Here is a 55,756-nt window from a genome sequence, read left to right on the forward strand (position 1 = left end):
TCACCATCGCCTGGAACTGGGCGCGGGTGCCCTTGCGGGACTCGATCCGGTAGCTGACCGGCTGGTAGGCCACCCACCACTGGTTGCCCCGCACGTGTTCCTGCGGCGGGGAGACCTGGACGTAGCCGTAGCCCTTCGGGCCGAGGGTGCTGGTGCACTCGCTGGCCACCGAGGTCCAGTTCCACTCGAAGAGCTGGACGATGACCTTCTTGCTGCCGGGGGTGGCCGCGGCGGCCGGGGGAGCCGCCACGGTGGTGGGGACGAGCAGGCTGGCGGCCAGGCCCAGGGCTAGGGCAGCCGCGCGGCATCGACGTCGATGCATCGGGACTCCTGAGGGGGTGTGCGGTGCCGGGGGCTTCAGTGCCGGTTTCTTGCAAGTCGGCCTGAAATTTTCGGCAAGGTTACAAGCGTGTTGCAAGAACTGTCAACGCATGGACATGTTTCGTTGCGTCAGGCGCTACACGCGCCCCGGGGCCGGACGGTTCGACGGACCGGCCGAGAAATTCGCCACCGGAGGTGATCCGCCCGTGCCGTCCGTCCGTACTGGAGAGGGGAGCAGGGTCGGCCGGTGGGGGCGCCGCCGCGAGACGATCGAGGAGCAGATGGCCCGGGCACAGCAGAACGAGAAGGCGACGACCGTCCGGACCGCCACCACCAGCCGTGGTGCCCGGACGATGTCGAGATCCGCGATGGTGGCGCTCAGCGTGTCCGCGCTCGCCGTCGCGTGGGCCGGCCTCGAACTGGCCGGCGCCGGCACCGTCATGTACTCGTACGGATTCTTCTTCACCGAGTTCTTCGCCGGGGTGGTCACCCTGGTCTCGCTCAGCCTCACCGTGATGATGGGCCTGCTCGCCACCGACCGGCTGGTGCTGCTCATCCCGCACCGGGTGCTGCTCCAGTCGGCGCACCGGGCCACCGGCGTCCTCGGCGTGGCCGGGCTGGTCTGTCACGTGATCACCAAGGTCGCGATCGGCCGGGCCGGGCCGACCGACGCGCTGGTGCCGTTCGTCGCCGGCCGGGGCCTCTACGTCGGGCTGGGCACCGTGGCCGCGCTGCTGATGGTCGGCGTGCTCTGGACCGGCATCGTCCGGGTCCGGTTCGCCGGCGTCGGTCCCAAGTGGATGTGGCGCGGGCTGCACTCCATGGCGTACGTCTCCTGGCCGTTCGCACTGCTGCACGGGCTCAACGCCGGCCGCGCGGCGAAGACCTGGGTGGTGCTGAGCTACCTGGCCTGCGTGCTGCTGGTGGTGATGGCGCTGCTGGTCCGCCTCTCCGTCCACCTCGGCAAGCGCAGCCGGGAGCAGCACCAGGCCGCCGCGCTGAACCAGGCCATGGCCGGCAAGGGGGAGGAGCGCACGGGCCTGCTCGCCGGGCTGACCCGGCGCCGCAACGCCGGCAAGGAGGAGAGCCGGTCCAGCCGGGGCCGCTGGGCCGAGGCCACCGCCACCTGGACCGCGCCGGCCGGCACCGCCCGGCGCCGCGATCCCGAGCGGTTCGCCGTACCCGTGGTGCCGGAGCCCGGGACGCTGCGCGAGCCGGTCCGCGCGGGGGCCAGCCGGCGGCGCGCCGAGGCGCCCGTCTCCCCGGCCCGCCGCCGCGACGCCGAGCCGGCGCCCGCCACCCGGCGGCGCGAGGAGCGCGAGCCGGTGGCGAGGCGCGAGGAGCGCGAGCCCGCCGTCCGGCGCGAGGAGCGCGAGCCGGTGGCCCGGCGCCGCGAGGACGAGCGGACCGGCCGCCGCTACCGGGACGATGAGGAGCGGAGCGCCCGCCGGTCCCGCGCCGACGCCGACGTCGACGCCCGCTACTCGGCCCCGCCGGAGAGCGGCGGCCGGCACTCGGCGCCGCCGGACACCGGCAGCCGCTACTCCACCCCACCCGAGATCGCCCGCTACTCGGCCCCGCCCCGGCGGCGCGACGAGCCGGAGGAGCCGTGGGACAGCCCGCGCCGCTGGGAGAGCCGGCCCGTCTCCGGCGAGCCCATCTCGGCCGGTCCGATCTCGGCCGGTCCCATCTCGTCGGCGCCGCGCAGCGACAGCGGCCGGCACAGCGTCGAGGAGGACCTGCCGGAGGAGCCGGACTACTGGCGTCCGCCGGCCCGCTACGCCCCCGACGACGCCTTCGTCGACGACACCCCGACCCTGGTCGACCTCGCCTCCCGGCGGGCCCGGAAGGCCTCCGGCGAGAGCCGGTCGAGCCGGCGCAAGCGGGCCAACGCCAACGCCGACGCCGTGGACGGCGCGTACTGGGCCGGGCTGCGGGGTGAGGCCAAGTGATGCGCACGACCGTGCCGCCGGTGGCCTGTGTCGGCGAGCCCCGGCTCACCGCCGGCTTCGCCGAGTTCGGGAGACTCGACCTGCTCGCCCACGAGGAGGTGCACGGCCCGATCGGGCCCATGGAGCCGGCCGCCCTGCTCCGGCTCGCCGAGGCGATCGACCTCAAGGGCAAGGGCGGGGCCGGCTTCCCGTTCGCCCGCAAGCTGCGCGCGGTGCTGGAGTCCTGCGAGCGGCAGGACCTCGCCGCCGTGGTGGTGGTCAACGCCTCCGAGGGGGAGCCGGCGAGCTGGAAGGACAAGGTGCTGCTCACCCGGGCCCCGCACCTCATCCTGGACGGCGCCGCGCTGGCCGCGTACGCGCTGGACGCCGAGGAGATCGTGATCGGGGTGGCCGACGACGACGTGGGCCGGCCCTCGCTCACCGAGGCGTTGCAGGAGCGGCGGATGCCGGTGCCGACCACCATCGTCACCGTGCCGCACCGGTTCATCTCCGGCGAGGGCGGCGCCCTTGTCAACGGGATCAACGGGCTGCCGCACATCCCGCCGGGCACCAAGAAGCGGTCCAGCGACTCCGGGGTGAACGGGCTGCCCACGCTGCTCTCCAACGCCGAGACGTACGCCCAGCTCGCGGTCGCCGCCCGGATCGGCCCGTACGAGTATGCCGCGCTCGGCACCGACGACGAGCCGGGCACCGTGCTGCTCACCGTCACCGGGGCGGCCAAGCGGCCCGCCGTGGTGGAGTGCGCCGCCGGCACCCCGCTACGCGAGATCCTGGAGCTCTGCGAGGTGCCCGAGGGGCCGGGCATCCTGATGGGCGGCTACCACGGCAAATGGATCACCCCGGAGGCGGCGGACCGGGCCGAGGTCTCCCGCAAGGGACTCGCCGCGGTCGGTGGCACCCTGGGCGCCGGCATCATCGTCCCGCTGGCCCGCGACACCTGCCCGCTGGGCGAGGCCGCCCAGGTTGTCCGCTACCTGGCCGGTGAGTCCGCCGGTCAGTGCGGCCCGTGCAAGATGGGCCTGCCCGACCTGGCCCGCGCCGTCGACCTGGCCGTCTCAGGCAGCGCGCCGATCGAGGTGGTCCGCGCGGCGGCCGGCGACGTGAAGGGTCGGGGGGCGTGCAGCCACCCCGACGGCACCGCCCGGTTCGCGCTCTCCGCCATGGAGGTGTTCGCCGAGGACCTGCGGCTGCACGCCACCGGCGAGGGCTGCGGCAAGCGGGTCAAGGGCCTCATGGGGCTGCCCGGCGCGCCCGACGCCAACCCCCGGAAGCTCACCCTCGACTGGTCCCGCTGCGACGGGCACGGCCTCTGCGCCCACGTGGTGCCGGACTTCATCCGGCTCGACGGCAACGGTTACCCCGCCTTCCCCGCCACCCCGGTGCCGACCTGGCTGCGGGAGGGCGCGCTCAAGGCGGTCAAGGTCTGTCCCGAACTCGCGCTCCGCCTGGTCAAGGCCGAGTAGCCCAACCCGGATGGAGACGCGGATGCGCCCACCCACCGCCCGTCGCCTGGTCACCGCCGCCGTGCTGGCCGTCACGCTGCCCGGCGCCGCGTCCTGCGCGGTCGGGCCGGAGCGGGCCACCCCGGTCGGCGCCGTGGCTCCCGCCCCGGCCGCGTCCGCGTCGGCGTCGCCGGCCGCCCCGGTGGTCCCGGCCCGGGTGCCCGAGACGCTGTCGTTCACCGCGAAGACCCTCGACGGTACGGCGTTCTCCGCCGCCGCCCTGGCCGGGAAGCCGGTGGTGCTGTGGTTCTGGGCGCCCTGGTGCGCCACCTGCGCCAGCCAGGCGTGGACGGTCGCCGAGATCGCCCCGAAGTACCGGGACACGGTGCCGATCGTCGGCGTCGCCGGGCTGGGCGAGCAGAAGGCCATGAAGGAGTTCGTCAGCGAGTTCGAGCTGGCCGGCACCCCGCAGCTCGACGACCGGTCCGGCGCGCTGTGGCGCCGGTTCGAGGTGGTCGAGCAGAGCACCTTCGTGGTCGTGGACCGCGACGGCCGGATCGTCCACCAGGGCTTCCTAGACGGCGAGTCACTCACCCGGCAGGTCGACGCGCTGGCCCGGGGATGACCGGCGGGCTGCTGCTCGCGCTGACCGCGGGCATGCTCGCCGCGGTCAACCCGTGCGGCTTCGCCATGCTGCCCGCGTACCTGTCGCTGCTGGTCGCCGGCCCCGCGGACGGTCGCGGCGCGGTCGGCCGCGCGCTCACCGCCACGGCCGGGCTGACCCTCGGGTACGCGCTGGTCTTCGGCGCCTTCGGGCTGGCCGTCGCGCCGCTGGCCGACTGGTTGCGCCCCCGGCTGCCCTGGCTGACCGTGACCCTCGGCGTGCTGCTGGCGCTGGCCGGCTGCTGGCTGCTCGCCGGCCGGCGGCTGCCCGCCCCGCGCCCGTTCGCCCGGGCGCCCCGGCTCACCCGCACCTGGCCGGCCATGGTCCTGTTCGGCGCGGCGTACGCGCTGACCTCGCTGACCTGCTCCATCGCCCCGTTCCTGGCGATCGTGGTGACCAGCCTGCGGGCCGGCTCGCCGCTGCGCGGGCTGGCGCTCTTCGGCGCGTACGCGATCGGGATGGGTCTGGTGGTCGGGGTGGCCGCGCTCGGCGTGGCGCTGCTACGCGGCCGGCTGGTGGCCGGGCTGCGCGGCGCCGGCGCGTGGGTGCCCCGCCTGAGCGGCCTGGTGCTGCTGGTCGCCGGCGGCTACGTCGCCTGGTACGGCTGGTACGAGGTGCGCCTCGCTCGAGGCCGCCACGACGCCTTCGGCGACCCGGTCGTGCTGGCCGCCGCCCGCGTGCAGCAGGCCCTGGTCCGCGCGGTGGACACGGTCGGCCCGGCCCTGCTCGCGGCCGCCCTGGTGCTGTTGCTGGCGGCCGGTCTGCGGTGGCGACGGCGGCGGGGGCCGGACGAGCCGACCCCCGCCACGCGTCAGGCGGTCAGCGGACCGGGGTGAGCCGGTCCGTGCCGAGCTTGTCGCGGAGCACCTCCGGCACGACGACCGAGCCGTCGGGCTGCTGGAACTGCTCCAGGATGGCCGGGAAGAGCCGGCTGGTGGCCAGCGCCGACCCGTTGAGGGTGTGCACGAAGCGGGTCTGCTTGCCGCCCGGCTCCCGGTAGCGGATGGCCGCCCGGCGGGCCTGGTAGTCGCCGCCCCAGGAGACCGACGACACCTCCTTGTACTTGCCGGTGCTGGGCATCCAGACCTCGACGTCGAGGGTCTTCTTCATGGCGGCGCTGGAGTCGCCGGCCGCGAGCAGGCTGGTCTGGAAGTGCAGGCCCAGCTTCTCGACCAGGCCCTCGACGTGGCCGACCATGGCCTCCAGCGCGGCGCCCGCCTGCTCCGGCAGGGTGAACTGGAAGATCTCCACCTTGTTGAACTGGTGGCCGCGCACGGTGCCGCGCTCGTCGGAGTGCGAGCCGGCCGCCTCCCGGCGGTAGCACGGCGTGTAGGCGAACGCCTTCAGCGGCAGCTTCGGGGTCTCCAGGATCTCGTCCTGGAACGCGCCGAGGATCGCCGTCTCCGCGGTGGGCAGCAGGAACTGGCCGCGCGGGGCGGACTGCTTGTCCAGGTGGTAGACGTCGTCGTAGAACTTCGGGAACTGGCCGGCCGCGAAGCCGGCGCTGTCCAGCAGCAGGTGCGGCGGGAGCAGGAACTCGTAGCCGGCCTGGATGTTCTGCTCGATCAGCCAGTTGACCAGCGCCCACTCCAGCCGGGCCCCGAGACCGGTGTACATCCAGAAGCCGGAGCCGCCGAGCTTCACCCCGCGCTCGTGGTCGACCAGGCCGAGCGCCCGGCTCAGCTCCACGTGGTCCCGGACCTTCTCGACGGCCGGCGGCTCGCCGAAGGTGCGCACCACCCGGTTGGCCTCCTTGCCACCGGCGATCACGTCGTCGGCGGGCAGGTTGGGCAGCTCGCTCATGGTGGTGCGCAGCCGGGACTGCACCTCGTCCAGCTGGGACTCCAGCTCGGCGAGCTGCTTGCGCTCGGCCTCCGGCGCGACCGGCTCCGGCGTGGCGCCGGACCGCTTCGCCTCCGCGTACGCGCGCGCCTCGGCCTTGCGGCGCTGCCGCTCGGCGTCGATCTCCGTGATGAGGGCGCGGCGTTCCTGGTCGAGCCGCTGGATCTCGTCCAGCGCCCGGTTGACCTCGGCGGGATCCAGACGCTTCGCCAGCGCGGTCGCCACCGCCTCGCGATCCTTCCGGATCAACTCCATGTCGAGCATGCGGCTCCGTACGCCTCCGTCCAGGCAGTCGGGTGGGACCCCCAGATGCTACCGTCGCGGCCCGTTCCGCCCGCTTCGGCCCGCGCAGGCGGCCGACCGATCGGTTGTCGGCGGCGGCGTGCCCTCGACGGTGACTTTGCGTGACAGCGTGCCCGCCGGCGACCCGGTGTGACGGTGAGTGACGAACGCTGGCCCCGGGGTCGGTCGACGCCGCGGTCCCCGTCCGGTCACGGGCCGCCGAGCTGCTAGTTCTCTCGCACGCCCGCCAACTCCGCCCCCCACCCACGACCGCCTTTGCTCTGCAGCCACGGACGCATCGGTTGCGGTCCGTGCCTGCTGCGTGGATGGCTGCAGAGCAAAGGCGGAATGAGGGTGGGGTGGGGTGGGGTGGGCGCCGGAATGACGCAGGGTGACAGCGGGCGTGCGTCGCGGGCGGGACGTCCTGTGCCCGCCACGGCCGGTCCGCGTCAGAGGCGCACCGGCATGAGGATCGAGAAGACGTCCTCGTCGTCGGGGCGGCGCACGGCCAGCGGGGCGATCGGGCCGTCCAGCTCCAGCACGAGCTGGCCCCGGCCGCCGGCGTCCAGGGCGTCGAGCAGGTACTCCCGGTTCACGCCCACCCGCAGGCCGTCCGGGGCGTCGGGCCCGAGCACGCACAGCCCGCCCCGGTCGTCCACGCCGAGCACGACCACCTCGTGGTCGGCCCCCGCGTACTCGCGGTGCAGCACCGGAGCACCGCCGGCGGTGAGCGCCCGCCGCAGCGCCGGAACGTCGACCGGGATCCGGTGGGTGGGCTCGCCGCCGACCTGCCCGTGCAGCAGCCGCCGGTAGTCCGGGAAGTCGTACGGGAGCGCGGCGGCGGTCACCGGCCGGCCGGCCACCGTGACCTCCACCCGGTCCGCGCTCACCATGAGGTGCGCCTCCGGAGTGATCCCGACGCCGGTGTCGAGCAGGGCGCGCAGCTCGTCGACCGCGTCCACCGGCAGCAGCGCGCGGACGGGCGGGCCGTCGACCTTCCCGCCGACCCGGGCCACGGCGAGCCGGTGCCGGTCGGTGGCGACCAGCCGGACGCCGTCCGGTTCGACCTCCAGCAGCACGCCGGAGAGCACCGGCAGCTCCGGATCGCTGCCGACGGCGAACCGGACGGCGTCCACGGCGGCGGCCAGGTCGGTGCGGGACAGCACGAGTCGGGTGGGGCTCACGGGGATCTCCTCCGGATCGATCAGGGCACGGATCCGGGAGAGCTCACGGCGGGCGTCGGCGAGGCCGTCCTCCAGGCGGCGCAGGTGCGCGTCCAGCAGCCGGTGCACCACGGCCGGCCGGTGCCGGTGCCGCAGCGCCTCGGCGATCCCGGCCAGCGGCATGCCGACCCGGCGCAGCCCGGCGACCAGGCGCGCGGGTGCCACCTGGTCGTCGGTGTACCAGCGGTAGGCGGTCGCTGGGTCCACCAGCGCCGGCACGAGCACGCCGGACCGGTCGTAGAACCGCAGCGCGCTCACCGTCAGCCCACTGGCCCGGGCCAGCTCGCCGATGCTGCGCAGTTCGCTCTCCACGACACCGGATCCTGGGCCCTCGACCCGGTCGAGGGTCAAGCGTCCAGCACCCGGAACGTGATTCCGGCCCGGACCAGCCGGTCGAGCAGGGCGTCACCCATGGCGGTCACCGGGGTCACCTGCCCGGCGGTCGGGGGCAGGTCGTCCAGGGCCAGGCAGAGCGCGGACTCGGCGAGCATCTTGGCGGTCTCGTCGTAGCCGGGGTCGCCGCCGGCCACCTCGGTGCGTACGGTCCGGCCGCCGCCGGTGCCGACGAACCGGACCCGGAACCACGACTTCGCCCGCTGGGCGGCGCTCGGCCCCTGGCCGGAGGACAGCCGGCCGAGCAGCCAGCGCCGGGTCGGCGGCAGCTTCACGAGCCCGACCACGCCGGCCAGGCCCACGCCGGCGGCCAGCACGGTGGGCAACCGCTTCACCGCGGCGAAGTGGCGGTAGCGGAAGTCCGGGCCGTACTCCGGGCGGGCCGCCGCCGACCGGCGGACCACCTGCGGGTCGATGGTGGGCAGCGGCACCGCCCACTGCCCGAACTCCTTCACCCGGCCGACCCGGCCGGGCACCGCTCGGACCCGGCGGCCCTCCGGCCGCGGCTCGACCGCCCGGCGGGCCTTCGCCGCCCGGCTCATCTCGCCGGTGCGGGAGAACGCGGTCAATGCCGAGTGGTACGTGCCGGCCGAGAACCGCCCGCCGGCCCGGACGTAACCGTCCACGGTGACCGGCCCGTCGGTGGGCAGATGCTTGACGGTGAACCAGGCGCCCAGGTCGTGCGGGATCGAGTCGAAGCCGCAGGCGTGCACGAGCCGGGCCCCGGTGCGCACCGCCTCGGCGTGGTGCCGCACGTACATGAGGTCGACGAACTCCGGCTCGCCGGTGATGTCGAGGTAGTCGGTGCCCGCGGCGGCGCAGGCCGCGACCAGCGGCTCGCCGTGGTGGACGTACGGGCCGACGGTGCTGGCGACCACCCGGGCGCTCTCCGCCACGGCACGCAGCGACGCCGGGTCGGTGACGTCGGCGGTGAGCAGCGGCAGCCCGGCCAGGCCCGGCTCGATGGCGGCCAGCCGGTCGCGCACCCCGGCCAGCTTGTCCGGGTTGCGGCCGGCCAGCGCCCAGCGCAGCCCGTCCGGGGCGTGCCGGGCCAGGTACTCGGCGGTCAGGCCACCGGTGAAACCGGTGGCGCCGAAGAGGACGAGGTCGTACGTGCGGTCGTCGCGCATCCGCCGAGTGTGCCACCCGCGGCCGCCCGGATCACGGGGTGCGGACCCCCGCCCTCAGCCCGCGGTCCCCGGCCGGTCCAGCCGGGAGCGGTCCGCCCGCAGCACCTCCCCGGTCTCCACGAGCTGCTTCGTCTCCCGCAGCGCCTGCCGGAGGAACCGGCCGGGGTCGTCGCCGACCAGGTGGGCGGCCAGCCCCGGCAGCATCGCCTCCCCACCGGCGGGCAGGCGGGCCGCGAGTTCGGTGCCGCGCCCGCCGGGGGCGGGGCGGGCGGACAGCTCGACCGCGCCGCCGAGCCGGTTCAGCGGCTCCGGCCGGCGCCCGCGCGGCAGCACCTCCTCGGGCCGGCCGGCCACCGTCAGCACCTGCCAGCGCCCCGGCCGGGGACCGGGCGTGGACGGCCGGCGCCGGTGCCGGCGTACGAGAACGCCGGCCGCCAGGACGGCGAACCCGAGGCCCGCCAGGCGTCCCATCCGTGCCACCGGCCCCTCCCGTCCCCGCGGCTCCCGGGCGGCCGGCTTCTTTGCGGCCGGCCGCCCGCGTGCCTCCACCCTGCGGTCGGGCCGGGTGACCCGGGTTCGCCCGGAAGGGGTGAACCGGTCCGGGCCGGGTAACCGCTGCGCGCACCGACCGGGGGAGGGGCCGCATGCCGGAGGAGGCTGACCGCGTCGAGGTCGCCGCGACACCGACCGACGTCACCGGGGCGACGGATGTCGCCGACCCGCCGCCGACCGTCCCGGCTGGCGCCGGCGCGGTGGGGGTCGGCGGAGCGCCGGGCGGGGGCGGGTCGGCGGGCGGCCTCGGGGTGGTCGGGGCGCCACTGCTGGCGTCCCGGCTGGCGCCGGCCGCGCTGCCCGAGCCGGTGCTGGTCCGGCCCCGGCTGCTGGACCGGCTGGACCAGGGCAGCGCCGGGCCGGTCACCCTTGTCCTCGCGCCCGCCGGCTGGGGCAAGACCACGCTCCTCGCGGGCTGGGCCCGGGCCGTGCGGACGGAGCCGCCGCCGGCCTGGGTGACCGTGGAGGAGGGCGACACCGGCGAGCGGCTCTGGGCCTACCTGGCGGCGGCCCTGCGGGCGGCCGCCGAGGGGGTCCCGGACGAGGGGCCCCGGCCGCCGGTGCCGGACGGCCCGCCGCGGCCGGACCAGCTCGAACTGCTCGCCGCGGCGCTCGCCGCCCGGGAGCGCCCGGTGCTGCTGGTCCTGGACGACCTGCACCGGGTGACCGACCCGGCCGCGCTGACCGGGCTGGAGTTCCTGCTCCGGCACAGCGACGGACGGCTGCGGCTGGTGGCGGCCGCGCGGACGGACCCGCCGCTGGCCCTGCACCGGTGGCGGCTGGCCGGCGAGCTGACCGAGGTGGGTCCGGGGGAGCTGGCGTTCACCCCCGACGAGGTGGCCGACCTGCTGGTGGCGCACGGCGTGGCGCTGCCGGCCGCGGCGGTGCCCCGGCTGGCCGACCGGACCGGGGGCTGGCCCGCGGGCCTGCGCTTCGCCGCGCTGGCGCTGCGCGCCCAGGCCGACCCGGCGCGCGCGGTCGACGGGTTCGGCGGCGACCAGCCGGACGTCGCCGGGTACCTGCGCGACGAGGTGCTCGCGCCGCTGGACCCGGCCGTCCGGGACGTGCTGCGCCGCAGCGCGGTGGCCGCCGCGGTCTGCGGCGACCTGGCCGACGCCGTGACCGGGCGGCCCGACGCCGGCCAGGTGCTGGCCGACCTGGCCCGGGAGGGCGGCTTCGTCCAGCAGGACGGGGGGAGCCCGCCCTGGTACCGGTGCCACCCGCTCCTGGCCGACCTGCTCCGCGACGAGCTGGACCGGCTCCCCGCCGACGAGCTGGCCGAGCTGCACCGGCGCGCCGCCGGCTGGTACGCGGACCACGACCGGCCGGCCGAGGCGCTGCGGCACGCGCTGGCCGGCGGCGAGTGGGACACCGCCACCGAGCTGCTGATCGCCCGCTGGCCGGAGCTGGCGCCGTACGAGCGGGACCGGCCCGCCGCCCCGGCTCCGCCCGAGCCGCCCGTCGAGGCGGTGCGCCGCGATCCCGAGCTGGCGCTGGCCGGCGCGGCCGAACGGGCGTACGCCGGGGACGCCGAGGCCGCCGCGGGACGGCTGCGGGCGGCCGTCGAGCACGCCCGCGACCTGCCCGCACCGCGCCGGGACCGGTTCCGGCGGCTGGCCACCGCCGTGGAGCTGACCCTGGCCCGGCTGGCCGGGGACCACGACGAAGTACGCCGGGTGGCCGGACGGTTGCTGGCCACCGCCGCCCCGGCCGGTCCGGTGGACGACCCGCGGGCCGGCGGGGCGGAGGACGCCGACGTGCGGGCGGTCGCCGGCACCGCGCTGGGGCTGGTGGCCCTCGCCGAGGGGGAGCTGTCCGAGGCCGCCGGGCACTTCTCCGGGGCGCTGGCGGCGGCGCGGCGGGCGGGCCGGCCGCGTACCGGGCTGGTCTGTGCCAGCCGGTCGGCGCTGCTGGACGCGGCGCACGGCGCGCTCCGGTCCGCCGAACGCGCCGCCCGGGAGGCGCTGGCCATGCCGCCCTGCGAGGGCTGGTCCTCGCGGTTGGACTGCGGGTACGCGTACCTCGCGCTGGCGCTGGTGGCGTGGGACCGCGACGAGCCGGCGGAGGCCGCGGCGAACCTGACCCTGGCGGGCCCGGCGACCGCGGAGCCGGGCGGGGCGGCGCTGGCCGCGCTCTGCCGGGCCGGACTGCTGGCCGCGGGCGGCGAGCCGGCCGCGGCGCTGCGCGCCCTGGCGGCGGCCCGAGAGACGGCGCCCGGCCCCGAGTTGGGCGCCTGGCTGACCGCCGACGAGGCGCAGCTGCGCGCCGCCGTCGGGGACCTGGAGACCGCCCGTGCCCTGCTCGCCGACGCCGGAGCCGGCGCGGCCGCCGGGACCGCACCCGACCCGTCGCCGCCGGTCGGTCCCGGCCCGGCGGACCGGGCGGCGGCCGGCGGCCGGGAGCCGGACGCGGCCCGCGGTGCCGGCCGGGAGCCGGACGGGGCCCGCGGTGGCGGCCGGGCCGCCCTGGACGTGGCCCTGGCCCGGGTGCGGCTCGGGGCCGGCGACGCGCGCGCGGCCGGCCGGACGCTGCCCGACTGGACCGGACCGGACGCGGACACCTGGCCACTGCCCGTGCGGCTCGCCGCCGGGCTGCTCGACGCGGTGGTGACCGGCTCGGCCGGCGACGACCGCGGTGCCGGGCGGATCCTGGAGCGGGTTCTCGACCTGGCCGAGCCGGAGGGCTACCGGCGGGTCTTCACCCGCGCCGAGCCGGCGGTCCGCGACCTGCTCGCCGCGCATCTCGACGCCGGCACCGCGCACTGGGCGACGGTGAGCGACCTGGTCCGCGGGGCCGACGAGCGGCGGGCCGACGAGTCGCCGGAGCGCCCGACCGGCCCGGAGCGGGTCCTGGATGAGCCGCTCACGGAGCGGGAGCTGACGATCCTGCGCTACCTGCAGAGCATCCTGTCCAACGTGGAGATCGCGGGCGAGCTGTCGCTGTCGGTCAACACGGTGAAGACCCACGTGCGCAACATCTACCGCAAGCTCGACGCGACCCGCCGGCGGGAGGCCGTCCGGCGGGCGCGCGAGCTGCGGCTGATCTGACCGCGGCCGGGTTCAGGCCTCCGCGGCGGCGTCCACGGCGGCCAGCAGGTCGGCCACGTCGTAGCCGCCGTCGTGACGCACCTCGTTGACGAAGAGCGTCGGGGTCGCGTCGACCCCGCTGCGGATGCCGCCGACGAAGTCCTGCCGGACCCGGTCGGCGTGGGCGTGCCGCCCCACCTCCGCGCCGACCTCGTCGGGCGGCAGCCCGAGCTGCTCGACGCCGAGCGACAGGTGCACCGGGTCGAGCTGGTCCTGGTGCTCGTAGAGCCAGTCGTGCATCTCCCAGAACCGCCCCCGCCGGCCGGCCGCCTCGGCCGTCTCCGCGGCGCTCTCCGCGTACGGGTGGACGTTGGCGATGGGGAAGTGCCGGTAGACCAGCCGGACCGTGTCGGCGCGCTGGCGCAGCACCTCGGCCAGGTTGAGGTACGCGGCCCCGCAGAACCGGCACTGGAAGTCGCCGTACTCGACGAGGGTGACCGGCGCGTCGGCCGGCCCGCGGGCGTGGTCCGTCCCGGTCACCGGCAGCCCCAGCCGGACGGTGGTGACCTGCAGTGGCGTGGTCATCGGGCCATCACCCGCCGATCCGGCGTGGCGTTCGGATCAGTCATGGTTCCCAGCCTCGCCCGCGGCGGGGTGAGCCGGGATCACCCGGCCGGGGTGGTCCGCCTCAGCGGCCCACCGTCACCCGGTTCCGCACCTCCCGGATGCCGGGCGCGCTCCACACCACCCGCTCGATCTCCTCGCGCTCGCCGGCCGAGTGGACCAGCCCGTCCAGCAGCACCGTGTCGCCGTGCACCCGCACGCTGATGCCCTCCGCCTCGCCCGCGCCGTTGCGGGCCAGCGCGTCCACGATCCGCTCGGCCAGGTCGCGCCCGTCGGGGCGAGCGCTCGGCCGTACGGTGATGCCGTTGCTCACCCCGGTCACGCCGCTGAGCCGGGCGACCGAGCGCTCGGCGGCCCGGCGCTGGTACTCCCACTCGACCTCGCCGTGCAGGGTGACCCAGCCGTCGGCGACGGTCACGTCGAGCGCCTCGATGGGCACGAACGCGTCCCACTCCAGGGCCCGGCTGGCCGCGGTGGCGATCTCCGGGTCGCCCTTCTCGGCCGAGGTGGCGATCCGGACGGCGAGGTCGTTGGCGACCGCGCGCACCCGGGGCACCCGGTGCGCGGCCCGCTCGGCGGCCCACTTCTTGGCGTAGCTGTCCACCGAGCCGGTCAGGGTCACCACCCCCTCGGTGACGGTCACCCCGATCTCGTTGGGGCGTACCCGGGGTTCCCAGGTCAGCTCGTCGAGGACGGCGGATTGGATCTCCTGGTCGGTGCGGGTGGTGGTCGCGGTGGCCATGCTTGCTCCCTTCCGGGCTCCGTTCGTTGTTCGCCGGGCTCCGTCACCGGCACGGAGTCCCGCAACCCCGATCCTGCGCGCGTCCCGGGTGACCCGCCCTCACCCGATCCGGGTGGGCGCGGGGGGGCTTGGGAGCGCTTCCATAATCGGTTAATGTGAATGTCCTCGCCGCTCCCGCCCCACCACCCGGGCAACCGAGAGGACCCGCCCCATGCGTAGAAGTCTCGCCGGCGCCGCCGCGGCCGCGCTGGCCGCCGCCGTGGCGGCGGTCGTCGTGCCGCTCACCGCCGCACCCGCCACCCCGGCCGCCGCCGCGGCGGCCGAGCCGTACAACTGGAGGAACGTCCGGATCGACGGCGGTGGCTTCGTTCCCGGCATCGTCTTCAACCCGACCGAGAAGAACCTCGTCTACGCGCGCACCGACATCGGTGGGGCCTACCGCTGGGAGCAGTCGACCCGGTCCTGGACGCCGCTGCTGGACTGGGTCGGCGCCGACCGCTGGGGCTGGAACGGGGTGGTCAGCATCGCCACCGATCCGGTGCAGACCAACCGGGTGTACGCCGCGGTCGGCATGTACACCAACGACTGGGATCCGAACAACGGGGCGATCCTGCGCTCCACCGACAGGGGCGCCACCTGGCAGGCCACCGCGCTGCCGTTCAAGAACGGCGGCAACATGCCCGGCCGCGGCATGGGGGAGCGGCTGGCCGTCGACCCGAACCGGAACAGCATCGTCTACTACGGCGCCGAGGGCGGCAACGGCCTGTGGCGCAGCACCGACCACGGCGTCACCTGGGCGAAGGTGACCACCTTCCCCAACGTCGGCAACTACCGGGCCGACCCGAACGACAGCAGCGGCTACCAGAGCCAGAACCAGGGCCTGACCTGGGTCAGCTTCGACAAGAGCACGGGTACGGCCGGCAGCGCCACCCAGACCGTCTACGTGGGCGTGGCCGACAAGGAGAACCCGGTCTACCGGAGCACCGACGGTGGCGCCACGTGGGAGCGGATCCCCGGCCAGCCCACCGGCTACCTGGCCCACAAGGGCGTGGTCGACCCGGTCGGCGGCTACCTCTACATCGCCACCAGCGACACCGGCGGCCCGTACGACGGCGGCAAGGGCGACGTGTGGAAGTTCAGTCGGGCCACCGGCGCCTGGACGCGGATCAGCCCGGTCCCGTCGACCAGCGTGGACGCCTACTTCGGCTACTCGGGGCTGACCATCGACCGGCAGCGCCCGAACACCCTGATGGTCGCCACCCAGGTCTCCTGGTGGCCAGACGCGATCTTCTGGCGCAGCACCGACGGGGGCGCCACCTGGACCCGGATCTGGGACTACGCCGGCTACCCGACCCGCGCGAAGAAGTACACCATGGACATCTCCTCGGTGCCGTGGCTGACCTTCGGCGCCAACCCGGCTCCGCCGGAGGAGAGCCCGAAGCTGGGCTGGATGAACGAGTCGCTGGAGATCGACCCGTTCGACAGCAACCGGATGATGTACGGCACCGGCGCCACCATCTACGGCACCACCGACCTGACGAAGTGGGACACCGGTGGCCAGGTCACCATCCGGCCGATGGTCCAGGGGCTGGAGGAGACCGCGGTGCTCGACCTGGTCAGCCCGCCCTCGGGCGCGCCGCTGATCAGCGCGCTCGGCGACATCGGCGGCTTCCGCCACACCGACCTGGCCGCGGTGCCGCCGGCGATGTTCACCCAGCCCGTCTTCACCAGCACCACGAGTCTCGACTACGCCGAGGCCAAGCCGGCGGTGCTGGTCCGGTCCGGCAACTTCACCGACGCGGACCGTCCCGGCGACAGCCACGTCGCGTTCTCCACCGACGGCGGGGCGGACTGGTTCCAGGGCACCGAGCCGTCGGGGATCAACAGCGGCGGCACGGTGGCCGCGTCCGCCGACGGCAGCCAGTTCGTGTGGGCGCCGGGCGACGCCGGCCAGCCGGTGGTCCGCGCGGTCGGGTTCGGCACCTCCTGGAGCGCGGCGACCGGCATCCCGGCCAACGCGGTCGTCGAGTCCGACCGGGTCGACCCGAACCGGTTCTACGGCGTCAGCGGCGGGCGGTTCTACCTCAGCACCAACGGCGGCGCGAGCTTCACGGCCACCGCGGCGAGCGGGCTGCCCACCACCGGGGTCAAGTTCAAGGCGGTGCCCGGCCGGCAGGGCGACGTGTGGCTGGCCGGCGAGGGCGGCCTGTGGCACTCGACCGACTCCGGCGCGAGCTTCACGAAGCTGGCCGGCGTCACGTCGGCGGTCAACGTGGGCTTCGGCCGGGCCGCCCCGGGGCAGACCTATCCGGCGCTGTTCACCGTCGGCACCGTCGACGGCCGGCACGGCGTCCACCGGTCGGACAACGCCGGCGCGGCCTGGGTGCGGATCAACGACGACCAGCACCAGTACGGCAACGCGGGCGAGGCCCTCACCGGCGACCCGCGGGTCTACGGCCGGGTCTACCTGGGCACCAACGGCCGGGGCATCCTGGTGGCGGACCGCCTCGGCACCACGCCCGGCCCGACGCCGACCACGCCCGGCCCGACGCCGACGACCCCGGGCCCGTCCCCGACCTCGCCGAGCCCGACGCCCACCACGCCCGGCCCGTCGCCGACCGGCAGCGGCTGCACGGCCACCTACGCGGTGACGAACTCGTGGCCGGGCGGCTTCCAGGGCGAGGTGACGGTGCGCAACTCGGGCACCGCCCCGATCGCCGGCTGGACCGTGGCCTGGACCTTCCCGGACGGCCAGAAGATCACCCAGCTCTGGAACGGGTCGTACACGCAGACCGGATCGGCCGTGACGGTCCGGGACGCCGGCTGGAACGGCAACCTCGGCGCCGGTGGGTTCACCACCGCCGGCTTCACCGGCACCTGGACGGGCGGCAACCGCGCGCCGGCGCTCTCCTGCACCGCCCGCTGACCGCGCCGTACACCGCGACGGTGGCCGCCCCCGCATCGGGGCGGCCACCGTCGCGTCCGCTTGTCGGTCCCGTCCGGCCCGGCGTCCGCCGGGTCCCGCTCAGCCGTCCAGGCCGGCGGGGGAGTTCGGGCGGTCCACGTCGACGAACTCGATCTCGTCGACGTCCCGCTCCCGGCTCCCGGCGGCCCGCGCGGCGGTGCCGGCCGCCCAGCCGATCGCCGCGCCGGCCAGCGCCGCGGCGATCAGCAGCGTCCAGGGCAGCGCCGGCCGGCGGCCGGCGAGCGCGTCGAAGGCGAGGCTGGCCCGGCGGCGGGCCTCCTCGGCGGCGGAGCCGACCAGGTCGGTGGCGTCGTCGGCGAGGCCGGAGGAGTTGCGGCGGGCGGACCGGGCGGCCTCGCGGACGCTGCCGCCGGCGGAACCGGCGGCGGAGAGCAGGTGCTGCCACGCCTGGTCGGCGACCCGCTCGGGCTTGCTGCGGCGGTCCAGCAGGGTGGATCCGAACATCGTGTTACCTCCTCGGGGTGCCGAAGTCCGGCGGCCAGATCGGACTCCGGGTGTGATCCGGCGCGTGACGGTTCGCTCCCCGGGGCAGTGCCCCGGCCGGACCCGGCGCAAACCATCGTGTCAGGGCAGGTCGGCGCGGCGTGGGACGAACCACCCGAACGCGCCGGGGGCGGGGTGCCACCCGGGCGTGCGCCGGCCCGCTACCCTGGGTCGGCGGATCGGCCGGGCCCACCCCGGCCGATCGACCGGTTGGGACCCCGCGCCGCGGGGAAATCGGAGCCCGAAGGTCCGGATTGGGATGCCCAGGTGTGCCCAGTACGCGAATTGCTCATCCCGAGGGGTGGCGACCGAGGCCGTCGGAGGAATACTCTCGGTCGCGGCCCGCGTACTGATGAGGCGCCCGTAAGGGCGAGTGGAGGTGCTCGCGTGAGCCTGTCGATCGTGAAGTCGGTGCTGCCGGGTGGTGTGGTCCAGATCGCCCCGCGAGGGGAGATCGACGTCGACACCGCGTACGAGGTGCGGGAAGCGATCGCCGAGGTGCTCGCCAAGGGCCGCCCCTCCCGGATCGAGCTCAACATGCGGCTCGTCACCTTCATCGACTCGGTCGGCATCAGCGCCATGGTCGCCGGCTTCCAGACCTGCGAGGTCAGCGGCGTCAAGCTGGTGGTCACCGAGCCGAGCCGGTTCGTGCACCGGCAGCTCTGGGTGACCGGCCTGCTCGGCCTCTTCGGCGCGCCCGAGCCCTGGTTCGCCGACAGCACCCCGCAGGTGCTCCCCGGCGCCTGATCGGCGCCCCTCCCGCTGATCGACTCCAGCTCGCCGACCTGCCGCGGGCCCGGGACTTTCGACCCGTTGCCAGCCCGGCTCCGGTACGGGACGATCGTGCGGACCCACGACGGCGAGGGGGTGCCGCTTGCTCAGCAGCGACAGCTTCAGCTACACCGTGCAGGCCCGGTGCACCAGGGCCCACGCGGTGGCCCTGCTCGGCGACCTGAGCCGGCAGGGCGAGCTGCATCCGCTGATCGTCCGGGTCCGCCAACTGCCGGCCCGCCCGGGGGCGCTGGCCAGCTACGCGATCACCGACCGGCTGGCGCTCGGCCCGCTGCACTTCCCGGTCACCTACCAGGCGGACGTGCTGGTCGCCACCGAGGACGAGGTCGTGACCGTGGCCCGGCAGCAGCCGGCCACCACGGTGCGCAACCACACGCGGCTGCGCGACGAGCCCGACGGGGTGGTGCGGATCGACGTGGAGATCACCCTCTCCGCACCGGCACCGCTGTTCGGCTACGCCTTCCGGCAGGCCCGGGCGGCCCACCTCGGGCTGGCCAGCCGGCTCGGCGCCACCCTGGAGGGGCAGGCGGTCTGACCCGGGGCGCCCTGACTCAGCCGCGTCGCCCGGCGGGCACCGGTCGTCGGGCCGCCGGCCGGGCCGGCCGCAGCCGCCCCCACGGCTTGTAGGTGGACAGCACGGTCACGACGAGCAGCAGCGTGCTGGAGACGGTCGGCGCGACCACCAGGTCGACGCGGAGGTGGGCGTCGGCCGCCCCGGCCAGCTCACCGAGGTGCCGGACCCGCGGGGTGAGCAGGAGCAGCACCAGCGTGAGCACCACGGTGGTGACGGCGAACTTCACCAGCACCCAGCGCCAGCGCAGCAGGCCCCACGGGGTGAGCAGCGCGCTGGCGAGCCCGACCAGCCAGACGAGCACGCTCAGCGGGGCGAACAGCCAGGTGACCAGCAGCGCGGCGGCCGGATAGACCACCTCGGGGTCGGCCCCGCGCAGCCCGGCCACGCCGAGGGCCAGCAGCACCAGGTCGGCGCCGAGCCACCCCAGCGAGGTGACCAGGTGCAGGGTGAGCAGGGCCTTGCGTCCGGCGGGGGAGAGTCGAGTCATGCCCCCGATGCTCGGCCGTCACGGGCGTCGCGTCGTGGGCCGCGCGGCGACACCCGGCGTACGTCGTGGGACGTAGCCGGGCGCCGCCGGGGCGGGGATCAGTACACCGAGAGGTGCACGTGGTTGGTGTGGTCGCTGGACGGGTCGCCGTTGCCCCCGCTGTACGCCTTCCAGCCGCTGCTGGGCAGCCAGATCTGCCGGAACCAGATCACGTAGAGCACGGCGAGCGCGTCGGCGTTGCGGATGAAGTAGGCGGAGAGGTTGTTGCCGTACGTCTTGTCGCCGCCGCTGGCCACGCCGCCGAAGCCGCTCTTCTGCGCGGCGAAGTCGCAGGCCCGCCCCTTCGGGTGCTCGCCCGAGCCGCTGGGCCGGTGGCAGGAGACGTAGCGGGTGAAGCCGGCCGCCTTGGCCTGCTGGAGCGCGTGCAGCGTACGCGGGGTGATGCAGCCGTCGGCGGGCGTCGGGTCGTTGACGCTGCACGACTCGGGTGGCCAGGAGCCGTCGGCGTTGCGCTTGGCCGGCTTGGCGTTGGCCGACGAGGTGCCCTGGACGCTGCCGCCGCCGCTGCTGGACGCGCGGTTGTTCGCCACCTCCAGGGCGCGTTCGGCCTGCTGCTTGCGCTTGGCCATCACCGCGACCTGCTTGCGCTGCTCCTGGATCTCCCCGGTGAGCGCGGTCTGCGTGCGGGTGGCCTCGTCCCGGGTGTCGATGAGCTCGCGCAGCGCCCGGTCCTCGTGCGCGGCCACCTGCTCCAGCGCGGCCGCGCGGTCCATGAAGCCCTCGGGGCTGGTGCTGCCGAGCAGGGCCGCGGCGGTGCCCAGCCGCCCGGACCGGTATGCCACCCCGGCGATCTCGCCGACCTTGGCGTCCCGGACGGTCAGCTCGGCGTTGACCGTCTTGAGCTGGGCGGTGAGCTGCTGTTGCCGGGTCACCGAGCGGTTCAGCGCGGTGCGGGCGTCCAGCCACCCCTTGCTGGCGGCGTCGAGCTGGGCGCGCAGCGCCGGGGTGCCGCCCTCGTTGTCGCCGGGTGCGGCGGCGAGCAGCGCGGTCGGGGAAGCCGCCGCGACCGCCGAGGCGGGGGAGACCGGCGCGGTCACGACGCCGAGGGCGAGCGTCGCGACGAGCAGGGCCGCCAACCGGGCGACCGTCCGTCGTACAGGTGCCACTGGGGGCATTCACGTGTCCTTCCGTCCACCGCCGACCGGGTTAGCTGACGGGTTCGGGACGGAAGATCCCTACCGCTGACGCGGATGCACCCCACGAACGTGGTTCCCCGGCTCGCCCTGCGGGCGATTAGGCGCTGGCCACCGCAGGCGCCGGTGGGCGCCGCCCGGCGGAGGCCGCGGTCGAGCCTACCGGCGTTGTTCCGGGTCGGCTCCGCTGGTGGGAGCCGGTGTCCCGGTCAAAACCGGCATAAGTGCACAATAACCACTTGGATTTAAGATTGCCCTAATTACCACTCGACCGCGCCGCACGCCCCGGGAGACGCTCCGGGTTCGATCTGCAACGTGGCGTGATCGATCGAGAAGTCCTCGTGCAGGGCCGTCCGGGCGGCCGCCAGCACCTCGCCGACCTCGGCGCCCGGTGCCATGGTCAGGTGCGCCGAGGCCACCTCCATGCCCGAGGTGAGCGTCCAGACGTGCAGGTCGTGCACCTCGGCGACGCCGGGCACGGCGGCCAGCCGGTCGTGCACCGCGGTCACCTGGAGGTGCTCCGGGGCGGCCTGCACCAGGATCCGGACCGCGGCCCGGCCGAGTCGCCAGGTGCGCGGCAGGATGAACAGCCCGATCGCGACGGCGACCAGCGGGTCGGCCCACCACCAGTCGGTGACCGCGATGACCAGGGCGGCCCCGATCACGCCGAGCGAGCCGAGGAGGTCGCCCAGCACCTCCAGGTACGCCCCGCGCAGGTTGATGCTCTCCTCGGCGCCGGCGCGCAGCAGCGCGAACGCGGCGATGTTGGCGAGCAGGCCGAGCACCGCCACGGCGAGCATCGGCCCGGCGAGGACCTCCGGCGGCTCGCCGAACCGGCGTACCGCCTCGACCAGGACGTAGACGGCCACGGCGCCGAGCAGCACCGCGTTGGCCAGCGCGGCCAGCACCTCCAGCCGGTAGAGCCCGAAGGTGCGCTGCGGGTCGGTGTCGGCGTGCCGGGTGGCGGTGATCGCGGCGAGCGCCATGCCGATGCCGAGGACGTCGGTGAACATGTGCCCGGCGTCGGAGAGCAGGGCCAGCGAGCCGGTGGCGAAGGCGGCCACCGCCTCGACGACCATGAGGGCGGTGAGCAGCGCGAACGCGCCCCAGAGCCGACCACGGTGACGGTGCGCCGCGTTCGCCACCGCGCCGCTGTGGTCATGACCTGCGCCCACGCACACACCCTCTCGTCCGCCGCCCCGGCCGAGCTCAATCTATGCTCACATCGCTATGTGTGCAAGTGAACGCCGGATGCGGCGCCGCCGTCAGCCGACCGGGTCGAGCGTGGTGAGCCGCTGGGTGGCCCGGGAGAGCGCCACGTAGAGGGTGCGGACGCCCGACCCCGGATCGGCCCGGATCTCGCTCGGGGCGACCAGCACCACCCCGTCGTACTCCATGCCCTTGGCCTGGAGACTGGTCACCACCTGGAGCCGGCCGCCCAGGTCGCCCAGCCAGCCGGCCACCTCGTCCCGGCGCGGCACCGGCGTGATCACACCCACCGTGCCCTCGACCTCCGCCAGCAGCGCGCGCGCCGCCGCCGCCGTGGCGGCGGGTAGGTCGCCGGCGGGCACCGACCGCTCGACGGGCGGCACCCCGGTGGAACGGACCGCGGTGGGCAACGCGAGATCCGGGTGTACGCGGTGGATCTCCGCGGCCGCCACGGCGAAGATCTCCGCCGAGTTGCGGTAGTTGGTGGTCAGCTCGTACCGGTGGCGGCGGCGCCGGCCCAGCGCCTGGTCCCGGGCCCGGGCCAGCTCCTGCGGGTCACCGGTCCAGGCGGTCTGCGCCGGGTCGCCCACCACGGTCCAGGAGGCCAGCCGGCCCCGCCGGCCGATCATCCGCCACTGCATCGGCGAGACGTCCTGCGACTCGTCGACGACCACGTGGGCGTAGTCGCGGTAGTCCTCCGGGCGCTCCCGCGCGGCGGCCCGGGCGGCCCGCTGCCGGTCGGCGGCCGTGCTCAGCTCGCGGACGCCGCCGGCCAGCTGGAACGGGTCCCGCTTCGGCCTCGCCCGCCGCACCGGCTGGCCCAGAAGCGCGTCCAGCTCGTCCAGCAGCGCCACGTCGGCGATGGTCAGCCCCTCGCCGTCCAGGCTCCGGTACGCCCCGGTCAGCAGCCGGATCTCGGCCCCGGACAGGACGCCCCCGGCGTACCGGCGCAGCCGCTCCGGGCGGGCCAGCCAGCCCAGCACGTGGCGCGGGTGCAGCCGCGGCCACCAGGCCTTGAGGAACTCCCGGAACTCCGGCCGGTCGATGATCTCGTCCTCGAACGCGGGCTGCTCCGGCAGCCGGCCGATCCGCAGCCTGCGGGCCTGGGCCCAGAGCGCGGCGAGGACCGCGTCGAAGGCCGCCCGGCGCACCTCGTTGCGGCGCGCGCCGCGGGACAGCGTCCGGTCCCGGATGGCGTCCAGCTCGGCCCGCTCCAGGCGCAGCAGCTCACCCCGGTAGAGCAGGCGCAGCTCGCCGGGGGAGTCGGGCACCGCGTCCCGGACCGCCCGCTCCAGCACCCGGCGCATCCGCAGCGACCCCTTCACGGCCGCCACCTCGGGCGGGTCGGTCCGGGTCGCCGACACGCCGGGGAAGAGGGAACCCAGCGAGTGCAGGGTGGCCGTCTCCTCGCCGAGCGAGGGGAGCACCGAGGCGATGTACTGGACGAACACGCTCGACGGGCCGACCACCAGGATGCCGCCGCCGGCATACCGGGCGCGGTCGGAATAGAGCAGGTACGCGGCGCGGTGCAGGGCCACCGCCGTCTTGCCGGTGCCCGGGCCGCCGGAGACGATCGTGACTCCGCTGCCCGGGGAGCGGATCGCCTCGTCCTGCTCCCGCTGGATGGTGGCGACGATGTCCCGCATGCCGTGGCCGGTGGCCCGGGACAGGGTCGCCAGCAGCGCGCCGTCGCCCACCACCGCCATGTCCGGCGGGGCGGACTCCGGGTCCAGCAGGTCGTCCTCGATCCGGGTGACCTGCTCCGCGGACGACTGGATCGTGCGCCGCCGCACCACGCCCAGCGGCTCGGCCGGGGTGGCCTGGTAGAACGCGGCGGCGGCCGGCGCGCGCCAGTCCACCACCAGCGTCTCGGCGTTCTCCCCGCGCACGCCCAGCCGCCCCACGTGCAGCACCTGCCGCGTACGCAGGTCCAGCCGGCCGAAGACCAGCCCCTCGTGCTCGGCGTCCAGCACGTGCCGGCGCTGCGCGGCGTGGAACACCATCGCGTCCCGCTCGACCAGCGCGCCGAAGTTGCCGACCCGGGCCAGCCGGTAGCCCTCCCGCTCGGCGTCGGCGGCCGACCGACGCAGTTCGGCCAGCCGGGCGTACACCCGGTCGAGATGCCGTTGTTCGACGGCGATCTCCCGTTCCAGGGTGGTCTGGTCGCTCAACGCGGGGGCTCCTGTGGTCAGACGGCGGGCTGAATGAGGGTACGGGCCGCCGGCCCGGCCCGTGTCGGGGCCATGCCGCTGCCCGCCGCCCGCCGCCCGGGTTGCCCGTTATCCGGGCGTTCCCACCCGCTGCCCGGACGTGCCCGCGTCCGTCCCCGAGAGCACCTGCTGCAGCACCCCGGCGACGGCCGCGGTCACCTCGTCGGGGCGTTCCATCATCAGCATGTGACCGGCGCCCGGGCAGACGGTCAGCTCGGTGGTCGGCAGCGCACCGGCGATCGACTCGGCGCACGGCGGCGGGGTGAGCCGGTCCCGGTCGCCGACCAGCGCGGCGGCCGGCAGCCGGCCGAGCGCCGCGAGGGTGTCCAGCCGGTGCTGGGCCCCGATCGAGGCGCGGAACCCGCCGATCGAGCGCAGCGAGGCGTGCGCCACCGCCGAGGTGACCAGCCGGATGTCGGCGGGGTCGCAGCGGTCGCCGAACAGCATCCAGCGGATGCTGGGGCGGAGCGCGCGCAGCAGCGCGTGCGGCGGGCGCCACGCGCCGCAGCGGGCCAGCACCCCGGCGCCGGTGGTCTCGGCGAGCCGGATCAGCCGGGCGATCCGGGGGGAGAGCCCGTAGGCGGTGTGGGTGTGCCCCTCGGCGGTGGTCGAGACGAAGACCAGGCCGGCGGCGCGGGCCGCGAAGTGGTCGGGGTGGCGGTGGGCGTACTCCATCACCGTCATCCCGCCCATCGAGTGCCCGACCAGCACGATCGGACCGGACGGGACGAGCCGGTCGACCACCGCGGCCAGGTCGTCGCCGAGCTGGGCCAGGGTGGCGGTGCGCAGCGCCATGCAGCTCGACCGGCCGTGCCCGCGGGCGTCGTAGGTGAGCACCCGGACCCGGTCGCCGAACCGGTCGCGCAGGCCGGCGAGCTGGCGGTGCCAGCTGCGGCCGTCCAGCGTCCAGCCGTGCAGCAGGACCGCGGTGACCTCGGCGTCGACCGGCCCGGTCGCCGTCACGTGCAGGCGTACGCCGTCGGGAAGCCGCACCTCCAGGTGCTCCGGCATGTGCCACCTCCCCCGGGCCGACCGGTGTCCGCGCACCGGAGTGACCCGGTGGTCACACCGGCGTACCCGTCATGACAGCACGGCAACCGGGCTGGTGAGAAGATTCGCAACCCCGCCTCGCACGGTCGGATCGGTGACCAGGCTGGAGGGCATGCCGTCCACCCCCGCCGCCCGGACGCCCCGGGCCGCCCTGGCCGAGCTGCTCTCCGGCAACCGGCGCTTCGTCAGCGGGCAGCCGGTGCACGGCCACGACGTCACGGCCGCCGCGGCGGTGGCCTCCGGCGACCAGCAGCCGTACGCCGTGGTGCTGGGCTGCATCGACTCGCGGGTGCCGCTGGAGGCGATCTTCGACCAGACGTTCGGCTCGATCTGCGTGATCCGCACCGGCGCGCACGTGCTCGACCGGGCGGTCTGCGGCTCGATCGAGTACGTGGTGGGGCAGCTCGGCGTGCGGCTGGTCATGGTGCTCGGCCACGAGCGCTGCGGCGCGGTGGGCTCGGCGGTCGACGCGCTGCGCAGCGGGCGCCATCCGGGCGGCGCGCTGGGCTACGTGGTGGACCGGATCGCGCCGGCGGTCCGCGAGGTCGGCGCGGACGACCCGGACGCCCACCGGATCGCCGTCCGCCGGCACGTCCGGCGCACGGTGGCCGCCCTGCGCGCCGACGACCTGCTGGCGGGGGCGGTGGCGGCCGGGGAGGTGGCCGTGGTCGGCGCCCTCTACGACCTGGCCACCGGCGAGGTGGCGCTGCTGCCCGAGGAGTGAGAAGACAGAACCGCCCGCCGGGGTGACCCCGGCGGGCGGTTCGTGGTGTCGCGGGTGAGGGCGCTCAGCCCTCGAAGACGCCGGCCTCGACGAGACGCTTCTCGGTCTTGTCCCAGCCGTGGTCCGGGTGGGTGGCGGCGAGAGCGTTGATCTCGGCGCGGACCTTGGCGGCGTGGCCGGCGGCGGCCAGCACGCGGATCTCCTCGACGAAGGCGTCGGAGTCGGTGCGCAGGTGCGCGGTCTTGCCGTTGGTCAGGTTACGCACGTAGGCGTGCTTGCCGCCGTTGAGCGGGATCAGGTACTTGAACTCGCCCAGCACGCTGAGGGCGCCACCCTGGCCAGCCTGGCCGGCCCGGACTGACGCGCGCGCGGTCTTAGAGGTGTTGCTCGCCACGGAGGTACTCCTTGCAGACGTACGGGAGGACGGAAACCGTCCGGGGGCTGAATGTGCGGTTTGACGCCCGGGGTGAGCGTCAGCCCGCGAAGACGTGCGGCGGCACAGAACCGCCCAGAGAACTGTACACGACCCCGACGCCTGGCTGGTCGTCGCGCCGTCAGGGAGCACAACCAGGTCAGCCGCCCGGGTATTTCCCGGTCACCGGCACCGGCGAATTTTCCGATTCGCTGGCGCACCATCCGTCACACGGGTCATCATGTGTTCCAGAGGCCACTCGCGTGGACGAGGTCGTAGGGGAAGACGCACCTCGGCTCACCGGGAGGTCACCGTGCCAACGCGTGGCGTCGTATACGTCCACTCGACCCCGCTCGCCGTGTGCTCGCACGTCGAGTGGGCGATCGCGCGCGTCCTCGCCGCGCCGGTCAACCTGCACTGGACGGCCCAGCCCGTCGATCCCGCGGCGCGGCGCGCCGAGTGCGGGTGGACCGGCAGCCCGGGGACGGGCGCCGAACTGGCTGCTGCCCTCCGGCAGTGGCCCATGATCCGTTTCGAGGTCACCGAGGAGCCCAGCCCGGGGGTCGACGGCGAGCGCTTCATGTACGTCCCGGGGCGCGGCCTGTTCCGGGCCACCGTGGGCGCGGCCGGTGACATCCAGCTCGGCGAGGACCGGCTGCGCAGCATCATGGCCTCCGCCCGGGCCCCGGAGGCGCTCGCCCACGCCCTCGACAAGGCCCTCGGCACCGCCTGGGACGCCGAACTGGAGCCCTACCGGTTCGCCGGTGACGGCGCGCCGGTGACGCTGCTCACCCGGGTGGGCTGACAGAAGGTCAAGTTGCCCCGATACGGTGGGGCGCGTGTCGATTTCCCCGCGCCGCGCCTGCGTCGCGCTCGCCGCACTGACCGCGCTGCTCGCCTCCGGGTGCTCGGGTGAGCCCGAACGGCCCCGACCGACCCCGTCGAGCCCGGCGCCGGTCCCGTCGTCGGCCGCTCCCGCCCCGGCCGGCGCCGACCCGGCCGCCCGGGCGGCCGCCCTGGTGGCGACGCTCTCCGACGAGGATCTCGTCGGCCAGGTGCTGATGCCCTATGCGTACGGCAGCTCGGCGACGAAGGTGTCGCCCGGGTCGGCGGCCGGCAACCGGGCCCTGGCCGGGGTCGACACCCCCGCGGAGATGGTCGCGAAGTACCGCCTGGGCGGGCTGATCCTGGTCGGCTTCAGCGCCGACGACCCCACGTCCGGCAACCAGGAGACCACCAACGTCGACAACCCGAAGCAGGTTCGCGCGCTGACCGACGGGCTGCGCGCGGCCGCCGGCCGGCTGCCCGCCGGCGCCGCACCCTTCCTGATCGGCACCGACCAGGAGTACGGCGTGGTCACCCGGATCACCGACGGGGTGACCCTGCTGCCCAGCCCGCTCGCCGCCGGTGCCGCCGGCAACCCGGCGCTGACCGAGGCCGCCTGGCGGGCCGCCGGCGCCGAGCTGGCCGCCATGGGCGTCAACCTGGACTTCGCGCCGGTCGCCGACGTGCTGGCCACCCGCAGCACGGTGATCGGCTCCCGCTCCTTCGGCGCCGACCCGAAGACCGCCTCGGCGCAGGTGGCCGGCGCGGTCCGCGGGCTGCAGGCCGAGGGGGTCGGTGCCGCCGTCAAGCACTTCCCCGGGCACGGGCTGACCGCCGCCGACTCGCACACCGACCTGCCGGTGGTCGGGCAGTCCCGCGCCGTGCTGGACCGCACCGCGTTCCCGCCGTTCCACGCCGGGATCGACGCCGGCGCCATGGCGGTGATGTCCGCCCACCTGGACGTCAAGGCGGTCGACCCGGGCACCCCGGCCACCTTCTCCCGCAAGCTGCTCACCGACGTGCTCCGCGGCCAGCTCGGCTTCCAGGGCGTGGTGATCACCGACGGGATGAACATGGCGCCGGCCAAGAAGTGGTCGCCGGGCGAGGCCGCGGTCCGAGCTTTGAACGCCGGCAACGACCTCATCCTCATGACCCCGAACGTGGGCCAGGCGTACGACGGGCTGCGCGCCGCGCTCAAGGACGGTTCGCTGCCCCGGACCCGGCTCGTCGAGGCGGTCACCCGGGTGCTCACCATGAAGTTCAAGCTGGCCGACCGGCCGGCGCCCGCGCTGTCGACGCTGGACAGCGCCGGGCACCGCAAGGCCGCCGCCGACCTGGCCGCCGCCGCGGTGACCATGCTGCGCGGCCGGTGCGGCAGCCCGGTGGCCGGCCCGGTCACCGTCACCTCCTCCGGGGGGCGGGACGGCACCCGGGCTGCGCTGACCGCGGCGCTCACCGCCGCCGGGGTCAAGGTGGTGCCGAGCGGCGGCACCGTCGTGCACCTCGTCGGGTACGGCGACGGGAGCAAGGACCTGCGCGCGGACGCCACCGTGACGGTGGCCATGGACACCCCGTACGTGCTGGCCGGGGCGAAGTCGCCGACCCTGCTGGCCACCTACTCGTCCACCCGGGCGTCGATGACCGCGCTGGCCGCGGTGCTCGCCGGCAAGGCCCGCCCGACCGGCCACTCCCCGGTGAAGGTGTCCGGCCTGCCCGCCACCACCTGCGGCACCTGATCGGGGCGGGTGCCGCCCGACCGGCCCGGGCCTGACCTGCCCGACTGGTAGCGTCGGCCCGGTCCGCCGCCAGGGAATCCGGGGGGTCGAGTGCCGTGACCGCGCCGCAGCCGGCCCTGTCCGTGGTGGTGCCGATGTTCGACGAGGCGGCCGTCCTCCCGCTGCTCGCCGTCCGGCTGCGCGGCGTGCTCGACGGGCTCGGCGAGGCGTACGAGGTGGTGGCCGTCGACGACGGCAGCACCGACGGCACCCCGGCGGCGCTGGCCGCGCTGCGGGTCGGCTGGCCCGAGCTGCGGGTGCTGCGGCTGCGCCGCAACAGCGGGCACCAGGCCGCCCTGCACGCCGGCCTGCTCCGGGCCCGGGGCGCGTACGTGGTCAGCATCGACGCCGACCTCCAGGACCCGCCCGAGGTGATCGTCGCGCTGCTGCGCCGGGCCCGGGCCGACCACCTGGACGTGGTCTACGCCGTGCGGGCCGACCGCAGCCGGGACACCCGGTTCAAGCGGTGGAGCGCGGGTGGCTACTACCGCCTGGTCCGGCGGCTGGTCGGCGAGCAGGTCCCCGCCCAGGCCGGCGACTTCCGGCTGCTCAGCCGGGCCGTCGTGGAGGCGCTGCGGGAGCTGCCCGAGCGCAGCCCCGTGCTCCGGCTGGTGGTGCCCTGGCTCGGCTTCCCCAGCGCCGAGGTGACCTACGAGCGGCAGGAACGCGCCGCGGGCCGGACGAAGTACCCGCTGTCCCGGATGGCCGGGCTGGCCGCCGAGAGCGTCACCAGCTTCTCCGCCGCCCCGCTGCGGGTGGCCACCTGGCTGGGCCTGGTCGGGGTGGCGGTCTGCGGGGTGCTCGTGGTCGCGGCCGTGCTGGCCTGGTTCGCCGGCGCCACGGTCAGCGGCTGGCCCTCGCTCTACCTGGCGATCCTCTTCCTCGGCGCGGTGCAGCTGCTCTGCCTCGGCCTGCTCGGCGAGTACGTGGCCCGGATCTACACCGCCGTGCAGGGCCGGCCCGCCTACCTGGTGGCCGGCGACAGCGCCGCCGCCCGTCCGGATTCCGCCGAGCTGGCCGACAGCCTGCGGTGACCGCCGTCGCCACCGGCGCCGCCCCGGCGGCCGCCGACCCGCGCCGCCGCCCGGCCGCCCTGCGCTGGGCCCCGGCCGTCGCCGGGTACGCCGCCGTGGTCGCCGTGCTGCTCGCCGCCGGCACCCCGGCCGGCGCGATCGCCCGCTGGACCGCGTACGCGGCGCTGGCCGTGCTGCTCCCCGGCACGCTGGTGTTCCGCGCGCTGCGCCGCCGGCCGCACACCCTGGTCGAGGACCTGGCCCTGGGCGCGGCCGTCGGCCTGGTGCTGGAGCTGGTCGCGTGGGCGGGGTTCACCGCGGTCGGGCTGCCCGGCTGGCTGCGCCTGTGGCCGCTCGCCGTGGTGGTGCCGTTCGCCGCCGTGCCCCGGCTGCGCCGGCACTGGCGGGTCCGGTACCCGACGGTGGCGCCGGCGGCGTGGGCGTGGTCGCTGGCGGGGGTGGTGGCCGGCTTCACCCTCTACCTGTACGGCTCGTTCCTCGCCGTCAACCCGGTGCTGCCCACCGACGAGGGGCAGGCCCAGTACCTCGACCTGGCCTTCGAGCTCTCCCTCGCCGGGGCGGCCACCCACCAGGTGCCGCCCGAGGTGCCGCAGGTCGCCGGGGAGCCGCTGCACTACCACTGGTTCGGCTTCGCCCACCTGGCCGCCACGAGCCTGGTCAGCGGGGTGGACCTGCCCACGGTGCTGTTCCGGCTCGCCGTGCCCGCGCTGTGCGCGCTCGCCGCCGTGCTGCTGGCCGTGGTCGGCTGGCGGATCACCGGCCGGCCGTACGCCGGGGTGGTGGCCGCCGCGCTGCTGTTCACGGTGGGCGAGTTCGGCTTCGAGAACGGCTGGCGGCAGCTCTTCGGCAGCCAGGCCACCTTCATCGTCTGGGGCAGCCCGTCGATGACGTACAGCTGGGTGCTGCTGCTGCCGCTGATCGCCGCGCTCGGTGAGCTCGTTGGCCGGGCCCGCGCGGTGACCGTGCCGCCGCTGGGCCGCGGCGCCTGGGCGCTAGCCGTCCTCTTCCTGGCCGCGTCGACCGGCGCGAAGGCCAGCACCCTGCCGGTGGTGCTGGCCGCGCTCGGTCTCACCGCCGTGGCGACCCTGGTGGTCCGCCGCCGGCTGCCCCGGGCAGTGCTGGTCGCCGCCGGCCTCGCCCTGGCCGCGCAGGTGTTCGCCACCGCGGTGCTGTTCGCCTTCGAGAGCCACGGGGTGGTCCTGGACCCGCTCTCCGGGCTGCGCCCGTACGTGCCGACCGGCCGGCCGGCCGGGGTGACCGCCCTGTGGTGGGTGCTGGTCGCGGTGGCGTTCCTGCTCAACCTCCAGCTCCGGCTGGCCGGCGCGCTCGCCCTGTTCCGGCCGCGCCGGTGGCGGTTCGAGCCGGTGCAGGTGTTCCTGCTCGGCGGAGCGCTCGCCGGCCCGGCCATCTACCTGCTCGTCGGGCATCCCGGCAGCAGCAACCAGTACTTCACCCGGACCGGGTTCGCCTTCGGGGTGCTGCTCTCCGCGTGGGGCTGGGTCGAGGTGGCCGACCGGGCCGCCCTCGCCGCCCGGGGCCGGTGGCTGCTCGGCGCGGGCGCCGCCGGGTTCGCCGTGCTGCTCACCGCGGTGCAGCTCAACTCCGCGACCAGCTCGCCGGCCGTCCCCGCGTACGCCCCGGTGCTGCCGCTGCTCCGCTGGGCGGCCGTGCTGACCGTGCCGGCGGTGCTGGTGTTCCTGTGCTGGCCGGCCCTGGTGGGTCGCTGGCCGGGGCTGGCCGACCGGGGCGGGCTGGTGCTGCTGACCGCCGTGCTGACCGCCGGGGCGCCGGGGCTGGTGCTGGACGCCGCCGCGACCCGGGTCTACCCGAACGGCGGGGCGTACCCGGTGGTGGCGATGCCCGCCTCCCGGGTGGAGGCGGCCCGCTGGGTGCGGGCGCACAGCGCGCCGGACGACGTGCTCGCCACGAACGCGCACTGCCGGGAGGTGGTGGACGGGTGGTGCGACGCCCGGTCGTTCTGGCTCAGCGGCTACGCCGAGCGGTCGGTGCTGGTCGAGGGGTGGGCGTTCGCGCCCCGGATGGTCGGCCGGCCGGACGGCCCGTACGCGCCGTTCTGGGACGCCGACCGGCAACGCGCCAACGACTCGGCCTTCACGGCCCCCACGGCCGCCGGCCTGACCGCCCTGCGCCACCGGTACGGGGTGCGCTGGCTGGTGGTGGACCGGCAGGTCGGCGCCGAGGCGCCGGCCCTGCGGACGCTGGCCGACCTGCGCTTCGAGAACTCCCGGACGGCCGTCTACCGGCTGCGCTGACCCGGTCGCCGCCGGCGGTGACGGCGCGGGCCGGCACGGCCGGGCGGGTCAGGCCGGGCGGTGGGCGCGCAGCATGAGCGAGACTCCGGGCAGCGCCCGCACCGGCAGGTGGCGTTCGGCCGTGACGACCGTGCGCAACCCCAGGTTGACCAGCGGGTGCGGCGGGTCCAGGTCGCTGCCGGTGGACCGGCGCCGCCGCCAGGCCGCCACCGGGCGGAGCAGCACGTTCCAGCTCCACAGCTCGTCGATCGCCAGGCCGGCCTTCTCCACCACGGCCCGCAGCCCGGCGCGGTCGTAGCGCCGGACGTGGCCGACCGCCACGTCGTGCGCCGACCAGAGCCGCATGTCGGCCGGCACGGCGATCAGGACCGCCCCGCCGGGGCGCAGCGCCCGCCGGATCTCGGCGGCCGCCAGGTGGTCCTCGTCGACGTGCTCCAGGATGTCGAAGGCGACCACCAGGCCCAGGCCGGCCGAGGGGACCGGCAGGTGCCGGGCGTCGGCCCGGATCACGTCGAGGCCCCGGCCCCGGGCCACCCCGGCGCCCTCGGCGCTGTATTCCAGGGCGACGGGCCGCCAGCCGTGCGCCCGCAGCACCCGGGTGTTCCCGCCGCCGGCCGCGCCGATGTCCAGCGCCCGGCCCGGGCGGGTGCCCGCCGCCGCCAACCGGCGCAGCGCCCGCCCCAGCAGGACGCGCCGCTCCCGGTACCACCAGTGGGTGTCCTCCAGCGCGGCGAGCTTGCGGATCTCGGTCGCTTCCACGGGTGGTGCTCCTCGACGGCTCGGCGGTCTCACCCTAACGGCCACCGCGGGCCGGGACCGGGACGGCGGCAAATCCGGGTGCGGCCGGGCGCGGGTGCTGGCAGGGTGGCGCCGATGGGAGAGCAGGCGCAGGGTTTCCGCTATGTCGAACGGGCCGACGGGTCGGTGGTGATCACCCACCACGGCCGGGTCGCCGCCACGCTGCGCGGCGGGCGCGCCGCGCAGTTCCTCGCCGAGGTCGGCGACGACCCGCAACTGGTGATGGCCCGGTGGACCGGCAACTACCGGCGGGGCAACGAGCGGACCGCGCGGCAGCATCCCCGCAACCGGGGCTGAGACGCGCTCGGGGCCCGCGTCCGGTGCGGACGCGGGCCCCGAGCGGGCAGGCCGTGCTCAGGCCCGGGTGAACACCAGGGCCACGTTGTGCCCGCCGAAGCCGAACGCGTTGTTCAGCGCCGCCGGGATCTCCAGGTGGCGCGCCTTGTGCGCGGCCACCTCGAGGGTGAGCCCCTCGTCCGGGTCGTCCAGGTTGATCGTCGGCGGCACGACGCCGTCCCGGATGGCCAGGATGGTGGCGATCGACTCCAGCGCGCCGGCCGCGCCGAGCAGGTGCCCGGTCATCGACTTGGTGGCCGACAGCAGCACGTGGTCGCCCACCGCCTTGTGCAGCGCGCCGATCTCCAGCATGTCGCCGACCGGGGTCGAGGTGGCGTGCGCGTTCACGTGCCGGATGTCGGTCTTCGCGACGTCCGCGTCCGCGACCGCCTTGGCGATGGCCCGGATGGCACCCTCGCCCTCGGCGTGCGGCTGCACGATGTCGTAGGCGTCCGAGGTGATCCCGGCGCCGGCGAGGCGCGCGTAGACCCGGGCGCCGCGGGCGGCGGCGTGGTCGGCACGCTCCAGGATCACCACACCCGCGCCCTCACCGAGGACGAAGCCGTCGCGGCCCTTGTCCCAGGGGCGGGACGCCTTCTCCGGCTCGTCGTTGCGGGTCGACATGGCCCGCATCGAGCTGAACCCGGCGATCGGCAGCGCGTGGATGACCGCCTCGGTGCCGCCGGCCACCACCACGTCGGCCCGGCCGGCGCGGATGATGTCCAGCCCCAGCGCGATCGCCTCCGCGCCGGTCGCGCAGGCGCTGGCCACCGAGTGGACCCCGGCCTTGGCGCCGAGTTCCAGCCCCACCCAGGCGGCCGGGCCGTTCGGCATCAGCATCGGGATGGTGTGCGGGGAGACCCGCCGCGGGCCGGACGCCTCCAGGATGTCGTCCTGGGCGAGCAGGGTGGTGGCGCCGCCGATGCCGGAGCCGACGCTGACGGCCAGCCGCTCCGGGTCGAGCCCGGAGTCGGCCAGCCCGGCGTCCGCCCAGGCCTGCTGCGCCGCCACGATCGCGATCGCCTCGGACCGGTCCAGCCGGCGCAGCTTGACCCGGTCCAGCACCGTCGACGGTTCGACGGCGAGCTGCGCGGCGATCCGGACCGGCAGTTGCGCGGCCCACTCCTGGGTGAGCGCACTCACCCCGGAGCGGCCGGCGAGCATGGCGTCCCAGGTCGACGCGACGTCCCCGCCGAGCGGGGTCGTCGCGCCGAGCCCGGTGACGACGACGTCGGGACGACTCATGATCAGGACTGCGCCGCGATGTAGCTGACGGCGTCGCCCACGGTCTTGAGGTTCTGCACCTCGTTGTCCGGGATCTTGACGCCGAACTTCTCCTCGGCCGCCACCACGACCTCCACCATGGAGAGCGAGTCGACGTCGAGGTCGTCGGTGAAGGACTTCCCCTCGGCCACGTCGTCCGGGTTCACCCCGGCAACCTCTTCGAGGATCTCGGCGAGGCCGGCGGTGATCTCGTCACGGGTCATTGCGGTTGGTTCCTCTCATCGGGGGTTCACTCGACGGCCGGCGACGCCGGTCGTCACACCTCGGCGCTCGCGCCCGAGGGAGTCTTCAGGGGCAGCGGACGACCTGACCGGCGTAGGTCAGGCCGCCGCCGAAGCCGAACAGCAGCACCGGGGCGCCGGAGGGCACCTCGCGCCGCTCGACCATCTTCGACAGGGCCAGCGGCACGCTCGCCGCCGACGTGTTTCCGGACTCGACGATGTCCTTCGCGATGATCGCGTTCGGGATGTCCAGCCGCTTGACGATGCCGTCGATGATCCGGGCGTTGGCCTGGTGCGGCACGAACGCGGCCAGCTCCGACGGGGCCACCCCGGCCTTCTCGCAGGCCTGGAGCGCGAGCGGGGCCAGCGCCGTGGTGGCCCAGCGGAAGACCGCCTGCCCCTCCTGCGCGATGTACGGCCGCCAGCCCTCGATCCGGACCGCGTCGCTCTTCTCCGGCACCGAACCCCACACCACCGGACCCACCCCGGCCGGCTCGCCCTCGGCGGTCGCCGTGACCACGGCTGCGCCCGCGCCGTCGCCGAAGATGATGCAGGTCGACCGGTCGGTCCAGTCGGTGAAGTCGGACAGCTTCTCGGCGCCGATCACGATCGCGTTGCGCGCCGCGCCGGCCCGGATGGCGTGGTCCACCGTGCCCAGCGCGTACGCGAAGCCGGAGCAGGCGGTGTTGATGTCGTACGCGCCCGGGGCGCTGATGCCCAGCTTGGCCGCGACCCGGCAGGCCACGTTCGGGCTGCGGTCGACCGAGGTGCAGGTGGCGACCACGACGAGGTCGATGTCGGCGGCGGTGAGGCCCGAGTTGGCCAGCGCCTTGCCCGCGGCGGCGGCGGCCATGTCGGCCACCGTCTCGTCCCCGGCGATCCGGCGGGTGACGATGCCGACCCGGTCCCGGATCCACTCGTCGTTGGTGTCGACCATCTGAGCGAGGTCGTCGTTGGTGACGACGCGGGAGGGCTGGTAGTGCCCCATCGCGACGATCCGGCTGCCGGCCATCAGTAGATACCTTCCGTTCGCGACTGCGGGACCCGCAGGATCGGCTCGTTTTCCGGGCTCATGCGCTGTGCCGGGCGATCAGGTCCCGCGCGGCGGGCAGGTCGTCGGGGGTGTTGAGGGTGACGATCTCGGGCGCCCCCTCGCCCTTGAGCTCCCGCTTCAAGAGGCCCGCCAGGGTCCCGGCCGGCGGCAGCTCGATGACGCCGGTGACGCCGAGGTCGGCCAGCGTGCGCATGCACAGGTCCCAGCGGACCGGGGCGGTCACCTGGCGGACCAGCCGCTGCACCATCTCCCGGCCGTGCGCGACCGGGGCGCCGTCCAGGTTGGAGAGCAGGGTGCGGGCCGGGTCGGCGGGGGTGATGCCGGCGGCCACCTCGGCCAGCGCGGCCTCGGCCGGGGCCATGTACGGGGTGTGGAACGCGCCGGCCACCTTGAGCATGATGACCCGGGCGCGGGCGGGCGGTTCGGCGGCGAGCTTCTCCAGCCCGGCCACCGCGCCGGCGGCGACGATCTGGCCGGCGCCGTTGCGGTTGGCCGGGTGCAGCCCGTGCGCGTCCAGGGCGGCGAGCACCTCGTCGGGGTCGCCGCCGAGCACGGCGGCCATCCCGGTCGGCTCCAGCGCGCAGGCGGCGGCCATCTCCCGGCCGCGTACGCCGGCCAGGGTCACGGCCGCCTCGGCGGGCAGCACCCCGGCCAGGGCCGCGGCGCCCAGCTCGCCGACGCTGTGGCCGGCGACCAGGCCGACGTCGCGCATCGGCAGGTGCTCGGCGGCGAGCAGCGCGGCGGCCACCAGCAGCGGCTGGGTGCGGGCGGTGTCCTTGATCTCGTCCGCGTCCGCCCGGGTGCCCAGGTGGAGCAGGTCGACCCCGGCCAGCGCCGACCACCAGCGCAGGCGCGCCGCCGCGTCGGGCAGGTCGAGCCAGGGGGTCAGGAAACCGGGCTTCTGCGAACCCTGTCCGGGTGAGAGTACGGCGAGCACGTCTACGACTCTGACGGATACTCGCGGGTCGCGCTGTAACGCACGGCACCAAACCGCACTAGAAGGTTTGGAGGATACCTACAAAGATCGGCGCCGATCATCACCCGTCTGTGGCGTTTTGCCGGCTCCTGGGCTCATTGTCTGGCTCGGGACCGGTGCGACACCCGGTACCACCGGGTCCAGCCGGCCGACCGTCAGGGCCACCTGCAGGGTGAAGGCGTCGCGCGGCGTGAGCGGCGAGAAGCCGGCCACCTCGGCGACCCGCTTGAGCCGGTACCGCACCGTGTTGGGGTGCACGAAGAGGGCCCGGGCCGCGCTCTCCAGCGTGCCGCCGGCCGCGAAGAAGGCGTCCAGCGTCTCCAGCAGCTCGCCGCCCGCGCGGGCGAGCGGGGCGTACACGTCGTGGCGCAGCCGGCGGCGGGCCTCGGCGTCGCCGGCCAGGGCCCGCTCGGGCAGCAGGTCGGCGGCGGAGACCGGGCGGGGCGCGGTCGGCCAGGCCGGCGCGGCCCGGAAGCCGGCCAGCGCGGCGCGCGCCGAGTCGGTCGCCTCGTCCAGGCTGGGCACGGCCGGGCCGACCACCACGGGGCCCTCCCCGAACGCGGTGAGCAGCTTCTCCGTGGCCGCCACCGGGTCGGCCGCCCCGCCCAGCACGATGACCAGCCGGTCGCCGTGCACACCGCCGATCACCTCGACCCCGATCCGGCGGGCCTGCCGGTAGACGGTGTGCAGCACAGCGGCCACCTCACCGCCGGGGGAGCGGCCCACCGCCACCGCCACCGGCGGCGCGTCGGACCAGCCCAGCGCGGCCGCCCGGCTGGCCAGCACGTCGGGGGAGTCGCCGCGCAGCAGGGCGTCCACCAGCAACGCCTGCAGCCGGGCGTCCCAGGAGCCGCGGGTCTCGGCGGCGCGGGCGTAGACCCGGGCGGCGGCGAAGGCGATCTCCCGGGAGAAGCGCAGCACGGCCTCCCGCAGCAGCTGTTCCTCGCCCTTCACGGCGAGGTGCGACACCTGCTCCTCGACCACCTCGATGGTCACCTTGATCAGCGCCACGGTCTGCTGGAGGGTGATCGAGCGGGCGAGGGCCTGCGGCGCGGCGGCGAAGACCTCGTCCGACACCTCCTGGGTGCTGTCGGTCGCGCCGCCGCCCTGGTGCAGCCACTGCACCAGCGACCGGACGCCCGCCTGGGCGACCAGCATGACCCAGGAGCGCTGGTCGGCCGGCAGCTCCCGGAACCAGGGCAGCGTCTCGTCCATCCGCGCCACGCTGGCGGTCGACAGCGCGCCCGCCGCCCGCTCGATGCGGCGCAGCGTCGCCGACAGTTCGGTCCCGCCCGGTTCGCTCACCGCACCAGCCTGACACGCCCTGACCAGCACCTGCACTCCGAGGCCCGCCCGCCGGCCGGGCGCCGCCGGCCGGCGGTGACAATCATCTCCCGTGACCGACACCCCGCGCGCCCTCGCCGACCTCGCCCGCGACATCGACGCCACCTGCCGGCTCACCGGCCGGTTCGTGCTCCGTTCCGGCCGCACCGCCGACGAGTACTTCGACAAGTACCGGTTCGAGGCCGACCCGGTGCTGCTGGACCGGGTCGCCGCCGGCCTGGCCGGGCTCGTCCCGCCCGGCACCGAGGTGCTGGCCGGCCTGGAAATGGGCGGCATCCCGGTGGTCACCGCGCTGGCCCGGCACGTCGGGCTGCCCTGCGCGTTCGTCCGCAAGACCGCCAAGGCGTACGGGACCGCCCGGCTGGCGGAGGGCGCGGACGTCGCCGGGCGGCGGGTCCTGGTGGTCGAGGACGTGGTGACCTCGGGCGGCCAGGTGGTGATCTCCACCGGCCAGCTCCGCGAGCTGGGCGCCACCGTCGAGCACGCGCTCTGCGTGATCGACCGGGGCGAGGGCGGCACGGAGGCGCTCGCCGGGCACGGCATCGCGCTGCGCGCCCTGCTCACGCGCGCCGACCTGGACGCCGCCCGCCGCCCCTGACCCGTTCCGGTCCGCCGACGATCTCCGCGGGTACGCGCTGAACAGCCCGTCGGGCCCGGCCAGTACGGTGTCAGGGCACGTCGGGGTGATTACCGCCCGACGGGCGAAGGCGAACGTGAGGAGACCGGGATGGCGCACGGGGAGGCCGAGCACGGCTGCGCCCAGGGTGAGCCCTGCCGGCCGGGCCACCACGACCAGCCGGCGCCCGCCAAGCACCCGCGCCGGGCGGGCCTGACCCATCCGGAGCCGGCCACCGGCTGGGCGCCCGAGCGGGCCGACGACGAGCCGCCGGTGCCCCGCCAGCGGGCCGCCGAGCCGGCGCCCCCGGCCGGGGGAGAGGCGGAGCCGGCTCAGGGCTGCCGCAGTGACCTGCCCGGCTGGGCGGGCGCGCACCGGCACGGCGCGGTCCGGCCGCGCAGCCGCGCGGTCCGCCGGGAGCGGCCCCCGCGCCGCTGGTGCTGACCCCGCGGCCGCCGTCCGGCGGCTAGCGTGGGCGGGGTGAAGGCGATCGCGATCGACGCGTACGGCCCGGTCGACCGGCTCACCCTGCGCGAGTTGCCCACACCGCCGGTGGGGCCGGACACGGTCCTGGTCCGGGTGCGGTCCGCCGGGGTGAACCCGGTCGACGGGAAGATCCGGGAGGGGCACCTGGCCGGCGCCATGCCGAGCCACTTCCCGCTGGTGCCCGGCTGGGACGCCGCCGGGGTGGTTGAGGCGGTCGGGCCCGCGGTGGCCGGGTTCACCGTCGGTGACGAGGTGATCGGCTACGTCCGGCGCGACGACGTGCAGCACGGCACGTACGCGGAGCTGGTGCCGGCCCCGGAGCGGTGCCTGGCCGACAAGCCGGTGCAGGCGTCCTGGGCCGAGGCGGGCGGGCTGCCGCTGGCCGGCCTCACCGCCTACCAGGCGTTGCAGCTGGCCCGCACCGGCGGAGGTGACACCGTGCTGGTGCACGGCGCGTCCGGCGGGGTGGGGCACCTGGCGGTGCAGCTGGCCCGGGCGCTCGGCGCCGGCCGGGTGATCGGCACGGCGAGCGAGGCCAACCACGACTTCGTCCGGTCGCTGGGCGCCGAGCCGGTCAGCTACGGAGACGGCCTGCTGGACCGGGTCCGCGCGGTCGCGCCCGACGGGGTGGACGTGGCGCTGGACCTGTTCGGAGGCGACGCGCTGGACGTCTCCGCCGAGCTGCTGGCCCGGCCCGCGCGGCTGATCTCCACGGCCGACCCGGAGCACGTCACCCGGCTCGGCGGCAGCTACGTCTTCGTGAAGCCGTCCACGGCCGACCTGAGCGTGCTGGCCGGGCTCGTCGACGCCGGCCGGCTCGCCGTGCACGTGGCCCGGACGTTCCCGCTGGCCGAGGCGGCCGAGGCGCAGCGCCTGGTGGCGGCGGGACACGTCCGGGGCAAGGTCGTGCTGGAGGTCTGAGCCCCCGGGGCTCAGCGGGTGCGGCGGCGCACCAGCAGCGCGATGCCGGCCAGCCCGGCGGTGATGACGACCATCACCCCGACGTTGAGCAGCAGCAGCCGCTGGAGCTCGCCGAGCGCGGCGTCGATGTCCTGCACCGGGTCGAGGGCCTCCTCCGGGATGACCCGCTCGCCGCCGCCGATGCCGCCGCTGAGCGTGTCGAACTGCCGCTCCAGCGGCACCCCCGCGGTGCGCAGCGTCTCGGACATGTTGAGCCGGCCGAAGAACCAGCCGGCCCGGGTCTTGCTCAGGTCGGGCTGCTTGGCCGGCCGGTAGACGCGCGGACCGCCCTTGGCGAGCGGGTAGAGGTCGTAGGTCTTCGAGGCCGTGCCCGCGACGAACAGCACGATCGTGTACTTCGGACCGAGGTCCTTGGCCGCCGGGCCCCGCTGCTGGCCGCTGGCGCCCAGCCACTTGACCTGGTCGACGACCATGTTCACCTCGGCGGGCCGGGTGTCGGCGCGCAGTCGCAGCGGCTGGTCGAGCCGGTGGCCGGTGATGTCCACTCCGGCCGGTGCGAGCTTGGGTTTGGGCGCCGCCTGCGCCGGTGCCGCGCCGAGGAGGGCCAGCGAGCAGGCGCCCGCCACCACCATCCCGGCCACGGCCGCCAGCAGCCGCCTCACCTTCCTGACCATCGCCGCCTCCTCGCCCCGTTCGATGGGTGGCTTCCGCTGCAGGTCGCGCTGGATCGGCCGAGGGGTGGGCGCCGGGCGCGGACCGGCGTCCACCTCAAAGACTCCGCAGAACGGCGCTGGGTTGCACTCGCTGGAAGAGTATTTGGAACTATCTGCGATCTGCGACCGACCAACAGAGCGGCCGATGATCAGCGGCCGGATCGTACCCGGATGGAGGAGTTCATGGGGGGCAGGGTCGTTCGTGTGGCGCGGGGCTGGTCGGTGGTGCTCGGGGTGGTGGCCGCGGTGTCGCTGTTGCTGCCGGCCGCGCCGGCGGCCGCGCACAACTCGCTGACCGGCAGCGATCCGAAGAACGGGGCGCGGGTGGCCACCGCGCCGAAGCGGGTCGAGCTGAAGTTCCTCGCCTCTCCGGCGCCCGCCACGACGAAGATCACCATCACCGGGCCGGACAACGTGCCGGCCGCCGGTGGCGCGCCGACCTTCGCCGGCAACCGGGTGAGCGTGCCGTTCACGCCGGGTGCGGCCGGCCTCTACATCGTGGCCTACCGGGTCGGCTCGGCCGACGGCCACCCGATCAGCGGGGAGATCCGCTTCACCCTGACCACCGGCACGGCCGCCGCGCCGCCGTCGGCGACCGCCACCCCGACCACCGCCGCCCCGACCACCGCCGCCCCGAGCACCCCGGCGACCTCCGCGGCGAGTCCCACGCCCGCCGCCGGCGAGGTCGACTCCGACGGGGGTACGGGCTGGCTGTGGGCGGTCGGGGTCGCCGTGGCGCTGGTCGCGCTGGGCGGCGGCCTGCTCCTGCGCCGCCGGTCCGCCCGCGGCTGACCCCGCGTACGGGACAGGTCCGCCGGTCGTTCGAACCTGATCGAAGTCCCCTGTCCCGGCGCGCGCCCGGTACCGAGGCTATGTCCTGACGGGCGCATCCGGCGCCCCGGACGGCCGAGGTGGGTGTCATGGCGGGTGGGTCGCGCCGGTCCCGGTCCTGGTGGTACGCCGTCGCGGTCCCGGCGGTCCTCGCGGTGGCGGTCGGCGGAGCGCTGGGCGCCGGCCGCGACACGACACCGCCGCCCGGCGACCACGGCGCGGCCGGGCCGCAACCGGCGGCGACCGCGCCCGCCTCAGCCGCGCCGGCCGGGTCCGCCCCGGCGGCGGAGGTGCTGCACACCGCGACGCAGCTGCTGATCCGTGACTGCATGCGGCGCCGCGGGTTCCGCTACTGGCCGGTGCCCTGGCGCCCGGTGCCGGAGCTGCGCGAGTTCCCGTACGTCCTCGACGACGTGTCCTACGCCCGCCGCTACGGCTACGGCGGGGTGCTGGAACGCCGGTTCCAGGCGGCGATGGCGGCCGACCCGAACGCCCGGTACGCCCGGGAGCTGCCGCCGGAGCGCGGTGCGGCCGCCGTACGCGCCGTCAACGGCGACCCCGGCGAGCCGGACGCCCTGCGCGCGACGTTGCCGGCGGGCGGCGTGCTGCGCCGCAGCAGCCGCAGCTGCACCTCGGAGGCGGAACGCCACCTCTACGGCGACCTGCCCGCCTGGTACCGCGCCGCCAGGACCACCGACAACCTCGCCGGGCTGCGCGTCGGCCGGGTGCTCGCCGACCCCCGCTACGCCGCCGGCGTGACGGCGTGGCGGCGTTGCATGCGCGCCGCCGGGCACGAGTACGCCGACCCGGCCGCCGCCCGCGCGTCGGTGCCCGAACCGGCGTCCGACACCGTCCCGGCCGGCGAGGTCCGGCTGGCCGTGGCCGAGGCGACGTGCGCCGCGGAGACGGGACTCGGCGGCCTCGCCCGGCGGCTCGACGCCGAGCACCGGCGCGCCGTCGAACGGCAGTTCCCCACCGAGGTGGCCGACCGGCTCCGCCTCGAAGGCGCCGCGCTGCCGCGTGCCCGTGCCGTGCTGGCCGGCGGCTGACACCCCCACGACGTCCGTGGCGGACCCGCCGCGGCAGAAGCCCCAACGGGAGGAAACACCATGAGAGCAGTACGGGCCCTGCTGGCCACCCTGGTCGCGGTGCTGGCCGCGCTGGCCGTCACCGCCGCCGCGGCGCAGGCCGCGCCCAGGCCGGCGCCGCACGCCGACCCGCACCGCGTGGCGGCCGGCAGCGGCTACCTGTACGTCAGCCAGGACGCCTACTGGTCGGGCCGGTGGTGCTGGTGGTACAACGCCGACACCAACTGGGACACCATCAACGTCGCCGAGAACGCCAACTGCGACAACAACAACCGGGCCAGCATGCGCAACCTGGCGTCCTCGGCGTGGAACGACTCGAACAGCGGCCGGCCGGTCGCCCTCTACATCCACCCCGACTACACCGGCGCGTACGCCTGCCTGGGTGCCGGCGACGCCTGGGACGACCTCACCGGAGCCTGGTTCACCTGGGGCTCCAACCGCGACGGCTACATGCAGAACACCAACGACAACATCGCCTCCCACCGGTGGCGGTCGAGCTGCAGCGTCGGCTGAACCGTCGTGCCCCGCGGGGCGGCAGCTGTCTGGCTGCCGCCCCGTTCGGCCGTCGCACACCGGTGTTCCAGACCGGTGAAGATGTCGATGTATGTCAATGTCGCGCACGAGACTGAGCGCGGCGGTCGATCTCGGAACACTGTGCGCCATGCGGGCTCTGCGGATCCACTTCACGGCCGCGGACCTCAGCCGTACCCGGCTGGCGGTCCAGCCGGATCCACTGTGGGAGATCGTCTGCAGTCTGCACCGCCTGCAGACCCGTGCCGGCTACGCCGGATACGCGGGCTGGTACCGGCAGGTGCGCCGGGACCTGCAACGGGCCGGCCTCGTCCCGGTGGTCCGCGAACGGCTGCTGCCTGTCGCGCCGCTCAAGCGGTACTTCCCGGACTTCCTGACGCCCGGCCCGGTCGCCGACCTCGACGAGGGAATCGACCGGGTGCTCGGCACCCCGAACCGGCGGATCCGCACCGAGCTGGGGCGGATGGCGGCTCCGGCCAACGGCGCCTGGCTGGGGGACCTGGCCGCCGGCCGGGTCGCCGCCCTGCACGGCCTCGGCGATGCGCTGCGTGCCTACTTCCGGGTCGCGGTCGCCCCGTACCTGCCGCAGATCGGCGCCGCCGTCTCCGGCGACCGGGCTCTGCGCGGGGCCCGGGTACTCGATACCGGCGCCGGGCAGATCCTCGACGACCTGGGTCCGGACGTGCGCTGGGACCCGCCGGTGCTGTCCGTGAACGGTTACCCGGAGGACCGGGACATGCACCTCGACGGTCGGGGGATCGCGCTGATCCCGTCGTACTTCTGCTGGCATGCGCCGATCGCGCTGGCCGACCCCGAGCTGCCCCCGGCCCTGGTCTACCCGGCCCGCCGGCAGCGACCGGACCCGACGACCGGGCCGGCGTCACCGGCCGACCCGGAACGCCGCCTCGGCCCGCTGCTCGGCCACACGCGCCTGGCCGTCCTGCGTGCCACCGTCCGGGGCGCCACCACCGGCGAACTGGCCCGGCGCGCCGGCATCTCGCCGGCCACCACCAGTCACCACACCACCATCCTGCGCGAGGCCGGGCTCATCAGCAGCCAGCGGCACGGCAACCTCGTGCTGCACCGCCTCACCGATCTGGGTGAGACGCTGCTGGGCGACGTACCGCCGCGCCCGGGTGCGCCACCGGGTCTCGGCGGCGGCACCCGCGACGTCCGGTGAATCCGGGGTGCGAGGAGCGACGGCGGGCGCCTGTCGATCCGGTCAGAACAGGCGTACCCGGGCGGCCCGCAGCCGGGTCAGCGTGCGCTCGCGGCCGAGCACCTCCAGCGACTCGAACAGCGGCAGGCCGACGGTGCGGCCGGTGACCGCCACCCGGACCGGCGCCTGCGCCTTGCCCAGCTTCAGGCCGCGCTCCGCGCCGACCGCCTCCAGGGTGGACTTGAGCGACTCGGCGTCCCACGACTCCAGCCCCTCGAACGCGGCGATCGCCGCGTCCAGCAGGTCGGCCGCGCCCTCCTTCATGGCCTTGGCCCAGGCCGCCTCGTCGATCAGCGGGTCGGCCAGGAAGAGGAAGTCGACGTTCGGCACGATCTCGCTGAGCACCGCGATCCGGGTCTGCGCCAGCGGGGCCACCGCCGCGAACGCGGCCGGGTCGAACTCGGCCGGCTGCCACGGCGGCGGGGCGATCGTGTCGGTGCCGGTCAGCCAGGGCTGGCAGGCGGTGACGAACTCCTCGACCGGCAGCGCCCGGATGTAGTCCCCGTTGAACGCGCGCAGCTTCTTCTCGTCGAAGAACGCCGGGGAGGGGTTCACCTCCTCCAGCCGGAACTCCTCCTCGATGACGGACCAGGGCACGATCTCCCGGTCGCCGGAGGGCGCCCAGCCGAGCAGCATGAGGTAGTTGCGCATCGCCTCGGCGAGGTAGCCCTCGTCCCGGTACGCCTCCAGCGCGACCTTGTCGCGACGCTTGGACAGCTTCTGCCGCTTCTCGTTGACCACCACGGGCACGTGTGCCCAGACCGGCGGCTTGACCCCGAGCGCGTCCCAGAGCAGCTGCTGCTTGGGCGTGTTGGGCAGGTGCTCCTCGGCCCGGATCACGTGGGTGATCCCCATGGTCATGTCGTCAACGACGTTGGCCAGCAGGAAGACGGGCGAGCCGTCGCCGCGGGCGATGACGAAGTCCTCGATCAGCTTGTTCTCGAAGGTCGGCTCGCCGCGGATCAGGTCGACCACCACGGTCTCGCCCTCGTCCGGGGTGCGGAACCGCAGCGCCCGGCCCTCGCCGGGGCCGAGGCCCTTGTCGCGGTGGAAGCCGTCGTAGCCCTGGTACTGCGAGCCGGTGCGCGCCTGCACGTCCTCGCGGGTGCAGTCGCAGTAGTACGCCCGGCCGCCCTCGTAGAGCCGCTGCGCGGCGGCCCGGTGCTCACCCGCGTACGAGGACTGGAAGTAGGGGCCCTCGTAGCTGCCGCGCGCGATGCCGATCCAGTCGAGCGCGGAGAGGATGCCCTCGGTCCACTCGGGCTTGTTGCGGGCCGCGTCGGTGTCCTCGATGCGGAGCACGAACACCCCGCCCTGCTGCTTGGCGTAGATCCAGTTCTGCAGGGCCGAGCGGGCGCCGCCGACGTGGAACATTCCGGTCGGGGAGGGGGCGAAGCGTACACGTACCGTCACGTCCCCCAGCCTACGGCGGGCCGCGACCGCATTCCGGCAGGGGGCCGGTTCAGGGCACCGCCCTGATCTTCAGGACGAGGACGCTGCCGACCAGGGTGACCGCCGCCGTCACCGCGTACAGGGTGGGATAGCCGCCCAGGTGGACCACGATCGGGGCGGAGAGCGCCGGGCCGAGCACCTGCGGCGCCGAGTTGGCGATGTTGATCACGCCGAGGTCCTTGGCCCGGTCGGTGGCGGCCGGGAGCACCTGGGTGATCAGCGCGGCGTCGACCGCGAGGTAGACCCCGTAGCCGGCGCCGAGCAGCAGCGCCGCGACGATCGCCATGGGCCAGGTCGGGGCCACCGCGAGCAGCGTGGCCGCCACCGCCATGATCAGCCCGGAGACGATCACGAATACCTTGCGCCGGCCCGAGCGGTCGGAGAGCCGCCCGGCCACCACGGCGGTGAGCATCATGCCGAGCGTGTAGAGCAGGATCAGCACCAGCAGGCTGCCCTCGGGGTCGGCCACCCGCACCCCGTCGGTGAGGAAGTAGAGCAGGTAGAGCGTGCCCAGCGCGTTGCCGGTCTGCACCAGGAACCGGGTGAACCAGGCCCAGGCGAAGTCGGGGTGCCGGCGCGGGCTGATCCACATCGAGGCGAGCAGCGTGCGCGCCCGCAGCGGCGACCGGTGTTCCCGGGGCAGCGGGTCGTCCTGGGTGAGCAGCGCGAACGGCAGGGACAGCAGCAGCACCGCGAGCGCGATGGCGGCGTACCCGGCGGCGTTGCCGGTGACCACGGCGGTGACCAGCACCGCGCCGAGCACCAGGCCGAGCGCCTGCGGGATGCCCACCCAGCCGGAGACGCCGCCGCGCTGCGCCACCGGCACCCGGTCCGGGATCGCGGCGGTGAGGCTGGCCAGCATGGCGTTGAAGCAGACCTGGGCGGCCACCCAGGCGACCGCCACCCCGGCGATGCTGTCCTGCCGGGCCAGCACCACCAGGAAGAGCGCGCCGACCACCGCGCCCGTGGCGGTCCAGACGTGCCGGCGGCCGAAATGCCGGTTCGCCAGCCGCAGCGAGGTCCGGTCGGACAGCGCCCCGGCGAGCGGGTTCGCCAGCACGGCGGCGAGCGCGCCGAGGCCGGTGACCACCGCCAGCATGGCTTCCTTGTCGCCCGGCGCGATCCGCTCCACCTGCTGCGGCAGCAGCACCTGGATCGGGGTGAAGAAGGCCATCCAGACGCCCAGGTTGGCCGCGAAGATCAGCGCGATCCAGCTCCGCCGCACCGGCACCGTCGGCTCGGCGAGCGCCGCCGGCAGCGAGGCCGGCGTCGGGTTGACGGTGGTCATCGCCGGACCAGGTCCCGGAACCAGGCGTACGACGACTTCGGGGTGCGCCGCTGGGTCGCGTAGTCGACGTGCACCAGGCCGAACCGCTTGGTGAAGCCCTCGGCCCACTCCCAGTTGTCCAGCAGCGACCAGACGAAGTACCCGGTCACCGGCACCCCGGCGGCCATCGCCTCGTGCACCGCCCGCAGGTGCCCGTCCAGGTACGCGATCCGGTCCGGGTCGGCCACCCGGCCGTCGGCGTCCGGCACGTCGTCGTACGCGCAGCCGCTCTCGGTGACCTGGATCGGCGGCAGCGCCTCGCCGTAGCGGTGGTGGAGCTGGAGGAGCAGCTCGCGCAGCCCGTCCGGGGCCACCGGCCAGTCGAAGGCGGTACGCGGGTAGCCGTCCAGCGGCACCATCTCGAACGGCAGCGGCGAGTCCGCGTCGGCGGGGGCGCGGATGCCGGTCGGGTTGTAGTAGTTCACCCCGAGCACGTCGATGGGCGCGGCGATCACGTCGAGGTCCCCGGCGCGGACCACGGCCGGGTCGAGGCCCGGCTCCTCGGGGTAGCCGCGGCCGAGCAGCGGGTCGGTGAAGAGCCGGTTGTGCAGCGCGTCGTACGCCGCCCCGGCCGCCCGGTCGGCGTCGGTCTCCCCGGCCAGCCGCACCGGGGAGTAGTTGTTGGCGATGGCCACCGGGCTGGTGCTGCGGGCGCGCAGCGCGGCGACCGCGAGGCCGTGCCCGAGGAGCTGGTGGTGGGCCACCGGGAAGGCGTCGAAGAGCAGCAGCCGGCCGGGGGCGTGCGCGCCCATGCCGTGCCCGAGGCTCATGTGGACGAACGGCTCGTTCAGGGTGATCCAGAGCTTCACCCGGTCGCCGAGGCGGGCGGCGACCAGGTCGGCGTACTCGGCGAAGCGGTGGGCGGTGTCCCGGTTCAGCCAGCCGCCGGCGTCCTCCAGGGCCTGCGGCAGGTCCCAGTGGAAGAGGGTGGCGACCGGGTCCACGCCGGCGGCGAGCAGGGCGTCCACCAGCCGGTCGTAGAAGTCCAGCCCGGCCGCGTTGGCCGGGCCGGCGCCGGTGGGCTGCACGCGGGGCCAGGCGATGGAGAACCGGTACGCCGACACCCCCAGCCCGGCCAGCAGCCCGACGTCCTCGGCGTACCGGTGGTAGTGGTCGCACGCCTCGTCGCCCGTGCTGCCGTCGACGATCCGGCCGGGGGAGTGGGCGAAGGTGTCCCAGATGGACGGCCCCCGGCCGCCGGCGGTGACCGCCCCCTCGATCTGGTACGCGGACGTGGACACCCCCCACCGGAAGCCGGCGGGGAACTCGGGCATCGGCGCGCTCGTCATTCGCCCTCCCAGAAACGCGAAGCGTGCTCGCGACTCTAGGGCCCGGGCGGTCGCCGCGCCATAGGCCCGCAAAGGCTGTCAGGGCAAGGGTTTTCGGCGTGTCTTTTCCGAACCCGTCCGCTTAAGTCCGATTTACACATAGAGTGCCGAATATCGCGGATGTGTTTTAAGTGGGGGAAAGATAGACATGATCCTCGTGGAGCGCAGTGCGCACGTGGTGGCGCCGGTGGAAGCGGTCTGGGACGTCGTGCAGCGGGCCGAGCAGTTGCCGGCCTGGCTGGCGGGGGTTCGCGCGGCCGAGGTCCTGTCGGGGGAGGGGTTCGGTCGGCGACAACTGGTCCAGGCCGGGCGCGGCGCCGCGCACGAGGCCGAGGTGATCGCCTACCAGGAGCCGACCCTGATCGGGTGGCGCGAACGGGCCAGGGGCGCCGGCGCCCGGGCCGAGGCGCGCACCGAGATCTACGTACAGCTCACCCCCGACGAGGAGGAGGGCGGGACGGTCGTGCGGCTCATCGTCGTGCGGTGGCCCGCCGGGCCGGTCAAGGCCGCCCTGCTCCGGCTCGGCCTGCGCAGGGTGGGCGCCGATCTGGAGGACTCGCTGGCCCGGCTGACCGACCTGGCCGCCGTCGGCTGACCGAGCCTGTCCCGGCGTCGCCCGCGATGGTGATGGTCCGGCGTCCCCGCCAGGGACGCCGGACCATTGTCACGTCTCGCGCGCTCAGTTCGCCCGTAGCTCCGCGATCGTGGCCCGGAGCCAGGTCCGCTCGGCCCGGCTGATCTCCCGGGCCATCACCAGCATCCCGCGCCGGAAGGGGTCGGTCTGCTCCGCGGCCCGTTGCGGCCGGTCGCCGGTGGCGAAGAAGCTGGCCGGCTCGTCGAGGAAGGCCAACCGCCGTTCGAGCACCGTGGCCTGCGCCGCCCGGTCGCCGAGCTGGCCGAGGAAGGCCAGCAGCGTGAAGAACCGGTTCTGGTCCGTGACATCCAGCTCGGCCGGCTCACGCAGTCGCCGCCGCAGCTCCGCCCGTCCGGCGTCGGTGAGCGACAGGGTGTGCCGGGGTGCCGCCGCGGCGCCCGGCTCGCGTTCCCGGCTGACCAGTCCGGCCCGCTCCAGCCGGTTGATGGCCGGGTAGAGGCTGCCGTCGCTGACCGGCCGGGCGTAGCCGGCGAGCCGCGCGATCCGGCCCTTCAGCTCGTAGCCGTGCAGCGGCCCTTCGCCCAGGAATCCCAGGATCGACAACTCCAACACCCTCCGCATTCTGCCTTGCCCGTCGTGACAGTGCCTCGATACGGTGTACCTCGATTCGAGGTATGGAGAGGGCGCATGCGCATCGAGGGACACGCCGGGACCGGGCTCAACGTGGTCGACTTCGGGGGCGACGGGCCGGGGATCCTGCTGCTGCACGGTCTCACCGGCCGTGCGGCGAACTGGACGGCCACCGCCCGCTGGCTCACCCGCTACGGCCGGGTCGTCGGCTACGACGCGCGCGGGCACGGCCACAGCGACAAGCCCGACGGCCCGTACGACCGCCCGGCGTACGTCGGTGACGCGGTCGCCGTGATCGACGCGCTCGACCTGGCGCCGGCGCTGGTGGTCGGCCACTCGATGGGCGGGCTCACCGCCTGGCAACTCGCCGGCGCCCGGCCGGATCTGGTCCGGGGCGTGGTGATCGCCGACCTGAACCCGGTGACCCCGCCCGACCTGGTCGACCGGTGGCGGCGCTGGCTGGCCGGGTGGCCGGTGCCCTTCCCGACCCTGGCGGACGTGCGGGACTTCTTCGGGGCCGAGCGGCGGACCGAGGGTGAGTCCTTCGTGGAGGTGATGGCCGGCGCCCCGGACGGGTGGCGTCCGCTCGCCCGTCCCGAGCACCTGCTCGCCTCCCTGGCGCACTGGGCGGACCGCGACCACCGGCCCGAGCTCGCCGCCGTGCGGTGCCCCGCGCTGGTGGTCGCCGGGGCGCAGAGCGACCAGCCGGTCGACCGGCAGCGGGAGATGGCGGCGCTGCTGCCCGACGGCCGCTTCGCGCTGGTCCCCGACGCCGGGCACGTCCTGCACTACGACAACCCCGCCGGCTGGCGGGCCGCCGTCGAGCCCTTCGTCGCCGCCCTGACCCCGGCCCGCGCGCCGGCCTGATCCCGGACCGAGGACGACGAAGGGGCCCGGCGCTTCGCGCGCCGGGCCCCTGTCGTACCGGACAGGTCAGCTGTCGCCGCCGGTCTCCCCGACCGGGGCGGCGGTGACGTCGTCCAGCGCGTACTTCTTGGCGGCCTCGGCCGGCACGTGGGCCGGCACGGCGCCGCGCAGCGCGAGCTGGCGCAGCGTCGCCACGGCCACCGACTCGGCGTCCACGTGGAAGTGGCGGCGCAGCGCGTGCCGCGTGTCCGACATGCCGAAGCCGTCGGTGCCGAGCGAGGTGTAGTCGCCCGGTACCCAGCGGGCGATCAGGTCCGGCACCGCGCGCATCCAGTCGCTCACCGCGACCTTCGGCCCGTCGGCGTCGGCCAGCTTCCGCTGGATGTACGGCACCCGCTGCTCGCCACCCGGGTTGAGCAGGTTGTGCTCCTCGCACTCCACCGCGTCCCGGCGCAGCTCGGTCCAGGACGTCACCGACCAGACGTCGGCGGCCACGCCCCAGTCCTCGGCGAGCAGCTTCTGCGCCTTGAGCGCCCACTGCATGCCGGTGCCGGAGGCCAGGATGTTGGCCTTCGGACCGTCCCCGTCGACCTGCGGGGCCGGCGAGTAGCGGTAGATGCCCTTGACGATGCCCTCGACGTCCACGCCCTCCGGCTCGGCCGGCTGGAAGATCGGCTCGTTGTAGACGGTGAGGTAGTAGAAGATGTTCTCCTGCGCCTCGCCGTACATCCGGTGCAGGCCGCTCTCCATGATGTGCGAGATCTCGAAGGCGAACGCCGGGTCGTAGGCGGCCACCGCCGGGTTGGTGGCGGCGAGCAGCAGCGAGTGGCCGTCCTCGTGCTGCAGGCCCTCACCGTTGAGCGTGGTCCGGCCGGCGGTCGCGCCCAGCAGGAAGCCCCGCGCCATCTGGTCGGCCGCGGCCCAGAGCCCGTCGCCGGTCCGCTGGAACCCGAACATCGAGTAGAAGATGTAGAGCGGGATCATCGGCTCGTCGTGCGTGGCGTACGAGGTGCCGGCCGCGGTGAACGAGGCGACCGAGCCGGCCTCGTTGATCCCCTCGTGCAGGATCTGGCCGGTGGTGGCCTCCTTGTACGACAGGAACAGCTCCCGGTCCACCGAGGTGTACCGCTGCCCGTGCGGCGAGTAGATCTTCGCCGTCGGGAAGAGCGAGTCCATGCCGAAGGTGCGGGCCTCGTCCGGGATGATCGGCACCCAGCGCTTGCCGAACTCCTTGTCCTTCATGAGGTCCTTGAGCAGCCGGACGAAGGCCATGGTGGTGGCGACCTTCTGCTTGCCCGAGCCGCGCTTGACGTCGGAGAAGCGCTCGGTGCCCGGGATCTGCAGCGTCCTGCCGGTGGTCCGGCGGGTCGGCAGGTAGCCGCCGAGCTGCTTGCGCCGCTCGTGCAGGTACTCCATCTCGTCGGACTTCTCGCCCGGGTGGAAGTACGGCGGGAGGTACGGGTTGTCCTCCAGCTGCTTGTCCGGGATGTCGAGGTAGAGCCGGTCGCGGAAGAGCTTGAGATCCTCCAGCGTCAGCTTCTTCATCTGGTGGGTCGCGTTGCGGGCCTCGAAGTGCGAGCCCAGCGTCCAGCCCTTGATGGTCTTGGCCAGGATCACCGTCGGCTGGCCGGTGTGCTCCATGGCCGCCTTGTAGGCCGCGTAGAGCTTCCGGTAGTCGTGGCCACCCCGCTTGAGGTTCCAGATCTCGTCGTCGCTGAGGTGCTCGACCATCTTGCGGGTCCGCGGGTCGCGGCCGAAGAAGTGCTCCCGGACGTACGCCCCGGACTCCGCCTTGTAGGTCTGGTAGTCACCGTCGGGCGTGGTGTTCATGAGGTTGACCAGCGCGCCGTCGGTGTCCGCGGCGAGCAGCGGGTCCCACTCCCGGCCCCAGACGACCTTGATGACGTTCCAGCCGGCGCCCCGGAAGAACGCCTCCAGCTCCTGCATGACCTTGCCGTTGCCGCGGACCGGGCCGTCCAGCCGCTGCAGGTTGCAGTTGATCACGAAGGTGAGGTTGTCCAGCTCCTCGCGGGCGGCCACGCCGATCGCGCCGAGCGACTCGACCTCGTCCATCTCGCCGTCGCCGAGGAACGCCCAGACGTGCTGCTGGGAGGTGTCCTTGATGCCGCGGTGCTGCAGGTAGCGGTTGAACCGCGCCTGGTAGATCGCGTTCATCGGGCCCAGGCCCATCGACACCGTGGGGAACTCCCAGAAGTCCGGCATCAGCCGCGGGTGCGGGTACGACGGCAGCGCGCCACCCGGGTGCGACAGCTCCTGCCGGAAGCCGTCGAGCTGGTCGGCGCTGAGCCGGCCCTCCAGGAAGGCCCGCGCGTACATGCCGGGGGAGGCGTGGCCCTGGTAGAAGATGTGGTCGCCGCCGCCCGGGTGGTCCTTGCCCCGGAAGAAGTGGTTGAAGCCCACCTCGTAGAGGGACGCGGAGCTGGCGAAGGTGGAGATGTGGCCGCCCACGCCGATCTCCGGCCGCTGCGCCCGGTGCACCAGCATGGCGGCGTTCCACCGGATGTAGGCCCGGAGCCGCCGCTCGACGTGCTCGTCACCCGGGAACCACGGTTCGCGCTCCGGCGGGATGGTGTTGATGTAGTCGGTGGTGGTCAGGGAGGGCACCCCGACCTGGCGCTCGCGGGCCCGCTCCAGCAGGCTCAGCATGACGTACCGGGCGCGCTTGGTTCCGCGCTCGTCGATGACACCGTCAAGCGACTCGACCCATTCGCTGGTCTCTTCAGGGTCGATGTCCGGAAGCTGGCTCGGCAGACCAGCGGTGATCACCGGGCGCTTGCGTTCCGTAGCCACAGGCGTTCCCTCGGTTCTGTGTGGGATAGGTCTCTAGCGCCATCCTGCCCCCTGGTGGCGCTTGTCGTCACGTCTCCCTCCCCCAGACGCGACGCTGAACACAGGTACTCGCCGGTAACTTTGTGCGATCGCCGGCTGTGCCGATCGGGGCCGGAGGCGCGGGCGGCGGCGGCCGCCGTCCGGCTGCGGCAGAATGCGAGGTATGCGCAGTGAGGTGATCACCGTCCAGACCGGGTCCCGCCCGACCGTCCGGGACATCACGAGCGAGGCCGAGCGGTTCGTCGCCGGCCAGGGGGACGGCCTGCTGCACGTCTTCGTGCCGCACGCCACCGCCGGCCTGGCGATCATCGAGACCGGCGCCGGCTCGGACGACGACCTGCTGCGCGCGCTCGACGACCTGCTCCCGTCCGACGACCGCTGGCAGCACCAGCACGGCTCGCCCGGGCACGGCCGGGACCACGTGCTGCCCGCCTTCGTCCCCCCGTACGCCACCCTGCCGGTGCTCGGCGGGCGGCTCAAGCTCGGCACCTGGCAGTCGATCTGCCTGGTCGACACCAACGGCGACAACCCCGACCGGCAGGTCCGCTTCTCCTTCCTGCCCGGCTGACCCTCCGCGAAGCCGGGGTCAGCCCAGCAGCCGGCGCAGCCGGCCGGGGGTGTGACCCAGCTGGGCGCGGACCGTGCGGGTCAGGTGGGCCTGGTCGGCGAAGCCCAGCTCGACGGCGAGCCCGGCGAGGCTCTCCGCACCCTCCTCCAGCCGGTCGAGGAGGCGCCCGACCCGCAGCCGGTTGCGGTAGCGGGTCAGCGGCACCCCGACCCGGGCCTGGAACTCGCGGCTGAGCCGGTAGGGCGACACCCCGAGCGCCCGCGCCAGCGGCAGCAGCCCGGTGGCCTCGGGCGCGCCGTCGTGCAGGGCGGCGCGGGCCCGCTCGACGAGCCGCCCGTCCCGCCCGCTCCCGCCCGCCGCCGGCCCGGTGGCCGCGCCGAGCAGCCGGACCAGCCGCTCGGCCGCCGCGTGGTCGGGGTCGGTCACGGACCGCAGCAGCAGCCGGTGGGCCAGGTCCACCCGCGCGTCGACGTGCACCACGGCCGGCGCCGGCCGGTCCGCGAACAGCTCCCGCCACAGCCGCTCGGACAGGTGCACCGAGGTGCAGTCGTCCCCGCCCGCCGGGTGGGCGAAGCTTTCCTCCTCACCCGGCACGGTCAGGTAGGCGACCGTCGGCTCGACGAACTCGGCGCCGCCGCGCCCGGCCCGGCGGAAGCCGCCCCGCCGGGTCAGCACGAGGCCGTACGCGGAGGCCGGCTCGGGCGCGGACCAGCCGGTGTGGTCGTCCCGGCACCGCACCACGCCGATCCGGAAGTCCGGGTGCGCCAGCAGCGGGGTGGCGGTGCGCATGCCGGTCAGCGTAGGCCGACCGGCCGACACGACGGCCCCGCAAGGATCGACAAGACCGCCGGCCGCGGGGGCGGGCAGGGTGGCGGCCGTGACCGAGTCGACCCGCCGGACCGCCGCCCTGCTCACCGTCCTGCTCACCGGGCAGGCGATGGCCTCCATGGACACCTCGATCGCGGCGGTGGCCGCGCCCGCGATCCGCGCCGACCTGGCCGGACCGCCGGCCGTGCAGCAGCTCGTGCTGGCCGGCTACACCCTCACCTTCGCCGTGCTGGTGGTGGTCGGGGCCCGGCTCGGCGCCCGGCACGGGTACCCGCGGGTCTTCCTGCTCGGCCTGGCCGGGTTCACCCTCGCCTCGCTGGCGTGCGGCCTCGCCCCGGGACCGGCCGCGCTGGTGCTGGCCCGGGTGGCCCAGGGCGCCGCCGGCGCGCTCATGGTGCCGCAGGTGCTGTCGCTGATCCAGGCGGCGGTCCCGGCCGCGGCCCGGGCGCGGGCGATCGGGGCGTACTCGATGGTGCTGGCCCTCGGCGTGGCCGCCGGGCAAGTCGCCGGGGGGCTGCTGGTGACCCTCGACCTGGGCGGCCTGACCTGGCGGGCCGCGTTCCTGGTGAACGTGCCGGTCGGCGTGGTGCTCCAGCTCGTCGGGCGGCGGGTGTTCGCCGGCCTGCCGGCCGGCCCGCCCCGGCGCGAGCCGCTGGACCTGCCGGGCGTGCTG

General features: G+C 75.2%; 51 protein-coding genes, 1 pseudogene and 1 riboswitch (2 of these 53 cut by a window edge). Of the genes and pseudogenes, 25 read left to right on the forward strand and 27 right to left on the reverse strand.

Annotated elements, in window-relative coordinates; all coding sequences use genetic code 11:
- Positions 1–322: the 5' end (the start) of an alpha-amylase family glycosyl hydrolase gene (locus tag ABZ452_RS05940; RefSeq protein ID WP_357939393.1), read on the reverse strand. Its footprint begins 1,124 nt before the window's first position; the window shows 322 of its 1,446 coding nt (coding positions 1–322); it begins with the start codon at positions 320–322; its stop codon lies beyond the left edge, outside the window.
- A gap of 352 nt (positions 323–674) precedes the next feature.
- Here ABZ452_RS05940 and ABZ452_RS05945 point away from each other — a divergent pair, with 352 nt between their 5' ends.
- The 4 genes from ABZ452_RS05945 to ABZ452_RS05960 are packed head-to-tail and all read left to right on the forward strand — an operon-like array spanning position 675 to position 5,215.
- Positions 675–2,273, forward strand: coding sequence for a hypothetical protein (locus ABZ452_RS05945; RefSeq protein WP_357939395.1), 1,599 nt, complete (start codon positions 675–677; stop codon positions 2,271–2,273).
- Complete coding sequence (locus tag ABZ452_RS05950) at positions 2,270–3,736, forward strand: NADH-ubiquinone oxidoreductase-F iron-sulfur binding region domain-containing protein (RefSeq protein ID WP_357939397.1); 1,467 nt, start codon at positions 2,270–2,272, stop codon at positions 3,734–3,736. Before ABZ452_RS05945 ends, ABZ452_RS05950 begins: the two co-directional genes overlap by 4 nt.
- Positions 3,737–3,758: 22 nt before the next feature.
- Positions 3,759–4,340, forward strand: a complete 582-nt coding sequence (locus tag ABZ452_RS05955) for a redoxin domain-containing protein (RefSeq protein WP_357939399.1) — start codon at positions 3,759–3,761, stop codon at positions 4,338–4,340.
- Positions 4,337–5,215 carry a cytochrome c biogenesis CcdA family protein gene (locus ABZ452_RS05960; protein ID WP_357939401.1) on the forward strand — a complete coding sequence of 293 codons (879 nt, stop codon included), beginning with the start codon at positions 4,337–4,339 and terminating at the stop codon, positions 5,213–5,215. The genes ABZ452_RS05955 and ABZ452_RS05960 overlap by 4 nt, the downstream gene beginning before the upstream one ends.
- On the opposite strand, the gene serS is transcribed toward ABZ452_RS05960, so the two are convergent.
- The 4 genes from serS to ABZ452_RS05980 all read right to left on the reverse strand — a co-directional run bounded on the left by serS (position 5,199) and on the right by ABZ452_RS05980 (position 9,720).
- Complete coding sequence (gene serS / locus ABZ452_RS05965; protein WP_357939403.1) at positions 5,199–6,485, reverse strand: serine--tRNA ligase; 1,287 nt, start codon at positions 6,483–6,485, stop codon at positions 5,199–5,201. The genes ABZ452_RS05960 and serS overlap by 17 nt on opposite strands.
- Before the next feature lie 467 nt (positions 6,486–6,952).
- On the reverse strand, positions 6,953–8,026 hold the full coding sequence (locus ABZ452_RS05970; RefSeq protein ID WP_357940040.1) for a MerR family transcriptional regulator: 1,074 nt from the start codon (positions 8,024–8,026) through the stop codon (positions 6,953–6,955).
- Positions 8,027–8,073: 47 nt separating this feature from the next.
- Positions 8,074–9,249 (reverse strand): saccharopine dehydrogenase NADP-binding domain-containing protein, encoded by a 1,176-nt coding sequence (locus tag ABZ452_RS05975; RefSeq protein WP_357939405.1) that lies wholly within the window; start codon positions 9,247–9,249, stop codon positions 8,074–8,076.
- Between the two features lie 54 nt (positions 9,250–9,303).
- Positions 9,304–9,720, reverse strand: coding sequence for a hypothetical protein (locus ABZ452_RS05980; RefSeq protein ID WP_357940042.1), 417 nt, complete (start codon positions 9,718–9,720; stop codon positions 9,304–9,306).
- Positions 9,721–9,893: 173 nt separating this feature from the next.
- Between ABZ452_RS05980 and ABZ452_RS05985 the strand changes: the two genes are divergently transcribed.
- A complete protein-coding gene (locus ABZ452_RS05985) occupies positions 9,894–12,848 on the forward strand; it encodes a LuxR C-terminal-related transcriptional regulator (RefSeq protein WP_357939407.1) in 2,955 nt (984 codons plus the stop codon).
- Between the two features lie 12 nt (positions 12,849–12,860).
- On the opposite strand, the gene ABZ452_RS05990 is transcribed toward ABZ452_RS05985, so the two are convergent.
- Positions 12,861–13,412, reverse strand: coding sequence for a thioredoxin domain-containing protein (locus ABZ452_RS05990; protein ID WP_357939409.1), 552 nt, complete (start codon positions 13,410–13,412; stop codon positions 12,861–12,863).
- 103 nt (positions 13,413–13,515) lie between these two features.
- Positions 13,516–14,193: a BON domain-containing protein gene (locus ABZ452_RS05995; RefSeq protein ID WP_357939411.1), complete on the reverse strand. Its 678-nt coding sequence runs from the start codon at positions 14,191–14,193 to the stop codon at positions 13,516–13,518.
- 211 nt (positions 14,194–14,404) lie between these two features.
- Between ABZ452_RS05995 and ABZ452_RS06000 the strand changes: the two genes are divergently transcribed.
- Positions 14,405–17,119: a cellulose binding domain-containing protein gene (locus ABZ452_RS06000; RefSeq protein WP_357939413.1), complete on the forward strand. Its 2,715-nt coding sequence runs from the start codon at positions 14,405–14,407 to the stop codon at positions 17,117–17,119.
- Positions 17,120–17,218: 99 nt separating this feature from the next.
- On the opposite strand, the gene ABZ452_RS06005 is transcribed toward ABZ452_RS06000, so the two are convergent.
- Positions 17,219–17,623, reverse strand: coding sequence for a hypothetical protein (locus ABZ452_RS06005; RefSeq protein WP_357939415.1), 405 nt, complete (start codon positions 17,621–17,623; stop codon positions 17,219–17,221).
- Between the two features lie 426 nt (positions 17,624–18,049).
- Here ABZ452_RS06005 and ABZ452_RS06010 point away from each other — a divergent pair, with 426 nt between their 5' ends.
- Together ABZ452_RS06010 and ABZ452_RS06015 are read left to right on the forward strand one after the other, a co-directional pair.
- Positions 18,050–18,409, forward strand: coding sequence for an STAS domain-containing protein (locus ABZ452_RS06010; protein WP_313718855.1), 360 nt, complete (start codon positions 18,050–18,052; stop codon positions 18,407–18,409).
- 127 nt (positions 18,410–18,536) lie between these two features.
- Entirely contained in the window at positions 18,537–18,989 is a 453-nt protein-coding gene (locus tag ABZ452_RS06015) for an SRPBCC family protein (protein ID WP_357939417.1), read from the forward strand.
- Positions 18,990–19,005: 16 nt separating this feature from the next.
- Here ABZ452_RS06015 and ABZ452_RS06020 read toward each other — a convergent pair whose 3' ends face one another.
- From ABZ452_RS06020 to ABZ452_RS06040, 5 genes are all read right to left on the reverse strand, one after another.
- Positions 19,006–19,515: a hypothetical protein gene (locus tag ABZ452_RS06020; protein WP_357939419.1), complete on the reverse strand. Its 510-nt coding sequence runs from the start codon at positions 19,513–19,515 to the stop codon at positions 19,006–19,008.
- A gap of 98 nt (positions 19,516–19,613) precedes the next feature.
- Positions 19,614–20,690, reverse strand: a complete 1,077-nt coding sequence (locus tag ABZ452_RS06025; protein WP_357939421.1) for a hypothetical protein — start codon at positions 20,688–20,690, stop codon at positions 19,614–19,616.
- Positions 20,691–20,695: 5 nt separating this feature from the next.
- Positions 20,696–20,825, reverse strand: a riboswitch (cyclic di-AMP (ydaO/yuaA leader).
- A 143-nt stretch (positions 20,826–20,968) separates the two neighbouring features.
- A complete protein-coding gene (locus ABZ452_RS06030) occupies positions 20,969–21,883 on the reverse strand; it encodes a cation diffusion facilitator family transporter (protein ID WP_357939423.1) in 915 nt (304 codons plus the stop codon).
- Between the two features lie 90 nt (positions 21,884–21,973).
- Positions 21,974–24,088, reverse strand: a complete 2,115-nt coding sequence (locus ABZ452_RS06035; RefSeq protein WP_357939425.1) for an AAA family ATPase — start codon at positions 24,086–24,088, stop codon at positions 21,974–21,976.
- Positions 24,089–24,196: 108 nt separating this feature from the next.
- A complete protein-coding gene (locus tag ABZ452_RS06040; protein WP_357939427.1) occupies positions 24,197–25,138 on the reverse strand; it encodes an alpha/beta hydrolase in 942 nt (313 codons plus the stop codon).
- A gap of 133 nt (positions 25,139–25,271) precedes the next feature.
- Between ABZ452_RS06040 and ABZ452_RS06045 the strand changes: the two genes are divergently transcribed.
- On the forward strand, positions 25,272–25,901 hold the full coding sequence (locus tag ABZ452_RS06045; protein WP_357939429.1) for a carbonic anhydrase: 630 nt from the start codon (positions 25,272–25,274) through the stop codon (positions 25,899–25,901).
- A gap of 64 nt (positions 25,902–25,965) precedes the next feature.
- Here the strand turns inward: ABZ452_RS06045 and ABZ452_RS06050 are convergent, their stop codons facing one another.
- Complete coding sequence (locus ABZ452_RS06050; protein WP_154228052.1) at positions 25,966–26,295, reverse strand: hypothetical protein; 330 nt, start codon at positions 26,293–26,295, stop codon at positions 25,966–25,968.
- A 331-nt stretch (positions 26,296–26,626) separates the two neighbouring features.
- On the opposite strand from ABZ452_RS06050, the gene ABZ452_RS06055 reads away from it, so the two are divergent.
- The 4 genes from ABZ452_RS06055 (at position 26,627) to ABZ452_RS06070 (ending at position 32,220) form a co-directional block, all read left to right on the forward strand.
- Positions 26,627–27,118, forward strand: a complete 492-nt coding sequence (locus ABZ452_RS06055; protein WP_357939431.1) for a DUF3145 domain-containing protein — start codon at positions 26,627–26,629, stop codon at positions 27,116–27,118.
- A gap of 25 nt (positions 27,119–27,143) precedes the next feature.
- Positions 27,144–28,874: a glycoside hydrolase family 3 protein gene (locus ABZ452_RS06060; protein ID WP_357939433.1), complete on the forward strand. Its 1,731-nt coding sequence runs from the start codon at positions 27,144–27,146 to the stop codon at positions 28,872–28,874.
- Between the two features lie 95 nt (positions 28,875–28,969).
- Positions 28,970–29,947, forward strand: a complete 978-nt coding sequence (locus ABZ452_RS06065; protein ID WP_357939435.1) for a glycosyltransferase family 2 protein — start codon at positions 28,970–28,972, stop codon at positions 29,945–29,947.
- Positions 29,944–32,220 carry a hypothetical protein gene (locus ABZ452_RS06070; protein WP_357939437.1) on the forward strand — a complete coding sequence of 759 codons (2,277 nt, stop codon included), beginning with the start codon at positions 29,944–29,946 and terminating at the stop codon, positions 32,218–32,220. The genes ABZ452_RS06065 and ABZ452_RS06070 overlap by 4 nt, the downstream gene beginning before the upstream one ends.
- 48 nt (positions 32,221–32,268) lie before the next feature.
- On the opposite strand, the gene ABZ452_RS06075 is transcribed toward ABZ452_RS06070, so the two are convergent.
- Positions 32,269–32,979 carry a class I SAM-dependent methyltransferase gene (locus ABZ452_RS06075; protein WP_357939439.1) on the reverse strand — a complete coding sequence of 237 codons (711 nt, stop codon included), beginning with the start codon at positions 32,977–32,979 and terminating at the stop codon, positions 32,269–32,271.
- A 114-nt stretch (positions 32,980–33,093) separates the two neighbouring features.
- Between ABZ452_RS06075 and ABZ452_RS06080 the strand changes: the two genes are divergently transcribed.
- On the forward strand, positions 33,094–33,315 hold the full coding sequence (locus ABZ452_RS06080) for a hypothetical protein (protein ID WP_357939441.1): 222 nt from the start codon (positions 33,094–33,096) through the stop codon (positions 33,313–33,315).
- 57 nt (positions 33,316–33,372) lie between these two features.
- Here the strand turns inward: ABZ452_RS06080 and fabF are convergent, their stop codons facing one another.
- The 5 genes and pseudogenes from fabF to ABZ452_RS06105 form a co-directional block, all read right to left on the reverse strand.
- Positions 33,373–34,599 carry a beta-ketoacyl-ACP synthase II gene (gene fabF / locus ABZ452_RS06085; protein WP_357939443.1) on the reverse strand — a complete coding sequence of 409 codons (1,227 nt, stop codon included), beginning with the start codon at positions 34,597–34,599 and terminating at the stop codon, positions 33,373–33,375.
- A 2-nt stretch (positions 34,600–34,601) separates the two neighbouring features.
- Complete coding sequence (locus ABZ452_RS06090; protein ID WP_088972559.1) at positions 34,602–34,841, reverse strand: acyl carrier protein; 240 nt, start codon at positions 34,839–34,841, stop codon at positions 34,602–34,604.
- Positions 34,842–34,926: 85 nt separating this feature from the next.
- Positions 34,927–35,871, reverse strand: a complete 945-nt coding sequence (locus tag ABZ452_RS06095; protein WP_357939445.1) for a beta-ketoacyl-ACP synthase III — start codon at positions 35,869–35,871, stop codon at positions 34,927–34,929.
- Between the two features lie 64 nt (positions 35,872–35,935).
- Positions 35,936–36,850: pseudogene (locus ABZ452_RS06100) on the reverse strand (ACP S-malonyltransferase); the annotation flags it as partial.
- Between the two features lie 78 nt (positions 36,851–36,928).
- Positions 36,929–38,194: a helix-turn-helix domain-containing protein gene (locus tag ABZ452_RS06105; RefSeq protein ID WP_313718871.1), complete on the reverse strand. Its 1,266-nt coding sequence runs from the start codon at positions 38,192–38,194 to the stop codon at positions 36,929–36,931.
- A gap of 91 nt (positions 38,195–38,285) precedes the next feature.
- On the opposite strand from ABZ452_RS06105, the gene ABZ452_RS06110 reads away from it, so the two are divergent.
- The 3 genes from ABZ452_RS06110 to ABZ452_RS06120 all read left to right on the forward strand — a co-directional run bounded on the left by ABZ452_RS06110 (position 38,286) and on the right by ABZ452_RS06120 (position 40,256).
- On the forward strand, positions 38,286–38,831 hold the full coding sequence (locus ABZ452_RS06110) for an orotate phosphoribosyltransferase (protein WP_357273699.1): 546 nt from the start codon (positions 38,286–38,288) through the stop codon (positions 38,829–38,831).
- A 129-nt stretch (positions 38,832–38,960) separates the two neighbouring features.
- Complete coding sequence (locus ABZ452_RS06115) at positions 38,961–39,293, forward strand: hypothetical protein (protein WP_357939448.1); 333 nt, start codon at positions 38,961–38,963, stop codon at positions 39,291–39,293.
- 36 nt (positions 39,294–39,329) lie between these two features.
- Positions 39,330–40,256, forward strand: coding sequence for an NADP-dependent oxidoreductase (locus ABZ452_RS06120; RefSeq protein WP_357939450.1), 927 nt, complete (start codon positions 39,330–39,332; stop codon positions 40,254–40,256).
- 11 nt (positions 40,257–40,267) lie between these two features.
- Here the strand turns inward: ABZ452_RS06120 and ABZ452_RS06125 are convergent, their stop codons facing one another.
- Entirely contained in the window at positions 40,268–40,930 is a 663-nt protein-coding gene (locus tag ABZ452_RS06125) for a hypothetical protein (protein ID WP_357939452.1), read from the reverse strand.
- Between the two features lie 222 nt (positions 40,931–41,152).
- On the opposite strand from ABZ452_RS06125, the gene ABZ452_RS06130 reads away from it, so the two are divergent.
- The 4 genes from ABZ452_RS06130 (at position 41,153) to ABZ452_RS06145 (ending at position 44,599) form a co-directional block, all read left to right on the forward strand.
- Complete coding sequence (locus ABZ452_RS06130) at positions 41,153–41,761, forward strand: copper resistance CopC family protein (protein WP_357939454.1); 609 nt, start codon at positions 41,153–41,155, stop codon at positions 41,759–41,761.
- 128 nt (positions 41,762–41,889) lie between these two features.
- Positions 41,890–42,849 carry a hypothetical protein gene (locus ABZ452_RS06135; protein ID WP_357939456.1) on the forward strand — a complete coding sequence of 320 codons (960 nt, stop codon included), beginning with the start codon at positions 41,890–41,892 and terminating at the stop codon, positions 42,847–42,849.
- Positions 42,850–42,909: 60 nt separating this feature from the next.
- Positions 42,910–43,401: a hypothetical protein gene (locus ABZ452_RS06140; RefSeq protein ID WP_357939458.1), complete on the forward strand. Its 492-nt coding sequence runs from the start codon at positions 42,910–42,912 to the stop codon at positions 43,399–43,401.
- A gap of 148 nt (positions 43,402–43,549) precedes the next feature.
- Positions 43,550–44,599: a helix-turn-helix domain-containing protein gene (locus tag ABZ452_RS06145; protein WP_357939460.1), complete on the forward strand. Its 1,050-nt coding sequence runs from the start codon at positions 43,550–43,552 to the stop codon at positions 44,597–44,599.
- 42 nt (positions 44,600–44,641) lie between these two features.
- Here the strand turns inward: ABZ452_RS06145 and gltX are convergent, their stop codons facing one another.
- From gltX to ABZ452_RS06160, 3 genes are read right to left on the reverse strand one after another with little or no spacing between them, the layout of a single operon-like run.
- Positions 44,642–46,051, reverse strand: coding sequence for a glutamate--tRNA ligase (gene gltX / locus ABZ452_RS06150; protein ID WP_357939462.1), 1,410 nt, complete (start codon positions 46,049–46,051; stop codon positions 44,642–44,644).
- Positions 46,052–46,100: 49 nt separating this feature from the next.
- Positions 46,101–47,378 (reverse strand): MFS transporter, encoded by a 1,278-nt coding sequence (locus tag ABZ452_RS06155; protein ID WP_357939464.1) that lies wholly within the window; start codon positions 47,376–47,378, stop codon positions 46,101–46,103.
- Positions 47,375–48,706, reverse strand: coding sequence for a GH1 family beta-glucosidase (locus tag ABZ452_RS06160; protein ID WP_357939466.1), 1,332 nt, complete (start codon positions 48,704–48,706; stop codon positions 47,375–47,377). The genes ABZ452_RS06155 and ABZ452_RS06160 overlap by 4 nt, the downstream gene beginning before the upstream one ends.
- Positions 48,707–48,893: 187 nt before the next feature.
- Between ABZ452_RS06160 and ABZ452_RS06165 the strand changes: the two genes are divergently transcribed.
- Positions 48,894–49,340, forward strand: a complete 447-nt coding sequence (locus tag ABZ452_RS06165) for an SRPBCC family protein (protein WP_091319671.1) — start codon at positions 48,894–48,896, stop codon at positions 49,338–49,340.
- An 84-nt stretch (positions 49,341–49,424) separates the two neighbouring features.
- Here the strand turns inward: ABZ452_RS06165 and ABZ452_RS06170 are convergent, their stop codons facing one another.
- Positions 49,425–49,952: a PadR family transcriptional regulator gene (locus tag ABZ452_RS06170; protein ID WP_357939468.1), complete on the reverse strand. Its 528-nt coding sequence runs from the start codon at positions 49,950–49,952 to the stop codon at positions 49,425–49,427.
- A gap of 75 nt (positions 49,953–50,027) precedes the next feature.
- Between ABZ452_RS06170 and ABZ452_RS06175 the strand changes: the two genes are divergently transcribed.
- Positions 50,028–50,837, forward strand: coding sequence for an alpha/beta hydrolase (locus ABZ452_RS06175; RefSeq protein WP_357939470.1), 810 nt, complete (start codon positions 50,028–50,030; stop codon positions 50,835–50,837).
- A 66-nt stretch (positions 50,838–50,903) separates the two neighbouring features.
- On the opposite strand, the gene aceE is transcribed toward ABZ452_RS06175, so the two are convergent.
- On the reverse strand, positions 50,904–53,648 hold the full coding sequence (aceE, locus tag ABZ452_RS06180) for a pyruvate dehydrogenase (acetyl-transferring), homodimeric type (RefSeq protein ID WP_357939472.1): 2,745 nt from the start codon (positions 53,646–53,648) through the stop codon (positions 50,904–50,906).
- 202 nt (positions 53,649–53,850) lie between these two features.
- On the opposite strand from aceE, the gene ABZ452_RS06185 reads away from it, so the two are divergent.
- On the forward strand, positions 53,851–54,255 hold the full coding sequence (locus ABZ452_RS06185; RefSeq protein WP_357939474.1) for a secondary thiamine-phosphate synthase enzyme YjbQ: 405 nt from the start codon (positions 53,851–53,853) through the stop codon (positions 54,253–54,255).
- Positions 54,256–54,273: 18 nt separating this feature from the next.
- Here ABZ452_RS06185 and ABZ452_RS06190 read toward each other — a convergent pair whose 3' ends face one another.
- On the reverse strand, positions 54,274–55,044 hold the full coding sequence (locus ABZ452_RS06190) for a helix-turn-helix domain-containing protein (RefSeq protein ID WP_357939476.1): 771 nt from the start codon (positions 55,042–55,044) through the stop codon (positions 54,274–54,276).
- An 88-nt stretch (positions 55,045–55,132) separates the two neighbouring features.
- Between ABZ452_RS06190 and ABZ452_RS06195 the strand changes: the two genes are divergently transcribed.
- Positions 55,133–55,756, forward strand: the 5' end (the start) of a protein-coding gene (locus tag ABZ452_RS06195) for an MFS transporter (protein WP_357939478.1). 819 nt of this gene lie beyond the right edge of the window; only the first 624 of its 1,443 coding nucleotides appear in the window; the start codon lies at positions 55,133–55,135; its stop codon lies off the right edge, out of view.

Origin of the sequence: Micromonospora sp. NPDC005707, from assembly GCF_040631005.1 — a bacterium.
GTDB lineage: Bacteria > Actinomycetota > Actinomycetes > Mycobacteriales > Micromonosporaceae > Micromonospora.

Excerpts from the sequence above, each read along its gene's own strand:
- ABZ452_RS05945 (WP_357939395.1), top strand. The coding sequence starts at position 675 with ATGTCGAGATCCGCGATGGTGGCGCTCAGCGTGTCCGCGCTCGCCGTC.
- ABZ452_RS05955 (WP_357939399.1), top strand. The coding sequence starts at position 3,759 with ATGCGCCCACCCACCGCCCGTCGCCTGGTCACCGCCGCCGTGCTGGCC.
- ABZ452_RS05960 (WP_357939401.1), top strand. The coding sequence starts at position 4,337 with ATGACCGGCGGGCTGCTGCTCGCGCTGACCGCGGGCATGCTCGCCGCG.
- serS (WP_357939403.1), bottom strand. The coding sequence starts at position 6,485 with ATGCTCGACATGGAGTTGATCCGGAAGGATCGCGAGGCGGTGGCGACC.
- ABZ452_RS05975 (WP_357939405.1), bottom strand. The coding sequence starts at position 9,249 with ATGCGCGACGACCGCACGTACGACCTCGTCCTCTTCGGCGCCACCGGT.
- ABZ452_RS05980 (WP_357940042.1), bottom strand. The coding sequence starts at position 9,720 with ATGGGACGCCTGGCGGGCCTCGGGTTCGCCGTCCTGGCGGCCGGCGTT.
- ABZ452_RS05985 (WP_357939407.1), top strand. The coding sequence starts at position 9,894 with ATGCCGGAGGAGGCTGACCGCGTCGAGGTCGCCGCGACACCGACCGAC.
- ABZ452_RS05990 (WP_357939409.1), bottom strand. The coding sequence starts at position 13,412 with ATGACCACGCCACTGCAGGTCACCACCGTCCGGCTGGGGCTGCCGGTG.
- ABZ452_RS05995 (WP_357939411.1), bottom strand. The coding sequence starts at position 14,193 with ATGGCCACCGCGACCACCACCCGCACCGACCAGGAGATCCAATCCGCC.
- ABZ452_RS06000 (WP_357939413.1), top strand. The coding sequence starts at position 14,405 with ATGCGTAGAAGTCTCGCCGGCGCCGCCGCGGCCGCGCTGGCCGCCGCC.
- ABZ452_RS06005 (WP_357939415.1), bottom strand. The coding sequence starts at position 17,623 with ATGTTCGGATCCACCCTGCTGGACCGCCGCAGCAAGCCCGAGCGGGTC.
- ABZ452_RS06020 (WP_357939419.1), bottom strand. The coding sequence starts at position 19,515 with ATGACTCGACTCTCCCCCGCCGGACGCAAGGCCCTGCTCACCCTGCAC.
- ABZ452_RS06025 (WP_357939421.1), bottom strand. The coding sequence starts at position 20,690 with ATGCCCCCAGTGGCACCTGTACGACGGACGGTCGCCCGGTTGGCGGCC.
- ABZ452_RS06040 (WP_357939427.1), bottom strand. The coding sequence starts at position 25,138 with ATGCCGGAGCACCTGGAGGTGCGGCTTCCCGACGGCGTACGCCTGCAC.
- ABZ452_RS06080 (WP_357939441.1), top strand. The coding sequence starts at position 33,094 with ATGGGAGAGCAGGCGCAGGGTTTCCGCTATGTCGAACGGGCCGACGGG.
- fabF (WP_357939443.1), bottom strand. The coding sequence starts at position 34,599 with ATGAGTCGTCCCGACGTCGTCGTCACCGGGCTCGGCGCGACGACCCCG.
- ABZ452_RS06090 (WP_088972559.1), bottom strand. The coding sequence starts at position 34,841 with ATGACCCGTGACGAGATCACCGCCGGCCTCGCCGAGATCCTCGAAGAG.
- ABZ452_RS06095 (WP_357939445.1), bottom strand. The coding sequence starts at position 35,871 with ATGGCCGGCAGCCGGATCGTCGCGATGGGGCACTACCAGCCCTCCCGC.
- ABZ452_RS06115 (WP_357939448.1), top strand. The coding sequence starts at position 38,961 with ATGGCGCACGGGGAGGCCGAGCACGGCTGCGCCCAGGGTGAGCCCTGC.
- ABZ452_RS06125 (WP_357939452.1), bottom strand. The coding sequence starts at position 40,930 with ATGGTCAGGAAGGTGAGGCGGCTGCTGGCGGCCGTGGCCGGGATGGTG.
- ABZ452_RS06130 (WP_357939454.1), top strand. The coding sequence starts at position 41,153 with ATGGGGGGCAGGGTCGTTCGTGTGGCGCGGGGCTGGTCGGTGGTGCTC.
- ABZ452_RS06135 (WP_357939456.1), top strand. The coding sequence starts at position 41,890 with ATGGCGGGTGGGTCGCGCCGGTCCCGGTCCTGGTGGTACGCCGTCGCG.
- ABZ452_RS06140 (WP_357939458.1), top strand. The coding sequence starts at position 42,910 with ATGAGAGCAGTACGGGCCCTGCTGGCCACCCTGGTCGCGGTGCTGGCC.
- ABZ452_RS06145 (WP_357939460.1), top strand. The coding sequence starts at position 43,550 with ATGCGGGCTCTGCGGATCCACTTCACGGCCGCGGACCTCAGCCGTACC.
- ABZ452_RS06155 (WP_357939464.1), bottom strand. The coding sequence starts at position 47,378 with ATGACCACCGTCAACCCGACGCCGGCCTCGCTGCCGGCGGCGCTCGCC.
- ABZ452_RS06160 (WP_357939466.1), bottom strand. The coding sequence starts at position 48,706 with ATGACGAGCGCGCCGATGCCCGAGTTCCCCGCCGGCTTCCGGTGGGGG.
- ABZ452_RS06165 (WP_091319671.1), top strand. The coding sequence starts at position 48,894 with ATGATCCTCGTGGAGCGCAGTGCGCACGTGGTGGCGCCGGTGGAAGCG.
- ABZ452_RS06175 (WP_357939470.1), top strand. The coding sequence starts at position 50,028 with ATGCGCATCGAGGGACACGCCGGGACCGGGCTCAACGTGGTCGACTTC.
- ABZ452_RS06185 (WP_357939474.1), top strand. The coding sequence starts at position 53,851 with ATGCGCAGTGAGGTGATCACCGTCCAGACCGGGTCCCGCCCGACCGTC.
- ABZ452_RS06190 (WP_357939476.1), bottom strand. The coding sequence starts at position 55,044 with ATGCGCACCGCCACCCCGCTGCTGGCGCACCCGGACTTCCGGATCGGC.